Source organism: Ruegeria halocynthiae, assembly GCF_000743705.1.
Classification (GTDB): domain Bacteria; phylum Pseudomonadota; class Alphaproteobacteria; order Rhodobacterales; family Rhodobacteraceae; genus Ruegeria; species Ruegeria halocynthiae_B.
In genome coordinates this window covers 626,380-683,916 of the sequence record NZ_JQEZ01000001.1, presented here as the reverse complement: position 1 = coordinate 683,916, position 57,537 = coordinate 626,380, and the positions used below count along the sequence as shown (strand labels likewise).

Genomic DNA, 57,537 nt, shown 5'->3' with positions numbered 1-57,537 from the left:
CGATGAAACCTTTCATGTCACAGGTGCCGCGTCCGAACCACTTGCCGTCCTTTTCATCCATGACAAAGGGGTCAGATAACCAATCCTGATCGGCCACGGGCACCACGTCGGAATGACCCGACAGCACGATGCCGCCATCGCGCTTTGGCCCAAGCGTCGCGAAAAGGTTGGCCTTGGTTCCGGTTTCGTCATGCCATATCTCGACCTCGGCGCCGCAATCGGCCAGCCGGGCCGCAAGGTGGCCGATCATATCAAGATTGCTGACCGATGAGACGGTGGCAAAGCCGATCAACTCGGTCAGCAGGGTTCTGGTGTCTTCGAGGACGTCCAAGATTTAGTCCTTGATAAAGAGCTTGCGCTCGACATTGCACAGGGCTTCGGCGGGTCCGTTTTCGGTGATGACGATCGTTTCGGTCGTCTCAAGTCCCCAGTCGTCCAGCCACAGGCCGGGCATAAAGTGAAAGGTCATGCCCGGCTGCAGGACAGTTTCATCGGTTGGGCGGATTGATACGGTCCGCTCGCCCCAGTCGGGCGGATAGCTGAGGCCGATGGGATAGCCGCAGCGCCCGCCGCGGTCGATGCCAACCTTGGCCAGTTCACCATTCAGCGCCTGGGCGATATCGCAGGCGCGGTTGCCTGCTCGGGCGGCCTCCAGCCCAGCCTCAAGCCCCGCAGTCAGGGCTTCGGATGCGTCCAGCATGTTCTGCGGCGGTTTGCCCAGAAAGACAGATCGGCACAGCGGGGCGTGATAGCGACGATAGCAACCGGAAAGCTCGAAAAAGGTGATCTCACCGGCCTTCATTTCATTGCCGTTCCACGTCAGATGCGGCGCTGTGGCGTCGATACCGGATGGCGTCAGCGGCACAATGGCCGGATAGTCGCCCCAGTCACCATCCACTCCGGTGATGCCTGCGTGAAAGATATCGGCCACCAGTTCGTTCTTGAGAACGCCCGGTTCGGCCTTTTCCAACCCGACCCGCACGATCTTTTCCGAGATTTTGGCGGCTTTGCGGATGAATGCCATCTCCTCGTCGGACTTTACGCCGCGTTGCCAATTTACCAGGGCGGTTGCATCCACCATCGTGGCGCCGGCCAGTTCCGTACTTAGCACTGCGTGAGCCTTGGCCGAGTAATAATAATTCTCCATCTCGACGCCGATCCGGGCGTTTTCAAATCCCAGCGCCCTGAGGTGCCCGGCAAGGTCTTCCATCGGGTGGCAGGTGGTGGACTGGATGTATCGGTCGGCATAGCCCAGTACCTTTTCATCCTCCATCCAGACGGTGCGGCGGGCACCGTTGGCGTCCTGAATGCGGCCCCACCACAGGGGGTCGCCCTCATGGCTCAGAATCACACCTTGATGCACATAGAAAGACCAGCCGTCATAGCCGGTCAGCCAGGCCTGATTTGACGGATCGGTGGCGAACAGAACATCAATACCGGCCGCGACCATTGCCTGCCGGGTCTTTGCGATCCGGCGGTCGTATTCCGCTTTGCTGAATGGGGTGTGTTCAATAGGCATGAGGTCCTCGCGGTCTATAGCTGAGTTGGGGGCCGTGCAGGACAATCCGATCAGCTTGTATACATGTGCATTCGTTTCGAATCTGGCGGTATGATTAGCTACGAAATTCGACCTGTCAAAGGGCAATTTTGCTGTTTTCCCAAGGCGCGACAGTTGACTTGGGTATTGCCTGTGCAATGTTGTGCACAACATGCCGTCTAAATGCGATGAGTGGACCGAATGATGCACATGACCCTCGCTGATATCCTCAGTGCCCGGCACAGGATTCGGGGTGTGGCGGATAACACGCCTTTCATCCCATCGCCCTTTATGTCGGCCGTGGCTGGTCATGACTTTTTGATGAAGATGGAAAGCATGCAGCCCGTCGGTGCCTTTAAGCTGCGCGGTGCCATGTCGGCGGTCATGGCCTTGCCGGACGACGTGCGCGGCGTGACCTGCTGTTCTACAGGCAATCACGGGCGCGGCGTTGCGTTTGCCGCCAACAGGCGCGGCATCAAAGCGGTGATCTGCATGTCCGAACTGGTGCCGCAGGCCAAGGTCGATGGGATCAGGGAGCTTGGCGTGGACGTGCGTATCATCGGTACGACGCAGGATCAGGCCATGCACGAAAGCCAGAGATTGTGCGCGGCTGAGGGGTTGGTCGAAATCTCGCCGTTTGATGATCCACAGGTGATTGGCGGACAGGGGACCATCGGTCTGGAAATGCTTGAGGCACGTCCTGATCTGGACATGATCCTGGTGCCGCTTTCGGGTGGCGGGCTGGCCGCTGGCGTTGCAACGGCGGCCAAGGCGATCAATCCGGATGTGCAGGTCATCGGCATCACCATGGAACGCGGCGCGGCCATGTATGAAAGCATCCGTGCGGGCAAGCCGGTTGAGGTGTCGGAGTATTCCTCTTTGGCCGACAGCCTGGGCGGTGGGATCGGTCTGCAGAACCGGCTGAGCTTTCCCATCTGCCGCGATCTGCTGGACGACACGGTTCTGGTCACCGAAGACGAAATCCGCCACGCAATGCAGGTGATGTTTTACGAGGACCGTATCGTCGCCGAGGGGGCATCAGTGGTCGGGCAGGCCGCGATGCTGGCGGGCAAGCTGCCGCAACCAAAGGGCCCAGTCGGCACCATCGTCACCGGCCGCAATCTGGACATGCCGACATTCGCCAAAATCGTGACCGGTCAGGACCTGAGGATCGGTGACCTCAAGATAAAAGGGACCCCATATGGCGCATGACATCCAGATCGTGACCGAGGCCCAGTTGAAAGAGGTCGTAAGGCTGGACCTGACCGCCGTGGATGTGGTGGAGCGGGCCTTTGTCGCGCTGGCATCCGGCAAAGTGGTGATGCCGCCGATATTGTCCATGGACCTGCCCGAGGTGAACGGCGAGGTGGATGTGAAAACCGCCTTTATCCCCGGCTTTGACGGGTTCGCCATCAAGGTGTCGCCGGGGTTTTTCGACAACCCGGCGCTGGGTTTTTCCAGCCTGAATGGCCTGATGATCCTGTTTTCCGCCAAGACGGGGCTGGTGCAAAGCCTGTTTCTGGACAACGGCTATCTGACGGACATACGCACCGCTGCTGCTGGCGCTGTGGCCGCCCGGCATCTGGCACCGGAAACGGTTGACACCGCAGGGGTGATCGGAACCGGGGTTCAGGCGCGTTTGCAGATGATCGCGGCCCATCTGGTACGCCCCTTCAAACAGGTTCTGGTGCACGGTCGCGACGCGGATAAGGCCGCCGCTTGTGCCACCGATCTGGCGTGTCAGTTGGGGGTTGAGGCCAAAGCCGTGACCGATCCATCCGAACTGGTTGCCCGCTCGCAGCTGGTTGTCACCACTACCCCTGCGCGTGAGCCGGTGTTGCAGGCTGAATGGCTTCACCCCGGGCTGCACGTCACCGCCATGGGATCGGATCAGACTGGCAAGAATGAGATTGACCCCGCCGCGCTGAACGCAGCAGATGCCTATATCTGCGACAATGTCAGCCAGTGTCAGGTGTCGGGCGAGTTGGAGGCAGCTATGGCGGCTGGTCTATGGGTGAACAAGACACCAGCCGAACTGGGCGAAGTGATAACGGGTGCAAAAACCGGGCGGGCCTTTTCCGAGGCTGTGACCATTTGCGATCTGACCGGAACCGGCGCTCAGGACACTGCGATTGCCACCCATGTGCGCCAGCGCTTTGGCAAGGCCGGGACGATCATACAGGCGTAAGGAGCATCGCCATGTCTAATGACCTGATTTTGGATGTGGGGTCGGTGCATCGAGTTGGAAAGCTGTAATGCGGTTGGATGAACGCGATATTCAGATCCTGTCTGTCCTTACACAGGACGGTCGGATCACCAAGGCGGCCCTGGCCGACAAGATCGGCCTGTCGCCCACTCCTTGTTGGGAGAGGTTGAGGAAACTGGAAAAGGCGGGCCTGATCGAAGGTTACGGCGCACGCATCAACCTCAGAAAGCTGGCACCCCATGTGACCGTCTTTGTCTCGGTTGAAATCACCGACCACACTGCGGCCAGCTTCCGCGCTTTTGAGGCCGCAATGCAACGGTATGATGAGGTAGTGGCGTGTTGGGCGCTGGGCGGCGGGTTCGACTATTTGTTGCAAATCGTCACCCGCGACATTGAGGCCTATCAGCAATTGATCGACGAGATGCTGGACGCCCGCATCGGGCTGAGCCGGTATTTCACCTATATCGTGACGAAACCGGTCAAGGGCGTCGGAAGACCCCCATTCGAGGTGTTGTTGCAGCCCTAGACTGGTTTGATCCTGCTGTGGCAGAGGAATCCTCTGCCGGATGGCGCGAATTCAGACGTTCCTTCCGGGGAGGATATGGAAATTTGCAGCCAATACTCTGGAGGACTGTGATTTTAGGGGCAGGGGGCCAAGGCAATGCAACCAGTCTGCTTGTGGGGCGGTCAGCTGTGGCCGTTGCAATGGCAGCTCTGTCCTTGGAAAGCGACGATCAGATCGCCAGAGGCATGGAAAGGTTTATTAGAATCAAGTACGTCTGCCAAAACCGGGCGTGATCCCGTACGGATGAGAAAGGAAAACAATGCTGAAGAATGACCAACTCGATCAATGGGATCGTGAGAACTTTTTTCACCCGTCGACCCATCTGGCGCAGCACGCCCGTGGCGAAAGCCCGAGCCGTGTGATCAAAACCGCCTCGGGTGTCTTTATCGAAGACCGCGACGGCAACAGGTTGCTGGATGCTTTTGCGGGCCTGTATTGCGTGAACGTCGGCTATGGCCGTCAAGAGATCGCCGATGCCATCGGCGAACAGGCCAAGGAACTGGCCTATTATCATTCTTATGTGGGCCACGGGACCGAAGCGTCGATCACCCTGTCCAAGATGATTCTGGACCGCGCGCCCGCGAATATGTCCAAGGTCTATTTTGGCCTTGGCGGCTCGGACGCGAATGAGACCAACGTCAAACTGATCTGGTACTACAACAACATTCTGGGTCGTCCCGAGAAGAAGAAAATCATCTCGCGCTGGCGTGGGTATCACGGGTCGGGTCTGGTGACAGGGTCCCTGACCGGGCTGGAACTGTTCCACAAGAAATTCGATCTGCCAGTCGATCAGGTTATCCATACCGAGGCCCCTTATTATTATCGTCGGGACGATCTGGATCAGACCGAAGAGCAGTTTGTGGCCCATTGCGTCGCCGAGCTTGAGGCGCTGATCGAACGTGAAGGTGCCGACACCATCGCTGCATTTATTGGTGAGCCGGTTCTGGGCACTGGCGGCATCGTGCCGCCGCCTGCGGGCTATTGGGACGCCATTCAGACGGTGCTGAAAAAGCACGACATCCTGCTGGTGGCCGACGAAGTCGTCACCGGTTTCGGCCGTCTCGGCACCATGTTCGGTAGCGCACATTACGGGATCGAACCGGATATCATCACCATCGCCAAAGGGCTTACGTCGGCCTACGCGCCGCTGTCCGGTTCGATTATCTCAGACAAGGTCTGGAAAGTGTTGGAACAGGGCACCGATGAAAACGGCCCCATCGGGCACGGTTGGACCTATTCGGCGCACCCCATCGGTGCTGCGGCGGGGGTTGCCAACCTTAAGCTGATTGATGATCTGAACCTGGTTTCGAACGCGGCAGACGTCGGGGCCTATTTGAATCGGACGCTGGCTGAGGCGCTGGCCGATCACCCCCATGTCGGGGACGTGCGTGGCGAAGGCATGTTGTGCGCCGTCGAATTTGTAAAGGACAGGGACAGCCGAACCTTCTTTGATGCGGCTGACAAGATCGGCCCGCAGGTCTCTGCCAAACTGTTGGATCAAAGCCGGATCATCGCCCGTGCCATGCCGCAGGGTGACATTCTGGGTTTTGCGCCGCCCTTCTGCCTGAGCCGTGAGGAAGCCGATCAGGTGGTGGCCGGGACTGTTCAGGCCGTCGAGACGGTTCTGGGCTGACATTGTTTGATATCAACGCAAAGGGGCCGGGGACGTCCGGCCCTTTTCCGCCCCGGTTCTGCGCCAGGGCGCGCGCAGTGTCCGAAGCGGTTACAGATTTTCCTGCGGACCTGGAAATATGTGAAATGTAACCGCGCTGAAGAACAGAACACTGCCCGTCAACACAAAGACATGCCAGATCGTATTGTGAAACGGCATCCGTTCCAGAAGATAGAAAGCAACGCCGACGGTATACACGATACCCCCAGCGATCATCAGCATCACGACGGTTTTCGAAAGCTCTGCCAGCATGGATTGACCAGCCCAGACAATCGCCCAGCCCATCATCAGATAAAGCGCCAGTCCGAACCAGCGGAACCGGCTGGGATCAAACATTTTCAATGCTGATCCCAACGTTGCAGACGACCAAAGCCCGATCAGCAACCCCGGCGTCTGTGTCCCCGACAGCAGAAGGAACGGCGTATAGGTGCCCGCGATTTTCACGTATATGCCCGAATGATCCAGACGCCGCAAAAGGTCCGACCACCTTTCGCTTGCGACCATGTTGTAGAGGGCGGAAAAAGTCAGCATCAGAACCAGCGTGAAACCGTAAATGCTTGCCCCCAGAACGGCGGCGGGCTGGGGGCGGTAAAGTATGGTTATTGTAATCAGAACAGGGACAGCAACAAGCGCGGCGGTGACGCCCAACAGGTGAACAACGCCGTCACTTATGCGTTCGGCCCGGCTGTAGGCCGGGCGGATATCTGTAAATGACCACATCTCATTAACGTATGAACCGAAAGGCATCCCGACAAGTCGCGCGCTGTCTCTGGCGTATGCGCACCGCCTTTGTGTCGGCCTGCCGGTTTGATGTCAGGTCGGGTCATCCCCCAGTTTTGGGTCTTTGTACCTGTTCAGATCGAAGATGCCCGCCTGGATCGGGTCCTGTTGAATAAAGAGCCCGTGAATCCGGTCGCTGACCGACCAAAAATCGGGGTTGGTTCTGCGAATGCCATAGCTGTCTATGATGCCCATCCAATCGCCTTGGGTCTGTGTCGATTTCAGGGTGTCAACAAACGTGCTCAGTTGGCCCTGCGGGACTTTGAAATAGAAATTCGGATAGCTGCCGATCAGGCCCGGCAGGATCGTCAGCGTGTCGGCCTTGGGCGCACGGCGCGCGGCTTCGTCGAATAGAAAGGCGACGTTGTAATGGGCCTTGTCATGGATCAGCGTGAATATGTCTGAATCGCCGCCTTCCTGCTCGACCAGCAGAACGGATACGTCGGGCAGAAATGTCACCCATGCACCGCGCTGCTCTGTCAGCGTGCGCAGAATTGACCCGGGATTACTGTCATCCGGTTGCAAGCATCCGTCCTCCGCACATCTGTTGATCGGATCAGCAACGGGCCACAACCCGTTGCCGCGCCTGAGTACGTGCAGAAGGAACTCTTGTTTCGGAGTGCCCGTCGTGAACTCTATGCCCGTGGGAAAGCTGTCATCGACGCGGCGCTGATGCCAGTGGGTGTGAATTTCGGCAAGAACGCCTTGATACCAGGTTTCGTACATCTTGGGCCGGGCGTCTCTGGGCATGAAGGTCAGGAATGTATCCTCGCTTTCCATGCGCAGCTCATCCATATACAGCCGCGTCGCAAGCTGATGCTCCACGCGTCCGAACACGTCGAAACCGGCAACCAGATTGTAATAGATGCGTTCGAATATCGGATAGTCGATGACCCAGGCGGTCTCGGGAATGTCGCCATGAAAGCCGGTCATGGCCGAGGCATTGTCGAAATGGCGAAACACAGTGATCAGCGCATTGGGGTTCGTGCCGTCACCATCCCATATTGCGTCGTATCCAAAGCCGGTTTTATGCGCTGTGCTGTTTCGATACCGTGCATCGCGAAATTCGAGGTATTGGATTTGATTTCTGTGCGAAAACCCCTGTAGGTCGCCCAGCACCCCGGTGTTGTTCTGCGCAACGGGCAGCTCCAGATAGGCGGCACCTTCGTTCAGATAGCTAGGGTCCGTGATGGACAGGTCGGCATCGGGATCAAGGAAGCTGACCCAGAACCGATCTTCGATCACGTCGACCGCGGTTTGCCCATGGCAGACCGGACCGCGAATGAAGCTGCGGACGAAAAACAGCGCGTTGTCCAACAGGAATTCATAGCGGCTTTTAGCTGGAATCTGAGCGAAGGTGGTGAAGGGATCGCCGCCCTCGGCATCACCATAGGGGGGCAGTTCAGATAGCGCCCATTGGGGATCAAGGAACAAGTCTTGGTATCGCGCCATCCGATCTGGCCCGATTGTGTAAACCAGATGTTCCTTATGTACGATTGTTTCATCAATCAATTTCAGGCGGTAATAGAACGGACCGTCGCCGGGGCTGTCAAAGGGTCGCCGCGTTGCGATAACGTCGATCCCTTCGCCCCGGGGTGTTGCGGATCGCACCAGTTGGAAGAACCGGCGCGGGTCGTCATCCTGAAAATGAAGCCGCGCCAGAAACAGATGCTCGTAGATATATCGGCTTATCAACTGGCTGCGCAGGTCTTTGCGGTTCAGAAAACTCTCCCACTCGGCGATCTGTTTTTTGATCGCGTCAGGGGGTTCTTGTGCAGAGGACGGCAGCGCGGCGCCGCTGCGGGCCCAGGCGATCAGTTCCTGAAACTCATCATCGCCCAGCGGCGCTGTTGCATAGGGCATCCCCATGTGCGGATAATCTTCGGCAAACGCGTCAAACTCGCCAGGGGCGGGGCAGGCAAGCGGGCGGTTTATCGTAAGGCCAAGCTCTTTCGGAACCGGTGCGTTGCTGGGCAATGTGTTTTGACGGCCAAGTTCCAGGTATGCTTCAAGCAGGGTCGGGGCCGTGGCAGGCTGACCCGGGGTGTTTGTCACCGGGTGAAAGCCAAGTTCCCTCCAGCCTGTTTCGGTCTGGGCGTCAATTCCCAGCCGCGTGGGCCGTGCATCCGTCAGGCGCTCCGAATCGTAAACGGCCTGTTTGCTGCCGCCGCGCAAAAGTCCGGCGGGTGAGGTCAGTTTCAACTGGCAGGGTGCATCATAGCAGCTGTGGCAAACGACACAGCGGCGATCCACGATTGATTTCACGTTGGGCCAATTGCTGGTGAGAGGTTGGCTGCCCGTCGGCGCGTCATGCGAATTGGCGGGTGCGGATGTCTGTGCCTGTGTCGTGAACGAGACCGCACATAGCAGGGCAATCGCGACAGATAGGACACTCAAAATCGTCCGGCTTCCAAATGGCCAAGCCTTCGGCATCGGTCCCTCTCTTACGGCAACAGAACTTAGTATGCGCACAAATCTGGCCTCCGCAGCGGTTGTTGTCGAGTCTTCGTACGGTCCCCATTGATGTTGGCAGGGCACCCGTATCCATATCATTAAGGAATTTCTTGCGGAAACAAAGCTCTGCCCGGTTTCCATGCGAATTGCGCCTCGAAAGTTCATCCCCCCGAGGCGCAGAAAATGCTTAAACCACTCACGAACGGCTAAGCCGCAGGAAACGGATATTGCGGTAACCTAACAGTAATATGACGAGTTCCCTGAGGTCAGCCAGATGAGACACCGTGTCACAAATGCGTGCTTTGACCTCTGACGCGCAGTGTAGAACAGGCGGGACAGCCCATGACGAGGCCCGCACAACGCCGCGAAAATTCGCTATATGACCTTTAGAATGTTGAGCTTTCAGGATACCCCCGGGATGCGCTGTCCAGTGAATGCTCAGTTCGCACGACAGGGTCGCAGCACCGCTTGTATTCAGAATCTTTTGGGTATACGACGGTATGCAATCTGTCGTGCCGGTGCACAGTCTAATGCTGGAGCCTGCATAGCCGCATCAACCCATAAATTACCAGCCGAGACGGACATGAGCTTATACACTGCCTATATTGAAGAAATCGAAACGCGCAAACAGCAGGGGTTGCAAGCCAAGCCCATTGATGACGGCGCGTTGACCCAGGAAATCGTCGAACAGATCAAGGATGCTAATCACCCTGATCGCGCGGATTCACTGAAGTATTTCATTTACAACACGTTGCCCGGCACAACCAGCGCCGCAGGTGCAAAGGCCGCGTTCCTCAAGCAGATTATTCTGGGTACGGTGGACGTTCCGGAAATCACGGCAACTTTTGCGTTCGAACTACTGTCGCATATGAAAGGCGGGCCTTCTGTCGATGTGCTGCTGGACCTGGCGCTGGGCGATGATCCGGCCGTTTCAGAACAAGCGGCAGAGGTTCTGAAAACGCAGGTGTTCCTGTATGAGGACGACACCAACCGGATCAGGAAAGCCTATGAGGCGGGCAATGCTGCCGCCAAGGACATCCTTGAAAGCTATGCCAAGGCTGAGTTCTTTACCAAGCTTCCCCAAATCGAAGACGAAATCAAAGTCGTTACCTATGTTGCCGCCGAAGGTGACATCTCGACCGATCTGTTGTCGCCGGGCAATCAGGCGCATTCCCGGTCAGACCGGGAGCTGCACGGAAAATGCCTGATCTCGGAGCGCGCACAGGCCGAAATCGAGGCGCTGAAGCTTCAGCATCCGGACAAGCGCGTCATGTTGGTGGCCGAAAAGGGCACCATGGGCGTCGGGTCATCCCGGATGTCGGGCATCAACAATGTCGCATTGTGGACCGGAAAGCAGGCAAGCCCCTATGTTCCGTTTGTGAACTACGCCCCGATTGTGGCCGGGACCAACGGGATTTCACCGATCTTTCTGACCACAGTGGGCGTGACCGGTGGCATCGGTGTCGACCTGAAAAACTGGGTCAAAAAGGTGGATGAGGACGGCAAGCCGATCCTGAACAATGACGGCAATCCGATCCTCGAACAAAAGTACTCGGTCGAGACGGGCACCGTTCTGAGGATCAACACCAAGGAAAAGAAGCTGTTCAACGAAGCCGGTGACAAAGAACTGGTGGGCATGGCCGCGTCTTTCACCCCGCAAAAGATCGAGTTCATGAAAGCTGGCGGGTCCTATGCGATCGTGTTCGGCAAGAAACTGCAAAACTTTGCCTGCGAAGCACTGGGGATCGAGTTGAAGTCTGCCTTTGCTTCGGCCAAGGAAGTTTCCCACGAGGGTCAGGGGCTGACAGCCGCCGAGAAGATCTTTAACGCCAATGCGCTTGGGGTGACGCCGGGCAAGACGTTGCACGCTGGGTCGGACGTTCGGGTCCAGGTCAATATCGTGGGGTCTCAGGACACGACGGGGCTGATGACCTCTCAGGAGCTTGAGGCCATGGCTGCCACAAAACTGTCACCGACGGTTGATGGTGCCTATCAGTCCGGTTGCCACACGGCCTCTGTCTGGGATCTGAAGGCACAGGCCAACACGCCGAAACTCATGTCGTTCATGCATAAGTTCGGCCTGATCACGGCGCGCGATCCCAAGGGTGAGTATCACTCGATGACGGATGTGATCCACAAGGTGCTGAATGACATCACGGTGGATGACTGGGCGATCATCATCGGCGGCGACAGCCACACGCGTATGTCCAAGGGCGCGGCTTTCGGCGCAGACTCGGGTACTGTGGCGCTGGCGCTGGCAACGGGCGAGGCAACCATGCCGATCCCGGAATCAGTCAAGGTGACGTTCAAGGGCAAGATGGCCGACCACATGGATTTCCGCGATGTGGTGCACGCGACCCAGGCCCAGATGCTGGAACAGTTCGGCGACAACGTATTCCAGGGCCGGATCATCGAGGTCCACATCGGCACGTTGCTGGCCGATCAGGCGTTCACCTTTACGGATTGGACCGCCGAGATGAAAGCCAAGGCGTCCATCTGCATTTCTCAGGACGAGACACTGATCGAGTCGCTGGAAGTCGCCAAGTCGCGCATCGAAACCATGATCGAAAAGGGCATGGATAACGATGCGCAGATGCTTCAGGGGCTGGTTGACATTGCACAACGACGCATTGACCAGATCAAATCCGGTGAAAAACCGGCCCTGACCCCGGATGACACGGCCAAATATTTCGCCGAAGTGGTGGTTGATCTCGACGCGATCAACGAGCCGATGATCGCCGACCCGGATGTGGCGAATGCGGATGTGTCCAAGCGGTACACCCATGACACCATCCGCCCGATCTCATATTACGGGGCGGAGAAAAAGGTGGATCTGGGGTTTGTCGGGTCCTGCATGGTGCATAAGGGCGATATGAAAATTGTCGCTCAGATGTTGCGCAACCTCGAACAGGAAAATGGGGACGTACAATTTCAGGCACCTTTGGTTGTGGCCGCGCCAACCTACAACATCATTGATGAGTTGAAGGAAGAAGGCGACTGGGCCGTCCTGCAAAAGTACTCGGGTTTCGAATTCGACGATGCTGCGCCCAAGCAAACGGCACGGACCGAATATGAAAACATCCTGTATCTGGAGCGACCGGGCTGCAACCTTTGCATGGGCAACCAGGAAAAGGCCGCAAAAGGCGACACGGTGCTTGCCACGTCAACGCGTCTGTTCAAGGGGCGTGTTGTCGAGGACACGCAGGAAAAAGCAGGCGAGTCGCTTCTTGCATCTACGCCGGTTGTCGTTCTGTCGGCCATTCTGGGTCGGACGCCCACCATCGCCGAGTACAAGCAGGCGGTCGACGGTATCGATCTGACAAAATTCGCGCCGCCGCTGCAAAAACCTCTGGGCGCGCGGTCTGCGCACTTTTGATATCCTACCCGGTCGGGGCTGCTCATCTGCGCCCCGATTTTCTTTGCGTGATGGTCGGCCAGCCTGATGGCATGTTGATGCGGGCCAAGGCCTTTTTACGTCCGGTGCGGAATTGCAGTTGCTGAACCGGTCGAAATGCGGGCAGTTTGCTGTGGGGTACGGAGGCCGATCAACCTATGGCGACACAATCCGAAGGCACAGCGGTCTTTCTTTCAGGCAGTCTGATGCGGCATGTGACCCGCATGTCTCTGACCACCAGTATTGGATTGATGGCGATCTTTGCCGTTGATTTCGTCGATATGATCTTCATCTCGATGCTGGGCAATGACGCATTGGCGGCGGCCGTCGGCTATGCGGGAACCCTTTTGTTTTTCACCAATTCGATCAATGTCGGCCTGTCAATCGCAGCAGGGGCTTTGGTCGCACGAGAGCTTGGTGCCGGGCGGTCAGAGCAAGCCCGCCAATTCGGAACCAGTGTCGCCATTCTGGGCATTCTGGTTGGAATAGCTGTTTCCGCCATCGTGCTGCTGAACCTGACATTCTTTCTGACACTGCTTGGCGCAGAGGGCGAGGTGCTTAGACTGGCGGCCCGCTATGTCACGATCATCCTGCCGACCATGTGGGTGATGGCCATCGCAATGGCAGGCATGGCGGTGCTGCGCGCCCATGGGGATGCGCGCCGTTCGATGCAGGCCACGATCTATGGCGGGGTCGTGAATGCCGTGCTGGATCCGATCCTGATCTTTGCGGTGGGGCTTGGCCTGGACGGGGCGGCCATCGCCTCGGTGATTGCCCGCGCGTTCATGATGGTTGCGGTGCTCAGGCCCGCAGTGCGCGTGCATCAGGGCTTTGCACGGCCAAGACTGCGGCAGGTGATGTCAGACTTTCGCCCGGTGCGGGCGATCGCGCTGCCCGCCGTTCTGACCAATATTGCCACCCCGGTCGGCAGTGCCATCGTCGTTCGCGAGGTTGCGCAGTTCGGAACGGATGCCGTCGCGGGCATGGCGGTTATCGGGCGGCTGATGCCCGTCGCGTTTTCAGTGGTGTTTGCGCTGTCTGGTGCCATCGGGCCAATTGTCGGGCAGAATTTCGGGGCAGGGCAATATGACCGCGTTAAAGCGACTTTTGTGGCCGGGGTGAAATTTACCGCAGTCTATGTCTGTCTGATGGCGGCCACGCTGTTTCTGTTGCGTGCGCCCATTGCCGATCTGTTTCAGGCGCAGGGGGAAACGCGGGCTTTGATTTATCTGTTCTGCGGGCCCTTGGCCTTGGCCTCGTTCTTCAACGGTGTGATTTTTGTTGCCAATGCCAGCTTCAACAATCTGGGGCATCCGGTTTATTCAACCTGGGTGAATTGGGGGCGGCATACACTGGGCACATGGCCGTTTGCTGTCGCGGGCGGTTATGTTGCAGGGGCGCCCGGCGTGTTGCTGGGGCAGGCTCTGGGCGGGGTAATCTTTGCGATCATCTGCTGGTTTCTGGTGCGCCGGGTCGTGTCACATCTTGCCGCGCCGACGCCTGCCGAACCCTTTGCCGGGCAGACACGATTGCAGGCGCTGTTCGGTCGGCGCGGGTGGTGATCTGATCAGTTGCCCTGATTGCGCGCTTGCAGCCGTTCAAGGTTGACGACGGTCGACAGCATGAGGCGATCATGGCTCCAGTCTTCGGTCTGTTGTACCGATGCCGCGCCCAATCCCAGAACCAGCGCGAAAACCAAAGTCAGGCCAAGGAACATGGCTGGCATCGTCGTCTGAACCGAAGGCGCATCCGCCAGCGCGATCACCCTTTGGCGCAACACGCGCTTGGCTTTGCCACCGGTGACCAAAGCCACATTCAGGACACGCGGACTGCCCCGCACAACGGTTCGGGCGCAATAGTCCAGCAAACAGTTGGTGTAATCGCGCGCATCAATGCCCTTGCGTGCAACAACGGATTGATCACAGGCCAGTTCCCGCAGGCGGTCGAATTGGTATTTCAGCACCAGATAGGCAGGGTTCCAGAACAACAGCGGACGCAGCAATTCAAACCCCAGCTCCCATTCCACATCACCGGCACGCACATGCTGAAGCTCATGCGCAAGGGCAAACCGCAGTTCGCGCGGGGTGTCCAACAGGTGACTGGGCAGTACGACATGACGTCGGCGCAAGCCGCGAACCGCAAACGGCACGGCAATGCGGTCGGACAGGCGGATATCCACTTTGGCCGAGCGACGCCAAAGGAAGCTGGTATCGACGGTCTCACGGATCGCCAGCCCGTCACGGACGACGCGTATGGCGTAGGCCAGCGATACAAGCGCCAACAGCGCAAGGATCACCGACAAGACCGGATATTCACCACCAAGCAGAATTTCGACCCAACGTTGACGTGTGTTCAGCAGGGCCTCGAACTGGGTGGCTGGCATGGCGATGTCACCGCGCAGGTAGGCGGCCACCGCAATATCACCGATTGCTACGGTGCCTTTGGCCGGTGTGTGTGTGGCCAGCGCGGACACGCCCAACGCCAGGAAGGGGCTAAGAACAACGCACAGGCACAATGCCTTGAGCGCACGAAGCTGTGCCACAAACCCGTGGCTGAGCGATGTTCGGGACAGTACCCCGCGCGCGATCAGCCAGACAATTGCGGCCAGGCCAAGGACAAAGTTCAATTCCAGATACGCGTCGAGAACCGGTTTAACCGCTGTCATTGTGCAGTCTCCTCTCTACCAGTGCCCGAATTTCCTCAAGATCGGCTTCGCTTAACCCTGCATCATCAACAAGACGCGCGACCAATGTGGCTGGCGTGTCATCGAACAGCGTACGCGAAAGGTTCTGCAGCGACCGCGCCTGATACCTGTCCTTCTTCAGAAGCGGCGTATAGATCAGCGTTTTTCCATCCTTACGGCTTTCGACAAACCCCTTGTCGTCGAGAATGCGCAGGATCGTTGCGCCTGATGTATAGGCCAGATTACGCTCTGGCGGCAGGCGATCAAGGACGTCACGGACCGAGCCCTGACCCAATGCCCAAAGTTCGTTCATGAACTCCAGTTCAACTTCGGTCAGCAGGTTGGTTGTCTTTTTCTTTCGCATCGGTCTCGGTGTCGTCATTTTCAGTATGCCCGCCAGACAAGCATCCTTTCGCGTTTTCTCAAAGCTTAAACTTTCCAGAACACAAAGGTGCCCCAGCCGATTGACAGGAAAAGCGGTATCCAGACCGGTTGGCCTACCAGTCCAAGCCAGGCGAGAAAGATATAAACTGACCCCAACAGGGTGATGAACAGCCGATCGCCCAATGTGGTCGTCAGGCCCAGCACGCCGCGCCGTTCGATCCCGTCGCGGTACTTGAACCCCTCTAGAAGGCCGATCAGGGCAATGGCCGAGAAGATGCCCACAAACACAACCAGTGTTGCCGGAGTCCAGGCCATCCAAAAGTCCGGCCACAGGGGAGAGGTCCAGGAAAAACCCTTTTCCTCTTGCTGGCCGACATTGCCCCATCCGGCAGTCTGCGCCAGTGTTGTTGTCGGGAAAAACAGGGAGAGGGTGAGAAGAAGTTTACGCATATCGAACCTCACACACGTCCCATCGCGAAGCCACGCGCGATGTAGTTGCGGACAAACCAGATGACGATGGCGCCGGGGATGATGGTCAGGGTTCCGGCGGCGGCCAGCAGGCCCAGCTCATACCCCGCGCTGGAGGCGGTACGGGTCATCACGGCGGCGATGGGTTTGGCCTCGACCGCAGTCAGGGTTTTGGCCAGCAGCATTTCCACCCACGAGAACATGAAGCAGAAGAACGCCGCCACACCCACGCCTGCCTTGATGTTGGGCAGAAAGATCGTCACGAAGAAGCGCGGGAAGGAGTAACCGTCCACATAAGCCGTCTCGTCCAGCTCTTTGGGGATACCGCGCATGAAGCCTTCCAGAATCCACACCGCCAGCGGCACGTTGAACAGTGTATGGGCCAGTGCCACGGCCAGATAGGTATCGAACAGGCCGATGGACGAATAGAGTTGGAAGAACGGCAGGGCAAATACAGCGGCCGGGGCCATTCGATTGGTCAGCAGCCAGAAGAACAGCTGCTTGTCACCCAGAAACCGATAACGCGAAAACGCATAGGCGGCAGGCAGGGCGACGCAGACCGAAATCACCGTGTTCAGGGTCACATAAGTGATCGAGTTGATGTAGCCCCAATACCACGTCGGATCGGTGAAGATGGTGATGTAATTTTCCAGCGTAAAGGTCTGGGGGAACAGCGAAAAGCCCGACAAGATCTCGTTCGTGGTCTTGAAGGACATCGCCACCAGCCAATAGATCGGCAGCATCAGGAACGCGATATAAAGGATCGGGATGATGGAACGCTTTTTCATTCTGCGTCATCCTTTGTCATCAGAGTGTAGAAGACCCAGCTAACCAGCAGCGTGATGGCGAAATAGATCAGGCTCATCGCCGCCGCCGGGCCAAGGTCGAACTGTCCCAGTGCGATCTTCACAAGGTCGATCGACAGAAGGGTGGTTGAGTTGCCGGGGCCACCGCCGGTCAGAACAAACGGCTCGGTATAGATGTTGAAACTGTCCATGAACCGCAACAGGATCGCGATGGTCAGAACCGTCTTCATCTTGGGCAGTTGGATATATCGGAACACCGACCACGGGCTTGCGCCGTCGATCTTGGCGGCCTGATAATAGGCATCCGGGATCGACACGAGGCCCGCATAGCACAACAGCACTACCAGCGAGGTCCAGTGCCAGACATCCATAACGATGACGGTGATCCACGCCGACAGCGGCTGTTGCGTCATGTCATAGTTGATGCCCAGAACGTCGTTCAGGAAATACCCCAGCAGGCCGATCTTGGGCAGGGTAAAGATGTTCCACATCGACCCGACTACATTCCACGGGATCAGCATCGGCAGGGCCATTAACACCAGACAGACCGGCACCCAAAAGCCTTTGCGCGGCATCGACAGGGCAACGATGATACCCAACGGGACTTCGATGATCAGGATCATGGCGGTGAAAAGGAACTGTCGTCCTAGCGCCGCTTGGAACCGGTCAGAGCGCAGGATTTGTTCGAACCAGCCCAGCCCTTCCCAGAAAAACTGGTTGTTGCCAAAGGTTTCCTGCACTGAATAATTGACCACCGTCATCATCGGCACCAGCGCGTTGAACGCGACCAGTGCCAGCACCGGCAGGACAAAGAACCATGCTTTTTGGTTAATTGTTCTCATTGCGCCCGCTCCTGGGTTGCGATCCAGCCGTCGCGATAGACGCGCGATTGTTCAGGTTTGAATTTCAGGAACACCTGTGAGCCAGGTTCGGGTACGCTGTGTTCGGTCATGGCCTTCAATGCGGTGTTGCCGACCATGGCGCTAACCACATAGTGACGGCCAATGTCCGAGACTTTGGTGACGTGTGCCGGAATGCCGGTGTCGCCAAAGCCCACGTATTCCGGGCGGATACCCAGATCGGTGCGGCCGCCGTCACCTTGGGTTGGTCCTTCCAATGCAACCTCGTGGCCCTCGAATACGGCACGGTCGCCTTTGGCCTCACACGGCAGCACGTTCATGCCGGGTGAGCCGATGAAGTGGCCGACGAATGTATGTTGGGGGCGTTCGAACAACTCTACCGGGGTGCCGATCTGCACCACTTCACCGTCCTGCATCACGACAACCTCATCGGCGAAGGTTAGCGCCTCGGTCTGGTCGTGGGTTACATAGATCATCGTGGCCTGCACACGCTGGTGCAGTTCTTTAAGCTTGGACCGCAGTTTCCATTTCAGATGTGGGTCGATCACGGTCAGCGGTTCGTCAAACATCACCGCATTCACGTCGTCACGCACCAAACCCCGACCCATCGAGATTTTCTGTTTGTTGTCGGGGCTGAGGCCCGAGGCCTTGGTGCCCAGCATGTCGGTGACATCCAGCATCTCGGCAATCTCATCGACGCGGCGCTTGATCGTTGCTGCATCAACGCCACGGTTCTTCAACGGAAAGGCCAGGTTTTCGCCCACGGTCATCGTGTCGTAAATCACCGGGAACTGGAACACCTGCGCGATGTTGCGCTGATCGGGGGGCAGGGCGGTCACGTCGCGCCCGTCGAACAGAATCTGTCCCTCGGACGGCGTCAGCAGGCCCGAGATGATGTTCAGCAATGTGGATTTGCCGCAACCCGACGGCCCCAACAGCGCATAGGCCCCACCATCGCGCCAGGTCACGTCGATTTCCTTCAGCGCATAATCCTCGGGGCCTTTCGGCGTGGGCATATAGCTGTGGCGGAGGTTTGAAAGCTTGATCTGTGCCATGTCAGGCTACCCTTTTGCCGTCTTGGGCGAAGTACCGGCAATGGGCCGGGTTCATGTAAAAACTGTGATCCTCGCCCACCTGATAGGGGTGAACGCCCACCGCCAGCGACACCCATGCGTCGTCGCCATGCTGGAAATGCGCGCTGGAATCCGAGCCCGAGAGTTCTGTCACGATCACCCTGCCGGTCAGCTCCACATCCGCGTCGGATGTACGATAGGGCGTCACCCGATGGGGTCGGACAGCGACGGTGTAATCCCCGTCGGCCAAGTCAGAGACCGCCCAGCCGCCACCGCCTGCAAGCTGCGCCTGCGCGCCGGTTACGGTGACCTGCCCGATGTTGATTGGCGGGTCTGAAAAGACACGAGCAGCGGCGATGTTTTCAGGGTTGCGATAGATGTCGGCGGTAGGGCCGAACTGCGTGACGCGGCCATCTTCCATCAGGGCGGTGTGACCGCCCAGCAGCAGGGCCTCTTCGGGTTCTGATGTGGCGTAGACCACCACAGCGCCGCGGCCTGCGAACAGGTCAGGCAGCTGTTCGCGCAGTTCTTCGCGCAGTTTGTAATCCAGATTGGCCAGCGGTTCATCAAGGAACACGGCGCGGCTTTCTTTCGCGATGGCACGTGCCAGCGCGGTCCGTTGTTGTTGCCCGCCCGACAGCTCATGCGGGCGGCGGTGTAGCATCGGGCGCAGTTGCAGCAGGTCTGCTGCTTCTTCCACGCGGCCTTCGATTTCAGATTTCGCCATACCTGCCACGCGCAGCGGCGAGGCGATGTTGTCGAAAACACTCATATGCGGGTAGTTCACAAAGAACTGGTGCACCAGGCTGATCTGCCGCTTTTGCGTGCTCAGCCGTGTAACGTCCTGCCCATCCATCAAAACCTTGCCTGACGCCATCGGGTCCAGCCCGGCCATCATCTTGATCAGAGAGGTCTTGCCCGATCCCGTGGCCCCCAGCAGCACGTTGAAGTGGCCTGTGTGTAAGGTCAGGGTCGTGGGTTTGATATGAGTGACATTGCCGACCCGTTTGGTGGCGTCTTGTAGTTCGATCATGTCCGTGGGTTCCGGTCCTGCAGTGCGTCGCACTGGTCTTTGGGGTGGGGATGCCTAAGGCGGCACCCCCGGTTTTGGTTGACTTACTGAGACTGCCAGCGCTGAACCAGCTCGTCATAGTTGACGGTCTGGCCTTGCGGCTTTTCGTTCTCCAGCTTGGCCTTGGGCGAGCCCGCTTTTTCCAGCCAGAAGGACGCATCTTGCGGTTCGTTCAGGCGGGGACCACAGCCACCGTAGACACCGGCGCTTTCATCCGCGGCCTGCATACGGGCCATGGTGATGTCCATCTCTTCGGCCAGGCGGTCCATCGCCTCTTGCGGGGTGAACGCGCCCGAGTTCACGTCACCGATCTGCTGCCACCAGATCTGGGCCAGCTTCGGATAGTCCGGCACGTTGATGCCGGTCGGCGACCATGCCACACGATCAGGTGAGCGATAGAACTCGACCAGACCACCCAGCTTGGGTGCGCGTTCCGTGAACGACTCGTGGTTGACCGAGCTGTCGCGGATGAAGGTCAGACCCACGTGGGACTTCTTTACATCGACAGTCTTGGAGGTCACGAACTGAGCGTAGAGCCAGGCCGCCTGAGCACGATCCGCAGGGGTCGATTTCAGGAACGTCCAGGAACCCACGTCCTGATAACCAACCTTCTGGCCGTCTTCCCAATAGGGGCCATGCGGGCTGGGTGCCATCCGCCACAGCGGCGTGCCTTCGTCGTCCACGGTGTTGTTGCCTTCGGACTTCGGCTTTACCATGTCGGCGGTAAAGGCTGTGTACCAGAAGATTTGCTGGGCCACGTTGCCTTGGCTAAGTGCGGGCAGCGACTGGTAGAAGTCATAAGACGCCGCACCCGGAGGGGCATAGTTCCGCAGCCATTCGTCCCACTTGCGGATCGCATAGACCGCAGCCGGACCGTTAGCCGCACCACCGCGCGACACCGAAGCGCCGACAGGATTACAGGTGCCCGCTTCCATACGGATGCCCCATTCGTCGACGGGAATACCGTTCGGCTCACCCTTGTCGCCAGCACCGGCCATCGACAGCCAGGCGTCGGTCATGCGCCAGCCCAGATCTGGCGCGCGCTTGCCATAGTCCATGTGGCCATAGATCGCGACACCATCGACTTCTTTGACATCTTCGGTAAAGAACTCGGCGATGTCCTCATAAGCCGACCAGTTGACTGGAACACCCAGATCATAGCCGTACTTTTCTTTGAACGCGGCCTTGTTGGCCTCGTCATCGAACCAGTCCTTGCGGAACCAGTAGAGGTTGGCGAATTGCTGATCGGGCAGCTGATACAGTTTGCCATCCGGGCCGGTGGTGAACTGGATGCCCATGAAGTCTTCCAGATCCAGCGTAGGCGAGGTCGTACCCGCCCAGTCGCCGCCCATCATGTCGGTCAGCGGATAGGCCAGTTGCAGACGCGAGTGCGTACCGATCAGGTCGCTGTCGTTGACATAGCCGTCATACAGGTTGCGGCCTGTTTGCAGCTGGGTCTGAACGGCCTGAACCACTTCGCCCTCACCAAGAATCTGGTGATTGACCTTGATCCCGGTGATTTCCTGGAACGCCTTGGTCAGAACCTCGGATTCATAGGAGTGGGTCGGGATGCCTTCGGACAGGACGTTGATTTCCATGCCATTGTAAGGTTCGGCAGCCTTGATGAACCACTGCATTTCAGACAACTGTTCGTCTTTCGACAAGGTTGATGGCTGAAATTCGTCGTCGATCCAACGTTGCGCTGCGGCTTCGTCGGCCCAAACGGGACCGTGCCCCGCAATGACGGCAGCGGCCGCCACTGCGGAAAGTAGATGTCTCCGCATCTGTCTCCTCCCAAAGATTATAGTTTCCGGTGCGAACCGGATGTCGCACAGCATCAGCGATTATCTGCGCATGTGTCAAACTAAATTTTTAGTAAGTGAGGATTTCGCCGGCATCAGGGCGGGAACTTATCCTCGGTTGCCAATTTTTGAATTCGTTGTAAGCTGCACCTACGATTGTAAAAAATACCGCTGACTATGGCGGAACTGATTGGCGAAAATCATTTAGACGGATGAGGATAGGCAATGTCCCAAAGTCTGTTGAAATACACTCGTGTTCTGGAAATTGTGGGGGACACGATCAAGGTCAGGGTGCCGCTGGACGGGTCCGCCGATGCTGCGGTCCGGTTCAACGACCTGGCGTTGATCGAGACAGTTGATGGGCACAAAACCCTTGCACAGGTAATCTTCATCGACCGCGATGTGGTGACGTTGCAGGTGTTTTCCGGCACCAAGGGGATCTCGACCGAGGCGACGGCGACGTTCCTTGGGCACCCCATGCAAACGTCCTATTCACCGAACATTCTGGGGCGCGTATTCGACGGGGCGGGGGTGGCGATTGATGGCGGGCCGGACCTGTCGGCCGAACCGCGCATCGACATCGGTGGACCAACGGTGAACCCGTCTGAACGCGCTGTGCCCAACAAGATGATCCGCACGGATGTGCCGATGATCGACGTGTTCAATACGTTGGTCGAAAGCCAGAAAATCCCGATCTTCTCGGTCTCGGGCGAGCCATTCAACGCGTTTCTCAGCCGAATCGGCATTCAGGCGGATGCCGATATTGTTGTCTTTGGCGGGCTGGGGCTGATTTTTGACGATTATTATACGTTTCGTACTTCTTTCGAGGATGCGGGGGTGTTCTCGCGCACGGTGATGTTCGTCAATCAGGCGATGGACCCCTTGGTTGAGCGCCTGTTGGTTCCTGACATGGCACTGGCCGTGGCCGAGAAATTCGCGGTGGAAGAAGGCAAGCGGGTGCTGGTTCTGCTAACCGACATGACCGCCTATGCCGATGCGATGAAAGAGGTGGGCATCAGTCAGGAACGCGTGCCGTCGCAACGCGGTTATATGGGCGATCTCTATTCGCAATTGGCGCGGCGGTATGAAAAGGCGTGCGACTATGCCAAAGGCGGGTCTGTGACAGTGCTGACCGTCACCACCATGCCGGGCAATGACGTGACGCATCCGGTGCCGGACAACACCGGCTATATCACCGAAGGGCAGATTTACCTGCATTCGGGCGTGATTGACCCGTTCGGCAGCCTGTCGCGCCTCAAGCAGAATGTGATCGGCAAGACCACGCGGGAAGATCACGGGCAGATCATGAACACGATGATCCGTTTCTATTCCGAAAGCCGCGATGCCGCGCAGAAGCAGGCGATGGCCTTTGATCTGTCGGACTACGATCACCAATTGCTGAAGTTCGGCGACCTGTTTCGAACACGTTTCATGGATATCAATGTTTCGATCTCGCTTGAAGAGGCGCTGGATTTGGGCTGGAAAACACTGGCCGAATGTTTCGCACCCGAACAATTGCTGATGAAACAGGCCCTGATCGACAAGTATTTCCCAAAGGATGCCGATGGCGCGGTTGCAGCTGAATAAATCGTCGCTCGCACGCGAGCAGACGCAGCTGAAAAGCTATGAGCGGTTCCTGCCGTCGCTGGACCTGAAGCGTCAGCAGTTGATGGCCGAACGGGTCAAAGCGCGCAAGGACGTCCGGTGCCTTGAGGGTGAGGTGCGGCAACTGGCGCAGCAAGTCGGGGAAAAGCTGCCGATGTTGGCGCAGCGGGGTGTCGATCTGGACGGGTTGGTTACGCTGAAGGATTACAAGGTCAAAGAGGTCAACGTCGTGGGTGTCAAAATGCCCGCTCTCGACCGGATCGAAGTCGTGGTGCGACCATATTCTCTGTTGGCCAAGCCCCATTGGGTCGATGCCGCCGCGCGGTTGCTGCACGATATGATCGAGGCCCGCTTGCGGGTCAAAGTGGCCGAGGAACGGGTCAGGGTTTTCGACAAGGCCGTGGCTACGATCACGCAGCGGGTTAACCTGTTCGAAAAGGTCCTGATCCCGCGCGCCAAGGCCAATATCAAGAAAATCCGCATCTATCTGAGTGACGAGCAGATGCAGGCGGTTGTGCGCTCGAAAATTTCGAAACGCAAACACGCGCAGGAGGCCGCGTCATGAGTGTCGCGCGGCTGAAGAAACTGTCACTGGTCGGGCCTGCCGCGCAGAAGACGCGCACGCTTGCGGCCCTGCAAGAGCTGGGTTGTATGCATGTGCTGCCTTTGGCCCCGCCGCCGACCGAGCCTGAAAAGATTAACGAACGGGGCGCGCGCGATGCTTACAAGGCGCTGCGATTCCTGACCGACGTGCCCGATCCACGCCGCCAGATACAGCGTGATCCCAAATTCGACATGGACCGGTTCGTCAGGGACGTGTTGGACCTGATGCAACGCAGCCGCGACACGATGGACCGGCGAGATTTTCTGGCGCACCGCATCGCGCAAGTACGCCCTTGGGGCGATCTGGATTTCCCACCCGATGACGTCTTGGCGGGCAATCGGCTGTGGTTCTATCAACTGCCGCTGAAAGATCGCGAGGCGCTGGAAGCCGCTCCTTTACCCTGGGCCATTTTGCAACAGGATCATCGTTTAATTTACGCTGTGTTGATCGCCCCGGATGAGCCGGACGACGACATCCTGCCCGCCCCCCGCACGCACACAGGATCACTGCCCATTCACGAGCTTGAGGCGCAACTGGAAGAGGCCGAAATCGCGATTGAGGCGCTGGAAGCCGAACGGGTCGCTCAGACCCGATACCTGACGCTGATGCGACGCAACCTGTCGGCGGCGGAAAGTGCTGCAGAGCTGGCCCATGCAACACAACAGGTGCGCGATGAAGAGGCGATGTATGCCCTTCAGGGCTGGGTGCCCGTGGATCGCATTGATGCGGTGCTGGACATGGCTCAAGGCAATGACGCCGCCGTTCTGATCGAAGAACCCGGCCCCGATGACACCCCGCCCACATTGTTGGAGCAACCGGAAAAACGCAGTGCTGCCGTGGACTTGGCGCTGTTTTATCAAGTGCCCGGCTACAAGGATTGGGACCCGAGCATCATCGTCGCCACCTCCTTCGCGATCTTCTTTGCGATGATCGTGGCGGATGCAGGATATGGGGTCGTTATCCTGCTGTGCCTGCTGGCATTCTGGAAACGGTTGGACGGGACGGCAGGTCAAAGGTCATGGCGGCGCTTTGGGCTGATCATTGCGGGCGCGACGGTTCTGTATGGTGTTTTGGTCGGCAGTTACTTTGGTATCTCTCCGCCCGATGGGTCGATATGGGCGCGGCTCAAACTGTTCGATCTGAATAACTTTGGTGCCATGATGATGCTCTCGATTGTTGTGGGGGTTCTGCATCTGGTGCTGGCAAACGCGCTTGCCGCCCGCGCGGCCTGGGGTCAGCGTAAGGCCGTTGCCAATCTGGGGTGGATTGCGGCGCTGATCGGCGGGTTTGTTCTGTGGCTGGGTTATATGAAAGGGAACTCCCCTGTGCCGGGTGCAGTGCTGATGGGCCTGGGCGTTCTGGCTATCGTTCTGTTTTCCAGCGCGCGCGCGATCAAAAAACCGACCGACTGGCTGTGGCGTTTCATCGAAGGGCTGCAAAGCCTTGCCGGGGCGATGGGGGCGTTTGGCGATGTGCTCAGCTATATGCGCCTGTTTGCGTTGGGGCTGGCCTCGGCCTCGCTGGCGATCACGTTCAACGATCTGGCCGTGTCGGTGATGCATTCGATGAAAGGCCCCGGCATCCTGTTCGCGCTGCTGATCCTGATCGTCGGTCATGTTCTGAACTTCGCCCTCGCAATGATGAGCGGCGTCGTCCACGGGTTACGTTTGAATTACATCGAATTCTTTAAATGGGGTCTGCCGGACGAAGGCATCGTCTTTCGTCCGTTTGCCCGCAAGGAGGTTCAGGAATGAATGAGCTTGTTGTTACATTGGGTTGGCTGGGTATCTACGCCCCCATGGCGCTGGGCGCATCCGCCAGCGCCATTGGCTGCGCCATCGCCGGGCAGGCCAGCATCGGCGCCATGACCGAAACCGAGGGTGGCTATGGGCGCTTTGTTGGTGTGTCGGCCTTTCCATCCACGATGGTGATCTACGGCATCGTCATCATGTTCACGCTGAACCGCGAGGTGACGCCGGAAAACGCAGGCGGATTGTTCGGGATCGGCATCCTGTCGGGCATCGCACTGATGTATTGCGGCATCTGGCAGGGCAGGGCCTGCGCCGCGGCGATCAACGCGACCAAAGAGAAGCCGGAAATCTTTGGCCTTGCGCTGGCTCCGGCTGCGATCATCGAAGGGTTCGGCGTCTTTGCCTTTGTGTTTGCTCTGGTGATCAGCGCGGGGATCAGCGGATGACACGGGATGGTATGATCTCGCACGGTGTCGATGCGCTGATCGACAAGCTGCGGAATGATGGCGTGGCCGCAGGGCAGGCCGACGCTGAGAAACTGCGCGCCGAGGCAAAGGCCGAGGCCGCGAAAATTCTGACCGATGCCAAGCGCGAGGCGGATGAATATCAGAAAAAGGCCCGCACCGAATCCGACAATTACCGCGCAGCGGGCGAAGAGGCGCTGAACACCGCCATGCGCGATGCGGTGCTGACGATGAAGGCGGGCCTGACCGACCGGTTCCGCAAAGATGTCGAACGTCTGGTCACCAAGGAAATGGCCGACCCGGACCTGCTGAAACAGATGATCCTCGAGGTTGTGGGCCGCGCGGCGGAAGGTGCCAATCTGGACGGCAAGGTGCAGGTCATCCTGCCCGCCAGGGTCGCCACGCAAGAGGACATCAAACAGAACGCCGATGACATCCAATCCGGCAAGCTGACAAAATACGTGCTGGGCCTGACCGCACAGATGCTGCGCGAACAGGTCGAACTGCACGCCTCGGACGCCACGCAGGACGGTATTCGCGTCCGGGCCGAGGATCAGGGCGTGGTGCTGGATCTGACGGATAAGGCCGTCGCCTCATTGTTGATGGAACATTTGCAACCCCGGTTCCGCGCTGTGTTGGAAGGGGTGATCCGGTAACATGTCCGACCCCGACGCCTATATCGCGCTGATCAGCAGCCTGCCGGGGTCCGAACGGTTGTTTGTCGCCAAACAGCCGCCTTTGTCGCGCTTGCGGCTGGATCGGCGTCTGACGGCACTGACGCCCGAGGATGCGCATGTGCTGAAGGTGTTGGAGCACGCTCTGAACTGGAGCGATTACGGTATGGACGTCACCGACGCACAGGCCATTCACCGCTGCAAACAGGCGCTGGGCGACATCCCGCAACCGACCCTGCGCAAGCTGCTCATGGAACGGATGGACCTGCGCACGGCAGTTGCCGCGCTGCGCCTGCGAAAGCGCGGCGGCAACCCGCCTGCCGCCAGCTACGGCATAGGACGCGGGAGCCGCCACATCCCCGCCAATTGGACCGATCCAGGCTTTCGGCTTAAGGGGGCGATGCCGTGGATCAAGGAGGCGCAACAGCTATTGGGTGCCGACGACCCGCTGGGGCTGGAACGGTTGCTGTTGTCGGTCAGCCACAAACAATTGAAACGGCACGCCGCCCGCCACCTGTTCGATTTCGAAGCAGTGGCGATTTACGTGCTGATCTGGAACATTTTCGACCGCTGGGCGCAAAGCAACGCGCAGGACGCGGCCACGCGATTTGAACATCTGGCGCAGCAGGCCATGTCCGGTGCTGCCGCGATAGACTTTGACGGAGCAAGCACATGACAGCCCCAACCCCCGCCATGCAGACCGCCACTGCCCGCGTTGTCTCGGTACAAGAGGGGCTGGTGCAGATTCAGGCCAACCACGATGCAGCGGGGCAGCCCGGACAGCTGGTCAAGAACGAGGTGGTCTTTATCCTGCCCACACGCCTCGGTCCCGGCGGCCGTCAGGAACGCCTGAAGGCCGAGGTTCTGCGCGTGCGCGGCGCCACCGCAGATGTGCAAGTTTATGAGAGCACAGACGGCGTGGCTGTGGGCGACCCGGTCGAGCAATCGGGGCAGCTGCTGTCGGTCGAACTGGGGCCGGGCCTGCTGGGGCAGGTGTTTGACGGACTGCAATCGCCCTTGCCAAAGGTCGCGGCCGAATATGGCACGTTTTTGCCGCGCGGCGCGGATGTTGCGCCGCTGGATGGTCAGGCCAAGTGGTCGTTTACCCCGTCGGTCAAGGTGGGTGATACTGTCACCGCAGGGGACAGCATCGGAACCGTGCCCGAGGGGCATTTCACCCACAAAATCATGCTGCCCTTCAATTGGGTGGGCGATTACAGGGTTGTCTGGGTTCAGAAAGGCGCGGCCTCGATCCACGATATCGTGGCGCGGTTAGAGGATGAGCAGGGCGGTGAGCATACGCTGACCCTTGTGCAGAAATGGCCGGTGCGGCGGCCTTTGCCCGAAAGCATCCTGAAGCGTACCCTGTCTGAAAGGTTGTATCCGACCGAACCGGTTCTGACGTCGCAGCGCCTGATTGACACTTTCTTTCCGATTGCACGCGGAGGAACCGCCTGTATCCCCGGCCCGTTCGGGGCGGGAAAGACCGTTTTGCAGAACCTGATCGCCCGGAACGCCAAGGTTGATATCGTCATCGTCGTGGCCTGTGGCGAACGCGCGGGCGAAGTTGTTGAGACGATCTCGGAATTCCCGAAAATGACCGATCCGGCCACGGGCGGCAGCCTGATGGATCGTACGATCATCATCTGCAACACGTCCTCAATGCCCGTCGCCGCGCGTGAAGCGTCGATTTTTACCGGCATCACGCTGGGCGAATACTATCGTCAGATGGGATATGACGTGCTGCTGATCGCCGACAGCACCAGCCGCTGGGCGCAAGCCATGCGCGAGACCTCGGGCAAGCTGGAGGAAATCCCCGGAGAAGAGGGGTTCCCGGCCTATCTGGAAAGCTCGATCAAGGGGCTGTACGAACGGGCGGGGGTGCTGAAAACCAACGATGGCGATCAGGGCAGCCTGACCCTGATCGGCACTGTTTCACCTGCGGGCGGCAATTTTGATGAACCTGTGACGCAATCGACCTTGTCTACCGTCAAGTGTTTCCTCGGCCTGTCTTCGGAACGGGCGTACAAGCGGTTTTATCCTGCGGTTGACCCGATGCTCAGCTGGTCGCGCTATCTGGATCAACTGTCCGACTGGTACGACAAGAACGCTGAACCCGGCTGGACCGGCAAGGTTCGTGATCTGCTGGCGCTGATCGAAAAGGGCGAACAGGTCGATCAGATGATGCAGGTCACGGGTGAAGAGGGTGTTACCATCGAAGACTTCGTGACCCAACAAAAGGCGCTGTTCGTGGATATGGTTTATTTGCAGCAGGACGCCTTTGACAAGGTGGACGCGACCGTGCCGCTGGACCGTCAAAAGATGACCTTCAAGCTGATTTATGATGTGACCCGGTCAACAACGGACTTCACTGACAAGGCCGAAGTGCGGCAGGTGTTCACCCAGCTTACCGGTTTGGTGAAGAACTTTCACTATGCCGCAGAAAACACGCCGGAATTCAAATCGGCCTGGGAACAGATTCAGGATCTGTGCCGCGACAAGTTCGGTGTCTGAGAGGGGTAAGTGGTAGCCCGTAGGGGAATCGAACCCCTCTTTCCAGGTTGAAAACCTGGCGTCCTAACCGATAGACGAACGGGCCATTTGGGAATGGCGCAAGCACAAGTGGTAGCCCGTAGGGGAATCGAACCCCTCTTTCCAGGTTGAAAACCTGGCGTCCTAACCGATAGACGAACGGGCCACGTTGGCTTGTGGAGGGCCTTTTACGGTTTCACTGGAACCCCCGCAAGCCGAAAAACGCAAGCCTGTGAAACTTTTTTTCCGAACCCGAAATCGGGATCAATTTGCCTCGGCCGCGTCTTCAAGCCTCAGCTGCACGCTTTGCCGTCCGCCCCATGTGTTGACCTCAAGCCGACCGGCGAAATGAAAGCGTGCGCCGCCGTGATTGGACAACCTTTCGCCCATCGGGTCGTCAAAGGCACCAAAGGCGATGGCATCCAGACCGCCGCCCACCCCGTCAGCCAGCGACAGCTTTAGATGAGATTCGCCGACACGCTTGGCGAACCGGACCTGCAGATCGGGCAAAGCATACCGCGGGGCAGGGGCGCTGGCACCAAACGGTCCGGCTTTTTCGATCTGCTCAATCAGATCGACAGAGGCTGCGCCGGGCATCAGGGTGCCGTCCAGCTTCAGGTCGGCCGGGCCACCTTCGCCCGCACCCTGTTTGGCCAGCAACGCGCTGAGGCGCGCCATGGCGGGTTCCAGCTGATCGCGCATCACGGTCAAACCGGCGGCCATCTTGTGACCGCCGCCTTTGACCAGCAACCCTTCGGCCGCCAACCGCTGAATCGAAGCGCCCAGATCAACGCCGGATATCGACCGGCCGGACCCTTTCCCTTCGTCTCCGTCAAAACCGATGACAATCGCGGGGCGGTTTGCGGTTTCTTTCAGGCGCGAGGCAACGATGCCCACAACGCCGGGATGCCAGCCTTCGCCCGCCGCCCAAACCAGGGGTGCGTCCAGCCCGCGTTCTTCGGCCTGTTCCAGCGCGGCGGCGCGAACGGCACTTTCGATATCACGGCGTTCGGTGTTCAACTCGTCCAGCCGTTGCGACAGCGCTTCGGCCTCAGTAATCGAATCGGTGCTAAGCAGCCGCGCGCCCAGATCCGCCTGACCAATCCGCCCACCGGCATTGACGCGGGGGCCAAGCATAAAGCCCAGATGGTAGCTGTTTGGTGCCGAATCCATGCGCGCCACATCCGACAGGGCAACCAGACCGGGGCGTTGCCTTTGGGCCATGACCTTCAGTCCTTGCCGCACCAATGCCCGGTTCACCCCGATCAGGGGGGCCACATCCGCGACGGTTGCCAGCGCAACCAGATCCAGCAGGCCGATCAGGTCAGGGCCTTTTACGCCAGCTTCACGCAGTTGACGCCCGGCTTCGACCAGCATCAGAAAGACAACCCCGGCGGCGCAGAGATAGCTAAGATCGCCGCTTTCGTCCTGCCGGTTCGGGTTCACGACTGCGGTGCAGTCGGGCAGGGTCTCTCCGCCCAGGTGGTGGTCCAGAACGATCACATCCGCACCCTGCGCCGCAGCAATCGGTTCGTGGCTGAGCGTGCCGCAGTCCACGCAGATGATCAGGTCATGATCCCTGGCCAACGCCTGCATGGCTGGAACATTGGGGCCATAGCCTTCGTCGATCCTGTCGGGCACGTATAGGGTGGCCTGCACCCCCATCTGCCGCAACCAAACCAGTAAAAGCGCCGCCGAGCTGCCGCCGTCCACGTCATAATCGGCAAAGACCGCAATCCGTTGTTTATGTTTGACCGCGGACAGGAACCGGGATGCGGCTGTTTCCATGTCTTTCAGGGTTCGCGGGTCAGGCAGCAGTTCTTTCAGCTTGGGGTCCAGAAAACCCGGAACCTCGATCGCGGGCACGCCGCGCCGCGCCAGCACCTGACAGACTGCCATGGGCAGGCGGGTCTGTTGCACAAGCATTTCGGTCGCCCGTTCAACCTCGGCCGCAGGGCCGACCCAGCGCCGTCCGGACAATGAATGTTCGACCCCAAGAAAGCTCATGACCTGTCCCTTATATGCTAAGGCCGGACCCTTTCGGACCCGGCCTCACTATTCCTATGGTTACCCTCGGCCGTGGCCAAGGTGCAAGCCATCACTCATTGTCATGTGACCACATCGGTGTGCGGTAAGACATCCGGCGCACCGATCCGGTTTTCGAGCGCATCAGCAGGGTCGTCGTCTCGACCCAGCCCGGCTCGCGCTTGATGCGCGGCAGCAGGGAACCGCCAGTCACGCCAGTCGCGGCAAAGATCACATCCGCAGTCACCATCTCATCGCGGTCATAAACGCGGTCCAGATCGGTGATGCCCGCCTTGGCGGCACGTCCACGTTCGTCATCGTTGCGGAACAACAGGCGACCAAAGATCTGCCCGCCCATGCATTTCAGGGCTGCGGCGGCCAATACACCCTCGGGTGCGCCGCCCTGGCCCATATACATGTCGATCCCGGTCTCTTCGCTTTCAGCGCAGTGCATGACACCGGCAACGTCACCATCGGTAATCAGACGGATCGAGGCACCGGTTTCGCGAACCTCGGCGATCATCGCCTCGTGGCGGGGACGTTCCAGAATGCAGACGGTAATGTCGGCTGGCGCGCAGCCTTTGGCCTTGGCCAGTGCCTCGACGCGTTCACGCGGGCTCATGTCCAGATTGACGACGCCTTCGGGAAAGCCCGGGCCAACGGCCAGCTTGTCCATGTAGACATCCGGCGCATGCAGCATCGAACCGCGCGGCCCCATGGCGATCACGGTCAGCGCGTTGGGCATGTCCTTGGCGGTCAGGGTTGTACCCTCAAGCGGGTCCAGCGCGATGTCCACGCCCGGACCGCTGCCGGTGCCGACCTCTTCGCCGATAAACAGCATCGGCGCCTCGTCACGTTCACCTTCACCGATCACAACGACACCCGAGATGTCCAGCAGGTTCAGCTGTTCGCGCATGGCGTTTACGGCTGCCTGATCAGCGGCTTTTTCGTCGCCACGCCCAACCAGCGAGGCCGAGGCAAGCGCAGCTTGTTCCGCCACCCGCGCAAGGCCCAGAGACAGCAGGCGGTCGTTGAAATCAATCTTGGCAGCACTCATTTTCGGTTTCCTCAGATCAGTAAAGGCGTTTTATCGGGCATAACCTGCGTTTTATGCAGGCCGCAAGGGTCAAACCTCTTCTATCCGCAATGCAACGGGTTCGCCGGACACGACATCGGTCTCACGAAGACCATCCAGAGCGGTATCCAGCGTGGCGCGGGTGGTCTTATGCGTAACGATCAGAACAGGTGCGGTGCTTTCCGAATGGCCATACTGCCGCATCCGGTCAATTGAGACGCCGGCATCGCCCAGAATCGCAGCGACCTTTGCCATCGCACCGGGTTTGTCGAGCAATGCAAGACGCAGATAATAAGGTGCCGGAAGCCCCGTAATCGCGGGGGCCAGATCCTGCAAAGTTGTTGCGGGGCGACCAAAGGTCGGGATTTGCAGCCCGCGCGCCAGATCGCAGACATCGCCCATCACGGCGCTGGCCGTGGGGCCTTCGCCCGCGCCGGGGCCGCGCAGAACAACCTGTTCGACCGCGTCGCCTTCGACCACCACCATGTTCGTGCCGCCCTCTAACTGTCCCAGGGGTGAGGCACTGGGCACCAGACACGGCTGCATCCGTTGCTCAAGCCCGCGCGGGGTACGTTGGGCGACGCCCAGCAGTTTGATACGGTATCCCATGTCAGCGGCCTGATGGATGTCGTCCAGGCTGATATGCTGAATACCTTCAATCGCGATGCCGTCGAAATTCGGTTTTGTGCCGAAAGCGATCGAAGACAGCAGCGCCAGCTTGTGCGCCGCGTCGATGCCGCCAACGTCGAGATTCGGGTCAGCCTCAAGATAACCAAGCTGGGCGCATTCCTCGAACAGGGCGTTATACCCCAATTCCTGCGATTGCATCCGGGTCAGGATATAGTTGCAGGTGCCGTTCATCACGCCCATGACGCGGGTGATCTCGTTGCCTGCCAACCCTTCGGTCAGGGATTTGATGATCGGGATGCCCCCGGCAACAGCGGCTTCAAAGCGGATCACGCGTCCTGTGGACTCGGCCTGTTCTGCCAGGTTCTGACCATGGATAGCCAAAAGCGCCTTGTTCGCGGTGACGACATCCTTGCCACTGGCCAGGGCCGCCTCGACCGCGTCCTTGGCCGGGCCATCCTCACCACCCATCAGTTCGACGAAAACGTCGATATCGTCGCGCTTGGCCAAAGCGACCGGATCCGTTTCCCAGGCATAGCCGGACAGATTCACGCCGCGATCCTTGTTCGCGTCCCGCGCAGATACGGCGACGATTTCAATCGGTCTGCCCGTGCGGGCCTGCAACAGGTCCGAATGGCGGCGAACGATCTTCACCACACCCACACCAACTGTTCCCAAGCCCGCAATTCCCAGCCGCAGCGCCTGTGTCATCCCGTGGGTTCCTTTCCGCTCGAAATTCTATGGTTTCGGGTCGTTTGCCCGTTCATCGCTGCCTTAGCGGGTTCAGCGCTGGGGTGCAATGCGTCGCGGGCCGAGGCCGATTGCAATCCGTTGGGATCAGTTGATTTCCGCCTTTTGCAGTTCAGCCGCTTTTTTCTGCAGCTGTTCGCTCCGGGCAGTAAGGTCTTCTTCGACCTCAATCGCTTCGGCTGTTGGGTTGGCGGGCGGGCCGAGGTTTTCCTGCAACGGGATAAGCTTTGGGAAACGCGCCGAGTTTATGTTCGGCGGTTCGCGACCTTCCAGTTCCGGGAAGTTCGTGCATCCGGCGCAGGCCAGTATCAAGATCAGCAAAGGCAGGGGTTTCATGGCGAACCCTTTTCGTGTCAATTGCACCCGTGATGCACCTTTTGCAGCAGTCGTTCAAGCGGGGTTCTATCTGAACGTCCGTTCAGTTACGCTGGACCCATGGCTCGTACACAAGGTTCCCATTCCGATATCACTGGCCCGCGCATCCGGCAGGCGGCGTTGGCATTGTTCGCCCGCCATGGCTATGCCGCCGTATCCATGCGTCAGATCGCGACCGAAGTCGGGGTGCAGGCGGGGGCGCTGTATAACTACACGCCTGACAAGCAAAGTTTGCTGTACCGGTTGATGCATGAACATATGCAGGAACTGCTGTTGGCTTATGACCAACTGGAGCCCACCGAAAACGCGCAGGACGCGTTGCGCTGTTTTGTCGGATTTCATATCCGATACCATCTGCAACGTCCTGACGAAGTATTCATCGCCTATATGGAACTGCGCAACCTGACGCCCGAAAACTTTGCGGAAATCGAAGCTTTGCGCCGCAAATACGAAAACTCGCTTGAGGCGATCCTGCGCGATGGGCGCAGGGCGGGCGTCTTTGACATTGCCGACACCAAGATCGCAACCCTGGCGGTTATCGCGATGTTGAATGGGGTGATGACCTGGTACCGCAGCGGGGGCCGGTTGTCTCTGGATGAGGTCGAGCAAGCCTATTGGGACATGGTCCGCCGTTCCGTGTCGAGCTGAGGCTTCCGGCTAGCGTTTCAATGCGCCGGGCGGATAAACGAACCGTTTCGCAATTCCTGAAAGGCCTGTTCCAGCTCGGCACGGGTGTTCATGACGATCGGGCCATGCCAAGCGACAGGTTCGTCAATCGGAGCGCCAGAGATCAACAGAAACCGTACGCCATGCGGGCCAGCCTGAACCGTGATTTCATCGCCCGTTCCGAACCGCACCAAGGTTCGGTCACCTGACATATCACGAATGTTGACCTCTTGCCCGGCGATTTCCTTTTCCAAAAGAACCCCGGTGGGTTGGGACGCATCGGCAAAGGCAGCCTGTCCCTGAAACACATAGGCGAACGTGCGGCGGTAAGTATCAATGCGAAAGGTCTTTTTGACGCCTGCCGGGATATGAATATCCAAATATTGCGGGTCGGCCGCGATCCCGTCGACCGGGCCGGTCTTGCCCCAGAACTCACCGACAATCACGCGCACTGTGGTGCCGTCGTCGTCAGTAACCTGAGGAATTTCCTGGCTTTGGACGTCCTGATAGCGCGGTGCCGTCATCTTTTGGTCTGAGGGCAGATTGCCCCACAACTGAAAGCCATGCATCTGGCCAGAGTTATTGCCCTGCGGCATTTCCTGATGCAAAATCCCTGACCCTGCGGTCATCCATTGAACATCGCCTGCGCCTAATGTGCCGCTGTTGCCCAGTGAATCCGAATGTGTGACCGATCCTGCCAGAACATAGGTAATCGTCTCAATCCCGCGGTGGGGATGCCAGGGGAAACCGGCCTGAAAATCCTGCGGCCGCTCATTCCGGAAGTCGTCAAACAGCAAAAACGGATCGAGCTCGGACGGGTCCTGAAACCCGAACGCGCGGTGCAGTTTGACGCCGGCACCCTCAAGTGTTGGTACAGACTTTCGGGTTTCCAAAACCGGTCTTATGGACATGGCGGCCTCCTGACAGTTGGGGGATCATGTAACCTGTGCACGAGCTGCGTCAATTCGCAGGGAAGAACGGAAAATGTGCAAAAATCAACAATGGCTGCCTGCCTCTGTCAATCGTGATGCAAAGAAGCTAAACCCAAAGAAAAGAGCAGGGGACACACATGCAACAAGAAGTTCTGGCCACCGTCAAAGCATCCACACCCAGACGCTGGACGGGTGTCGGGATGTTGGGCGTTGTGGGCGCGCTGGTGGTTTATGTAGCGGTAGCTGCGCCGCCAGAACCAGCCTGGCAGGTGTTCTTGCTTGTGGTTGGGATCGCTGCATTTTGGCTGGCGCACCGGATGTGGCACGCGACCAGCGACTGGATTGAACTGACCGATACCGAACTTAGAACCGGGGCAGGGCAGGTGATTGCCCTGGTTCAGGATATCGAGGGCGTTGAACGGGGCGCTTTTGCCTTTAAGCCGTCCAACGGATTTCTTGTGAAGACACGGTCCAAAGGCGCAAACAGTTGGGCGCCCGGTCTATGGTGGCGATTGGGCCACCGCATCGGCATAGGCGGCATGACCGCCGCAGCCGAAACCAAATTCATGTCCGAAATCTTGTCAGTGATGATTGCTGACAGGTCTTAAACTACAGGTCCGAAGCTACTTCGTTGATAAAGCGTGGGCGAGTGAACACAGAATTTATAAAGACGTGATCACCTAGCAACCACCCTGTCCATAGTGCATCGAATTTCGGCACGTACAGGTTTGCCGTTTCGACAACGATCAGAGTATCCTGGGGTGGCATCGGCGGCATGACCTCGGCCACCGAAACTAAAGTTATGTTCCAGGTGCTACACCCACTGCTGGAACATCCTGTTGACAGAAATGCGTAGAATCGGGCCCCTTGACTATTGGAACAAAACGCGGCCGCGTGAAAATGAAGTTGTTGAAAGTGCGATCACTGTTCAGCCAATTGGTGTTCAGCAATGGAACATATTCTTTCGACGTTTCAACAATGATCATAGTGTCCAGATCTGCCATTTCTGGAAGCCTTTCAATCAAAGGTTCGAGGTTGGCGTCCGTCCAGTTGCTCTCGAACCCGCAAGTTGTCGACCACTCAACTCTATAGCGCTCTTCTGTTCCCGCATCTTCATCTGCGGCTATGTACTGGATCACCGACAACCGCATTCTTAGCGGCGAATTGTTGCGTACCATTCGATTGAATATCAAATACATGGATTCCGCATAGGTATCGGTAACGGCATCCTCACCCTCACGTGAAATCAGGTCACTTACAGTGTACGCAGCTTTCAGGTTCGCGGTACTTTCGAGAAAACCATCAAAATACGTATATGTAAGCGTGACAGTCCATACGAGGAGAGGGAAAATTATTGCCGTCTCCACAGACAGGTTACCGTTCTCATTGCCCGCAAATGTGCCAAGCAGGCGACGGGTACGTGAAGTAAGACGCGTCATTTTAAGGCTCCTGAACAAAGGTAGTCGTCGCCGTAAGAGTGATCAGACCATCATCGCCTGACACAGACCGCCCCATTGCCGTCGTAGGGAAAAGTGGATCGAACTTTGCGCAGGCACGCATTATCATCAGTGCGTTGGATCCACCGTTTTGGAACTTGGTAACAGGCTGAACCTCTTCCGCTCTGTCAACGCAGGTGGGCTCGGCCGGAAAATTCATATTACCACGCGGATCCTGAACAATCATCTCCAATAGCAGGTTGTCAGAGCAGGCCCGCATCACAACCATTTCATCGCAGATGGCGTCCTTGATGGTGTCATGCTTTGTATCTTCCAAATTAATGCCAAGGCGAATATCACGCACGACCAAATCCATGGAGCGATCCAGCATCGCTTTCTGAATCGTGACCAACGAGTATTCGATGACGCCCAAAATGAAGAATATGTACAAAGGGAACAATATGACGAACTCGACGGTCAACGAACCGTCCTCAGTTCGTTTGAACCTAACCACTTTTCCCAGAGCTTTGCGGATCATTGTGTCAGTCTCAACTGTTTGATTGAAACGGCAATGACGTCAAAAACTTGTGAAAGCGATAGGTTATTGTCGCCCAGAGTACCGCCTTCGTTCACTTTGAAATAGAAACCGTCGCCGCTGGAGCAGTTTTTGATAACTGTTGCACCTGCTTCCGGCGCTTCGAAAGCAATGCCATAGACATCAACATTCTTAGCCTTGATCGCGCCGCAAATATCATTCACCCGCGTGTTTTTGGTTCCGCTGCCAATCGTAGTGAAGGCATTATTGTACCAGTCTCGAGTGCGTTGAAAAAGAAAGGCATAATTATACTCGGCGTTCCAGTCCAGGTTCACACGATTCCACAGTTCCGGGTAAGTCAGGCGTACAGATTCACCTTCTTCATTAAAGGGTTCCGAGTGCCCCCTTGTTCCGCGTCGAGTATAGAGATACTCGGGTGGATTTTCCGAGATTTGAACACTGTACTCACCGGAGCGCCTAAGCCTGCCACCGCAGTTATATTTAATCCATAATCCGGCGTCCCAGTCATAATACTCGCGACAGTTCCAATAGTTCTTTTCATAACTTGTGTTGGGATTGTACCAAACATCTGACAATCCATCGCGCAAGTTCTCGTCCAACACCCAGTTGCTGGTATTTTGCCCGTCCGTCATGACAATCATGATCTTTTTGACATTGGATTCATATAGCAAAGGGCGATTGCCAAAAGCTGCCGGAACAACCTTCTTGGGTTCGTTTCCATCCGCGTCTAAGCCGGTGGTCGGATCGATTACTAAGCTTGCGTTGGCGTTCTGATTGGACAATTTTCTTATTACGGGCTGGAACTGGGGATCCAGCAGCGCCGCACCCCATTTGACTCCGATGTCAATCGACGTATTGCCGCCGGCGGTCATGGCGTTGATCTGGTCGTGCAGGTCCGAGACGATGTTGGTCAAAGGCGTGATGGAACTGCCAACTCGGGTAGTGCAAACTGAAGAGGTGTGGGCTTCTCGATCGTATCGGTCACCTTTGCCAAAGGGGTCGAAATGCGCCGTGCGATTGAGGGTTTTGTTCGGATCGATCCCGGGTTCTTTGAATTGGTCTTCGACATCGGTGTCCGCAAAATCCACGCAATGGGAATAGCTATGTTCGGTCGTAACCCCCGGCATATGGTCCAGAATGTTCGCGCCAGCGTTCACCTGGTTGTTGTAAGGTACGATTGATATGGAAATCTTGTCCGGGTCTTCTCCAAGATAGATCGTATTCACGAATTGTATGGCGGCCTCCTGAAGAGCCTTCATTTTCGTTTTACCTGGCGTTGCAGATGCGCGACCCATCGAGCCGGAGATATCCAGAACCAACGCGATTTCGAGCGACCCAATGGACTCTTCCGCGACGCTTGTGACTGAAGCCGTCAGTGTGGGGTATCCGAAAAACCACATGAAGTGCGTATTGACGTCGACTTTAGCCTTTGCGGTAACTTTTCTTGATCCAATGGTCGGATTATCAAAAACGTCAGGTTCTTCCGTAAGTTTGCCGCGGACGTCGGATTTCTCAATGTAAGATATGACCACTTCCTTGGGGGGGAGTGTCTGTTTAACATTCGCCGCAGCAAGAACCGCACGGTCCAGCGTACCCTGGAGGCTCGTCCTGTCGCGCTCAAAGTTCATTATGTCCACGCCGATACCGGCTGTGGCCAATATGAGGACAAACCCAAGGACTACAAAGATTGTGAACACCCCACCGTCTTCGTCCCGGTTGAACGCACGGGCCATGCGGATCGCATTCTCAAATCTCTTAGTGCCGCTAACAAATACGCGCTTTACCATAATGCAGACCTCGCTGAGCAGACATCCAACGCTGCTAAGGAAAAGTTAACGTTTGAAAATTAACGGTGAAACGTGGCGGGAATTAGGCGGAAAAGCCTCGGATTTGGCCCCTTTGCAGGCAAATGAGGGATAATTTGGCGGCGTCTCCCATCTCTGTTCACGTCCAAGAGACAGTTTCGATCAGGTTGGCGGGTATTTGCGACTCGGCGTGTTCAACTGGTGGTAAGATATTTTTTCGGATTTTATTTCTGCTTAAATATTGATCGTTTACCTGTAGGGTGCGACAAAACGCCAGAACGCACGTCGTTCGTTGGCACGGAGGATTAAATGACGGCCATACAAGAACCCAGCTTTCGCGAGAGTGTAGATCTTATGTTCAACAGGGCGGCGTCCCTGATGGATCTTCCCCCGGGGCTTGAGGAAAAAATCCGGGTCTGTAACGCCACCTACACCGTCCGATTCGGCGTGCGGTTGCGTGGTGATATCCATACGTTCACCGGTTATCGCTCGGTGCATTCCGAACATATGGAACCGGTGAAAGGCGGAATACGCTATGCCACGGCGGTCAATCAGGACGAGGTTGAAGCCCTTGCCGCGCTGATGACCTACAAATGCGCGCTGGTTGAAACGCCGTTTGGCGGCTCCAAGGGTGGGCTTTGTATTGACCCGCGGCAATACGAAGAGCACGAGTTGGAACAGATCACCCGGCGCTTTGCCTATGAGCTGGCCAAGCGTGATCTGATCAACCCGTCGCAAAACGTGCCGGCCCCGGATATGGGCACGGGCGAGCGTGAGATGGCCTGGATGGCCGATCAATACGCGCGTATGAACACCACCGATATCAACGCGCGTGCCTGTGTGACGGGCAAGCCGTTGAATGCCGGTGGCATCGCCGGACGTGTCGAGGCGACGGGCAGGGGTATCCAATACGCCCTGCGCGAATTCTTTCGGCACCCTGAAGACATTCAAAAGGCTGGCTTGTCCGGAAAGCTGGATGGCAAGCGTATCGTGGTGCAGGGCCTTGGCAACGTGGGATACCACGCGGCAAAGTTCCTGAGCGAGGAAGACGGCGCCAAGATCATCGGGATTATCGAATGGGATGGGGCGCTTTTTAACCCTGAAGGGATAGACGTCGAATCCGTTCGCCAATGGATCGTGAAGCATGGCGGCGTTAGCAATTACCCGGATGCCACGCACTCGGCCGAGGGGTCTGCGGTGCTGGAAGCGGAATGTGACATCCTTGTTCCGGCGGCTTTGGAAGGGGTAATCAACCTGGCCAACGCAGACCGGATCAAGGCCCCGCTGATCATCGAGGCGGCAAATGGCCCTGTGACGGCTGGCGCGGATGAGATTCTTCGCAAGAAGGGGGTCGTGATCATTCCGGATATGTATGCCAATGCCGGTGGTGTGACCGTATCGTATTTCGAGTGGGTCAAAAATCTGAGCCATATCCGCTTTGGCCGGATGCAGCGCCGCCAGGAAGAGGCGCGCCATGAGCTGATCGTCAGCGAGCTGGAGCGTCTTGACCGCTATCTTGGCGGTGCATGGTCGATGTCGCCCAACTTTAAGGCCAAGTACCTTAAGGGCGCAGATGAGCTGGAGCTGGTGCGTTCCGGTCTCGATGACACGATGCGCGTTGCCTATCAGTCGATGCGTGAGGTCTGGCATGGCCGGGCCGATGTCGGGGATCTGCGGACAGCGGCTTACATTGTGGCGATTGACCGGGTGTCGAAAAGCTATCGCGCCAAGGGTCTGTGATCATCTGCGGGGGCGGCGGGGCAATGCCCGGCCGCCTCTGTCTGGGCGATGGGTGCCCACGACAGAATCTGCGCCTGTCAAAACGGTAATGGCGGGTAACGCCAGTGACGGGTAAACTGCTGCGAACGAAATGATTCCGGGAGTTCCCCATGTTGCGTATCGCCCTTGCCCTTGCCGTTCTGGCCACCCCATTGGCTGCGGCTGAGACCAAAGAGCAAAGCTGTCAGTATCAGGCCGATGTTGTTGCGGCGATCCAAAAGGCCCGTCTGGACCGAGTGAAGGAGCGCGACGTGCCAAAGGCTGTCGTCGACGCGGGGCCCACGTGGCCCGAGAACTACAACGCCGCCATCCCGCTGATCGCACCCTGGGTGTACGAGCAAAAGATGCGCAACGTGCGTAAAAAAGACCTGGGCGCGGCTTGGCTAGAGCTGTGCCTGCAGCAATAATCCACAGCGCGTTCATTTCTTTGTGGACAACCCCGTGCCATCCCCTTGGCGCGGGGTTCCGTTTCTGCCAAGTTTGACGCATGTCACTGCCCCCTGGATTTCTGGATGAATTGCGTACCCGGCTGAGCCTGTCTCAAGTCGTCGGGCGCAAGGTCATGTGGGATGCGCGCAAGTCCAATCAGGGTAAGGGCGACATGTGGGCGCCATGCCCGTTTCACCACGAAAAGACTGCGTCCTTTCACGTCGATGACCAAAAAGGGTTCTATTACTGCTTTGGCTGTCATGCCAAGGGCGACGCGATCGGCTTTGTGAAAGAGACCGAGAATGTCTCGTTCATCGAGGCGGTCGAAATTCTGGCGCGCGAGGCCGGGATGCCGATGCCCGCGCGCGATCCCAAGGCGCAGGAGAAACAGGACCGGCGCGCGCAATTGGCCGAGGTCATGGAGCAGGCGGTGCAGTTCTTTCGCCTGCAACTCAAGACTGGTGCAGGCAGCGCGGCGCGCGATTATCTGACCCGCCGTGGGCTGGACGCACAGGCGCTGGAGCGTTGGGAGATCGGCTTTGCCCCCGACGGCTGGCAGGCCCTGTGGGATCATCTGCGTGGCAAGAATGTGGCCGAAGAACTGATCCTTGGGGCAGGGCTGGCGAAACCGTCGAACAAGGGTAAAAAACCTTATGACACCTTCCGCAACCGGATTATGTACCCGATCCGTGACCCACGCGGGCGGTGTATCGCCTTTGGCGGCCGGGCGATGGACCCCAACGACAACGCGAAATACCTGAACTCGCCCGAGACTGAATTGTTCGACAAGGGCCGCAGTCTTTATAATCAGGGTCCGGCCCGTCAGGCAGCGGGCAAGGGGCAGCCTTTGATCGTGGCAGAAGGGTATATGGATGTGATCGCGCTGGCTGAGGCCGGGTTCGGTGCGTCCGTCGCGCCCTTGGGGACCGCGATCACAGAACATCAGTTGCAGCTTCTGTGGCGCATTTCTAACGAACCGATTATCGCACTGGATGGTGACACGGCCGGCCTGCGTGCTGCGATGCGCGCCGTGGATCTGGCGCTGCCTTTGCTCGAGGCCGGGAAATCCCTGCGCTTTGCCCTGATGCCCGAGGGCAAAGACCCCGATGACCTGCTGCGAGCCGAAGGGGCAGGTGCCGTGCAGGCGGTTTTGGACGGCGCCATTCCGATGGTCAAGCTGCTGTGGCAGCGCGAAACCGAAGGCAAGGTTTTTGACAGCCCCGAACGCAAGGCTGCGTTGGACAAGATCCTCAAGGACAAGATCAAGCTGATCCGTGATCCGTCAATCCGGTCTCATTACGGGCAGGAGATCAAGGACCTGCGATGGCAGTTGTTCCGGCCTCAGCGTCAACCGCAGAACCGACCTTGGCAACCGCGTGGCAAGTGGCAGCCGCCCAAGATGCCCGCTACCCCCGGCGCGCGCGCCTCGTTTCTGGCATCGTCCGAGAACGCCGACATCCGTATGCGCGAGGCGGCTATTCTGGCTATTTCGGCGTTGAACCCTCAGGTCGTGGTGCAGTTCGAGCATCAACTTGAGGAAATGGAGTGTCACGATCCCGACCATGCGGATTTGCGCCGGGTCATTTTGCGTCACGCGATCGACGACCCCGAGAACCTGAAAGACCATATTGCGGAAACTTTGGGACCCGAGGCCCTTGAAAACCTGCTGGCCCTTCGCCATGTCGCAGTGATCCCCTGTGTGTTCAAACCGGGCGACGTTGAAAAGGCCGAGATGACGCTGGCCGAAGAACTCGCGAAAATCAAAGCGCTCCGGGGGTTGGATGCCGAGATTGCTGAAGCTGAGGAGGAGCTGTCCGATCTGGCCGATGAGGCGCTGACATATCGGCTGGCGCAAGCCGCTGAAGAGCGCAACCGTACGAGCCGCAGCCAGAACGAGGACAAGGCCGTTTTCGATGTCGCCGACAACGGCGCGCGAATCAGTCGGGACGAGAAAGACGCGTTCAAAGCGATCATGTCTGGTATCAATTTCGAACGAAAACGCCGGTAAAGTGGTGTTTTCGTAAGGCACTGGAAAAGAAAAACAGGTAAACGGGTGGCCGAATCACTTCTACGCGCTAATGATTCGGCTGTAACGAATCACCCATCCCTGCAGGAGCATTGAATGGCCGCCAAGGATACCAACGAAGACCGCAAATCCGACGAGCAGGAACAGGAAATCTCGCTGGATATGAGCCAGGCCCAGGTCAAGAAGATGATCGCCGAGGCCCGCGAAAAAGGTTACATCACCTACGATCAACTTAATCAGGTGCTGCCGCCTGATCAGGTCAGCTCGGAACAGATCGAGGATGTGATGTCGATGTTGTCCGAGATGGGCATCAACATCATCGAGGATGAAGAAGCCGAGGAAGAAGAAAACAAGGGTTCGACCGATCTGGTGACCACCGACAGCAACCGTGAGGTGACGCTGGCGGGATCGCAGACCGAGAAATTGGACCGGACCGACGACCCCGTGCGCATGTATCTGCGCGAAATGGGCAGCGTCGAACTGCTGAGCCGCGAGGGCGAGATCGCCATCGCCAAGCGGATCGAGGCTGGTCGAAACACCATGATCCTGGGGCTGTGCGAAAGCCCGCTGACCTTCCAGGCGATCACCATCTGGCACGACGAACTGCTGAGTGAAGACATTCTGCTGCGCGATGTCATTGATCTGGAAACCACCTTTGGCAACCAGTTGGATGAAGAGGGTGGCGTCGAAGAGCCGGTCGTTGACGCATCGGCAGTGCAGGCCGCCAAACCCGTAAAAGAGGATTCCGGCCCGGAATTGGATGCGGACGGAAATCCGATTGCCAGCGACGACGATGACGATGAAGACGATCAGGCCAATATGTCCCTGGCCGCGATGGAAGCTGCGCTGAAAGATCAGGTTCTGACCACGTTGGAGCGGATCTCGACCGACTTCTCGATGCTGTCGGAAATGCAGGACAGCCGGATTTCGGCGACGCTGAACGAGGATGGATCGTTCAGCGAGCAGGACGAGGCGACCTATCAGAAGCTGCGCGCCGAGATTGTCGAACTGGTGAATGGGCTGCATCTGCACAACAACCGGATCGAAGCGCTGATTGACCAGTTGTATGGCATCAACCGCCGCATCATGGCGCTGGACAGCGCGATGGTGAAACTGGCGGATCAGGCCCGCATCAACCGCCGTGAGTTCATTGAGGCCTATCGTGGCCGCGAACTGGACCCGAACTGGCTGACCGAGATGGGCGAAAAGCCGGGCCGGGGCTGGCAGATGTTCATCGAACGCTCGACCGACAAGGTCGAGGAACTGCGCAACGACATGGCCCAGGTTGGTCAGTATGTCGGTCTGGACATCCCCGAATTCCGCCGCATCGTGCAGCAGGTTCAAAAGGGTGAGAAAGAGGCGCGGCAGGCCAAGAAGGAAATGGTCGAAGCCAACCTGCGTCTGGTGATCTCAATCGCCAAAAAGTACACGAACCGTGGCCTGCAATTCCTTGATCTTATTCAGGAAGGTAACATCGGTCTGATGAAGGCGGTGGACAAGTTCGAATACCGCCGCGGGTACAAGTTCTCGACCTATGCGACATGGTGGATTCGTCAGGCGATCACGCGGTCCATCGCGGATCAGGCGCGTACCATCCGTATTCCGGTGCATATGATCGAAACGATCAACAAGCTGGTTCGGACCGGTCGTCAGATGCTGCATGAAATCGGCCGCGAACCGACACCGGAAGAACTGGCCGAAAAGTTGCAGATGCCGCTTGAGAAGGTTCGCAAGGTGATGAAGATCGCCAAAGAGCCGATCAGCCTTGAAACACCGATCGGTGATGAGGAAGACAGCCAACTGGGCGATTTCATCGAGGACAAGAATGCCGTGCTGCCGTTGGACAGTGCCATTCAGGAAAACCTCAAGGAAACCACGACCCGCGTGCTTGCCTCGCTCACGCCGCGTGAAGAACGGGTTCTGCGGATGCGTTTTGGCATCGGCATGAACACCGATCACACGCTGGAAGAGGTTGGTCAGCAGTTCAGCGTGACCCGCGAACGTATCCGGCAGATCGAAGCGAAAGCGCTGCGTAAGCTTAAACATCCCAGCCGGTCGCGAAAGCTGCGGTCCTTCCTGGACCAGTAAGTTCAAAGGCGCCTCGGTCGAGGCGCCTTTTTTCTTTGCCTGAACGTTTGGGACTATCACGTTGTCCGATTTACCGAACAATTTGGCGAGAACTCGCAAGGCTTGGGGCCTCGGTACTTCTAAATCCCTGATGTCCACTCATGGGACAGGCCGGGGCGAGGCTAAGCCGCTGACGACCCCCGGCTGCTGCCTGTCTCAAGAGGGTCGCTGAAAATCCAACCGGCTTTTGAACGCGCTGGGTGCCTGACCTGTCCAACGTTTGAATGCGGTGGAAAACGCGGGTTGGTCCGCATATCCCAGAGAATAGGCAACCTCGGACAGCGGCATTCCGTTGGTGATGAAGGTTTGCGCCAGATCGCATCTCAGGTCTTCTACGATCTCGCGATAGCTTGTGCCTTCGTCTTTAAGTCGTCGGGCAAAGGTTCTGGGGCTCATGCCCAGATTGGCGGCTGCTTCATCGGCGTGGATGATCGTACCCGGCATTGACCGCGTGATAAGACCTTCGACCTGCGCGCGCAGTCGTTGCTTGGGTGAGTGTTTCTCGGCCAGGACGTGTTCGCCGTATTCCAGCAGGTGTTCCCGCAATTGCGAGTCGTAGGTCGGAACAGGCAGATCGAGTGTTGACGGGGCCAGCACGATTTCCAACCTCTCGGCCCCGAATACAACGGGAAACCCAGCCAGTTTCTGAAACTTTTTGCTGTTCTGGCCAACTTCGTGCTGAAAGCGCATTTCAATCGGATAAAAGTTCGATTGCGTCAGGCTTCTCATGCGGGCCAGACCGGCGAAGATCAGAAATTCGGTGCGCCGGTGAAAACGGGCAAATCCGGCATCTTTCCATTCCGCTTCTATTGTGACGAAGTTTCCAGCGAGGCGCAGGGTAAAGGAAATGGCGGGATCAATGATCCCGTGAAACCGCGAGGTGTTCTCGATCACCTGTTTCAAGTCACGTGAATACTTGCTGATATACGCGGTCAGGCTAGAGGATGACTTGAATTGCATCCCGGTTTGCGCCGCAAAAGTGATGTCGCCCAAGGCATCGCAGGCGTAACGCACGAACAGGGCCTCTTGCTGGGCGTTGCAAACCGTTGCCGGTGGGGCGATGGCCTCTCGGCTCAGATCGCATTTCTCAAGTATGCGATCGGACAAGCAGGGATCGTTCGCCTGTTGATCAAGCGATTTGGTCAGCAACTGGATGCGGGCGATATCGACGTCCATGCTCTGTTTTTAGAGCATGTCTGGAATGTTTGCACGTCTTCCCAACTGGTCCGTGGTCTGGGTATGGGCGTCACCGCGGTTCTGATCCTGGCTGAATAGCCAAATCATCGAATGCCGGTGTTTCGCGTTCGGCTATGGCCAGGGCGCGACCTGGTTGCGCCTGACATCTGTTCACGTAAAGCAAGGCGCGGATTGAATTGATTGTGAACCGCCTTTGTCCGGCATCAGGGTAAACTATGTCGATAATCATCTGGTAATAGGAAAGAGTATGGTTATGAAAAAGATAGTGACATGTGCAGCCCTGGCCGCAATCACGCTAAGCGTCCCGATGACGGCGTCTGCCGCCCGGTACGGTTTTCAGACGGTTGCGGTGAACAACTCGGTTTTTGAGGTGATCCCTCGGTCCCGCCGGGACGCGGACGGATACTGGTGTGCTGCCGCTGATTTTGCGCGCAGAACATTGGGCGCGGGATGGCAGCAGCCGATCTATGTCGTGCGCGGCTACGGCCCAAGCGAGGCCACCGGACGTCGGACCGCTGTTCAGTTCTCGATTACACCGCCCAAAGGTGTTGATCTGAACAACAATACGATATCTGTTGGTTTCAAAGCGGGGCAAAGCAGATCCGTGCAAAGTGCAAATGGCCTGTGCAACCGCCGTCAGATTTTTGACTGATAGAGGCTTGAAATCGCATTCTACAGACCGAGTTAATAATTTCGACGCATGGCCCCGGGTTGTATGAAATCACCTCGGACGTGCGAAACTGGCTCAACTCGGTCGAATGCGATGGGTTGCTGACGCTGTTCGTGCGCCACACGTCATGTTCGTTGGTCATTCAGGAAAACGCGGATCCCGAAGTGCGAACAGACATGCGCGCCTTTTTTGATCGGCTGGTGCCGCCCTCTGATCATCCATCAATGGCGTATTTGCGGCACACGTATGAAGGCCCTGACGATATGCCCGCCCATATCAAGGCGGCTTTGTTACCTGTTTCCCTTACAATTCCGGTTACATCCGGCCAACTTGCGCTGGGGATGTGGCAAGGTATCTATCTGTTTGAACATCGCACCGCGGCGCATACGCGGCGGGTTGCGGCACATTTTGCCTGACCCTTTATCTTGCGGTGTAAAATTCCGACTACCCAAATCCTAGCGGCTGCCCTATAGTTGTGGATAAGTAAGCCAAAGCGCTTACAAAAAGTGGCCGAACCAGGGACGAGGAGACGGCGGATGCGCTGCCCGTTTTGCGGAAATATCGACACTCAGGTCAAAGATTCACGCCCGGCAGAGGATCACGTCGCGATCCGCAGGCGTCGGTTTTGCCCAGCTTGCGGTGGACGCTTTACCACCTATGAACGCGTGCAACTGCGCGATCTGGTGGTGATCAAAACCAATGGCAAACGCGAGGATTTCGACCGCGACAAGCTTGAACGCTCGATCCGGATTTCGATGCAGAAACGCCCCATTGATCCTGAACGTATTGATCAGATGATCTCTGGCATCGTACGGCGCCTGGAAAGCATGGGTGAGACCGATATCCCGTCCAGCAAGATTGGCGAGATCGTCATGGAAGCTCTGGCGCGGATTGACACCGTGGCTTATGTTCGCTTTGCGAGTGTGTACAAGAATTTCCAGGCGGCCGATGATTTCGAGGAGTTTGTCCACGAACTGCGCCCGCCGCAGCCTTCGACGGACGAGTGAGCGAAACCGATAAGCGATATATGGCGCTGGCTTTGTCATTGGGTCAGCGCGGACAGGGCACCTGTTGGCCCAACCCTTCCGTCGGGTGCGTGATCGTACGTGGCGGTCGGATTGTCGGGCGCGGCTGGACCCAACCCGGTGGCCGCCCACACGCCGAGACCGAGGCGTTGGCGCAAGCCGGCGAGGCCGCGCGCGGTGCCACGGCCTATGTCTCGCTGGAACCCTGTGCCCATCATGGCCAAACCCCCCCCTGCGCCGAGGCGCTGATTGCGGCTGGCGTGTCCCGGGTTGTTTCTGCAATCGAAGACAGCGATCCACGCGTGGCCGGGCAGGGATTTGACCTGTTAAAAAAGGCCGGGATTGATGTCACAACGGGCATATTGGCTGAACAGGCAACCCATGATCACGCAGGCTTTTTCCTTAAAACCGAGCAGGGCCGCCCCTTTGTAACCCTCAAACTCGCCAGCAGCTTTGACGGGCGAATTGCCACGGCCAGCGGGCATAGCCAATGGATCACCGGACCCAAGGCGCGGCGCGCGGTACACGCGATGCGCGCGCGACATGACGCGGTGATGATCGGGGCGGGAACTGCACGCGCTGATGATCCCTCTCTGACGGTGCGCGATCTTGGGATCGAGGCGCAGCCCGTCAGGGTGGTCGTCTCGCGCCATCTGGATATCCCGCTGATGGGTCAATTGGCGCGCAGTGCCGCCGAGATACCGGTTTGGCTGTGCCATGGCCCGTCGCCCGACCCCGAACGCGCACGCGCGTGGGAGGGGCTGGGCGCACGATTGATCCCCTGCGCATTGCAGGATCATCAGATTGATGCTGCTGACCTGTTGCAGCAACTGGGCCAAATCGGGCTGACGCGCGTGTTCTGCGAAGGTGGTTCGGCGTTGGCGGCGTCCTTGCTGGCCCAGGATCTTGTGGACGAGTTGGTGGGCTTTAGCGCCGGTCTGACGATTGGCGCAGAAGGGCTATCCGCCATCGGTGCCCTGAAGTTGGACAATCTGGATACTGCCCCCCGGTTTGATCTGATCGAAACCCGGGCCTTCGGGCCGGATGTTTTGCACCGTTGGGCACGCGCCCTGCGTTAACGCCACAGATGCGCATAGGTGGCGAACACACCCTGTAGCTTGGACAACAGACGCACAGATGGGCCACCCGTGCGATCATACCCCTCACTCAGACGGTGCAAGACAACTTCGACCGGGCAGGGCAGGCCGGTCACCGGGTCCAGATACCGGGGATAGTCAATCAGGCTTGCATGAACCAACCCCAACAGGGGTGGGCGTGCGCCGCGGCGCGCGGGCACGGTGCCAAGGTCCTGTGTCAGACCCCAACCGGCGTAGAATGGCGCGCCAAGCGTTGTGACGCGGACATCGCGCAGCAGGGCCTCGAACCCAAGCAGAGAGGTCATGGTCCAGACCTCCTGCACTTGCGACAACAGTGCAGCAGGGTCGGTGTTGGTGGCGATGACGTCCGCAAGCCCTTCGTCTTCGATCACGCCGTCCCGCAGCCCTGCCTCGACATCGGGGTGCGGTTTATAGATCAGGATCGCATCCGGGTTGGCCTGTCGCGCCGAGCGCAAAAGATCCAGGTTGGTGCGCACGCCGCTGGTTCCCAACCGGATCGAGGCATCGTCTTCGACCTGACCGGGGACCAGAATGCGGTGCCCCTCGGGCAAAGCTGGGGGTGCCTCGCCGGTGTTGTATTTGCTGAGACCGTTTGCGGTAATTTGCGCGATCAGCCGCTCGGCCCGCAACGCCTGATCCGGGCGCAGATGTTCGCGGGCGGCGATCAACCCTTCTAGCTGGCTGGGATGTGTCGGATCGTAATAGATGCCCAGATCGTCCGTTGCCAGCGAAAGGGCAGGAACCAACTGCGCGCCCAGACCGGCTGACCGCAGAAACCCATCCTCGACCCTGACGGCGTTTTCAGCATCGCGCGCGTGGCTGGCCCACACCATATGTGGGCGGTCCGGGAAAGCAGGGGGCGCAGCGGTGAAGCGTATCTTTTTCTCGCGTCCGAACATGCGCTGCAAATGCTTGCGTTTCCAAAGCCGCATCCCGGACGCGGTCCAGCCCTTGTGATCCTGCCGCCATGCGCGCGTCTGCGCCTCAAGCGTGTCAAGCAGGGTTTCGAATTCACACAGTTGATCCCGGTATGGATCGTACCAGGTCGGATACAGAATCATGGCGGCGGCAAACAACTGCGCCCGCGTCAGGTTTCGCTGACGGCGGGGGAAATGGTGTTCGTCCTGCGTCAGGCCCCAGCCCGCATAAAAAGGCTGGCCGAATACGCGCGGCTTGTGTCCCGCCAGGATCGCCTCGAACCCCAGTTGCGAGGAAAGGGTATAGACTGCAATGGCACCGTCCAGAACAGACCAGGGGCTGATTTGTTGATCCAATATGGAAACGCGGTCCGACAGGTCCTGATCCGAGAAGTAGCCGGTGCGATGGCCGGCAATGGTTTCGGGGTGCGTCTTGATCAATATGCGCGCGCCGGGGTTTTCCTCTTGCGCGACAGCCAGCATTTCGCGGAAACGGGCCTGATCGCCTGCGCTGGCGATCACGGCTGCGTCGTCGCGTGCCTGATCCACCACCAGTACATATCCCGGGTCCGGCGGCGGCAGCTTGGGGTCATAGGCCGAGTATTTGCTGAGGTGCATTTCTCGTACTCGTTCGATCCCACCACGCGCCCGGTCAAGCAGCGCAGTGTTGTCCAGCGGATGCGTGACCAGCAGGTTTTCAAGGTCTGATGGCTGCGCGGCATCGAAATGCAGCCCCGACCGATCCAGAAGCAGGCCCAACGGGGCCTCACCATTCCGTCCGGGATGTAACGAACGGAGGAACGCGTCTTCTACCCTGAGAAGCGGAGCGTCGTATTTGGCGGCGATCTTCAGGCCGCGATGGGCTGTCGGGCTATTGCCCCAAACCCCCACCATGTCGCCGTCCTTGGGCAAGCCCAGGCGAACGTCGTAGCCAGATAAGGAAAGAATGCGGCGGATGCGGCGCGCGGTCAGGAATCCGCCGTTATAGACGAACAGCCGGGAACGTGCGGCCCCGGCTGTAGGTTCGGGTTGCATCAGCCACCTGTCAGGGTGGTGACGTTTGCCAGCGGTGTCAGGCCACCCGCGATAAGCGAGACGGATTTGCTCCACTGTGCATAGGGGGCTTCGGTCACATAAATCGTGTCATCGTCGCGAATGACGAAATCGCGCGCGATGAACAGCCCGTTTGGTGCCGTAAGGTTCAGCAGGTAAATCATTCGTTGATCCCCCTGCAGATCGGAACGACCCAGGATATCGCGGGCGATATCCTGTCTTTCATTCCGCAAAATGAAAATTCCGGTCGGGTCAGAGGACAGCGATAGCAGGCCGCCAACCTGGGCCAATGCCTCGAGCGCGGAAAGGTCCTGTGTGTCAAACGCCACGCGGGATTGGCCGCCGGTTGCGCCAAGGGCCACGTAGGACCGGCTGTCCGCTTCGACAAGAATGCGGTCCCCGCCGCGCAGCGCGACATCCAGTTTCGGATTGCGGAACAGGTCTTCGTACCAGACGGTGCCCCGTTCATTGCCGCGGATCAGGGTCACCAGCGCAATGTCCGATCCCACCGAGACGCCGCCAGCTTGTGACAACATGCCGGACAATGTGCGTGTCGGCCGCTCAATCGGGTAGATGCCCGGTACGCCAAGGGTTCCTGTCAGCGAGACGGTCGATCCGTCGCCGGCGACGCGGCGCACTTCGACCTGCGGGTCCGGCGTCTGATCCTGAAGTTTGCTGGTAATCAGCGCCCGCAACTGTTCCGGCGTGTTTCCGGCTGCACGAATGCGCCCGGCATAGGGCACGAAGATGAAACCGTCGCTATCCACCTGCACCTGTTCCAATGCCGTGGCAGAGCTCAATTCACCCGACAGCAGCCCGTCATCGACATTTTCCCAGATCGTCATGCCCAGAATGTCACCCGGGCGAACGGTATCCGCAGTCAGGTTCTGTGCGCTGCGGAAGGAAGATGAGAACCCGAATTGCGGGATCGCTGACGCGGCCTTTGTGACCCGGTCATCGACTTCGACAACATAGGCATTGCCGCCGTTTTCAACGGACCCGGCCAAAATTTCATTTTTGTTGGGGCCTGACTTGGGAAGCTGGCACGCGGCCAGCAGGCCAAGGGCGGCCACAAGGGACATCCCTTGTATCCATCGGGTGGGAAAACGCTGCACTGCCGGGTATCCTCAGTCGTCTTTGTTCTGGTCTTTTGTTCGCCGCAGGTTACCCGGTTCGCGGGGCGACTTCTAGCGTCAAGGGGCCTGCTTTACTCAACGATTTTCAACTGTGGCGTTAGCGCCTCTTTGTCGGTCAGTACGGATTGATAGGGATCATGCGCGTCCAACATCATATCGGCCACCCGCCTCAGCACCTGTCGCCGACCCCGGCGTGAATAGAAACCGCCTGACACCTGACTGGTCCGAAGCAGAAATCGGCGATAGATTTGATAAGCTTTCTGATCTGGGGGTTCCGGGTTGGCAAAAAATACAGCCATGGTTTGCCGCGAAACGAACTCGGGCTTGTCATAGACGGATCTGCCAAAAATTCGCAGCGGTATGCCGCGCCACAAAACCTGCTGACCCGCGGTAGAATTTACCGTGACGGCAGAGTTCGCGTCGTCCAGCAGTCTCGCAAGTTTCCCGCCCGGGACATAGTGAACACGGTCCACGATGCCATGTGTGCGCGCCATCTGTCGGACGAGGCGGCGTAAGGGTTCGCGATGGTTTTCAAGCGGATGTTCTTTGACCACCAGCCGGTGGTGGCCCGGCGCGCCTTCTGCAAACCCCTGTATCACGTGCTCCAGAAAATCGGACATGCACGTATAGTCCGAGTGCGCCTGAACCGAGCTGTCATGCCCCAATTGCAGCAAGGCCACGTGATAGGGAAACCCACTGCTGCGCACCCGTGCCGTCGCCCACCAACGTTGAACCCGGTGAAATGGCATCAGGGCAAGGCGTTTGAAGTAAAGCCGGAACTCTTTGGAGACCGGCAGTTCCCGATGCGGTCGAAAATTGCGATAGCGCCGGTTCAGAAACAGAACGAACCAATGGTAAAGCGCCCCATAGAATATGTGCTGCCGCATGTCGCCCCAGTGAGAGGGCGGAGGCGGCATCTGCGCGTCCGTCTGATCCAGTGCCTGCCGCATCTGATCTACGTTCAGGGACATCAGGGACGAGTTTCCGTTGGAACCAGCCCGTTCGTATGTGACCCACCAAGGACGCAGATACCCTTCCTCGAACACATGAACGGTCAGGCCCTTTTCGTGGGCAATCCGAACCGCACTTGCGTGTATCGGGCGTGTGTCACCGTATAACACGATATCCGTAATACCCCGGTCTGCAATCAATTCGGCAAACCTGTCGGGCCAGCGATTGAGGTCGTCACGGAAGGGGATGAAAGTTGATTTGTCAAACCAGAACGCCTGATCGCCTGCGTTGAACCCAACGCGCCAGACCTCAGCCCCGGATGAACGTAATACACGTCCCAATGCGCTGAAGAACGGGCCGTGTGGTCCCTGCAGAAACAGGAAACTGCGGCGCGGCAGGCCATTGGAAGGTGGTGACATCAAGACTGCTCTGGTTGGTTTCGGACGAAATAATGCCCGTTTGCACCTTCCGCGGCAAGGTTGGGCTTGTTCAAAGGGTTGCTTGGCCTTACCTCGGCATACAGTACCGGGCTAGGTTAAAAACTAAGGGTTAGCGAAATGTTTACTGGGATCGTCACCGATATCGGCACCGTCACCGAGCTGGATCAGCAGGGCGATTTGCGGGCGCGGATCAAAACGCGCTATGACACTGCGGGGATTGAGATTGGCGCGTCGATTGCCAGTGACGGGGTTTGCCTGACCGTGATCGCGCTGGGCGGTGACTGGTATGACGTGCAGATCAGCGCTGAAACCGTATCAAAGACCAACCTGAACGCCTGGAAAGTTGGCAAGCGCGTTAATCTTGAGCGTGCCCTGAAGGTTGGCGACGAATTGGGCGGACACATCGTATCCGGGCATGTGGATGGCGTGGCCGAAGTGGTTGCCTTGCAAGACGAAGGGGACAGCACCCGCGTCACTCTGCGCGCACCCAAAGAGCTGGCCAGATTTGTCGCACCGAAAGGGTCGGTTGCGCTGAACGGAACATCGCTGACCGTCAATGACGTGGACGGATGCGATTTCGGGATCAATTTCATCCCGCATACCAAAGAGGTGACGACCTGGGGCGACGTGTCTGTCGGCGAGCAGGTCAATCTGGAAATCGACACTCTGGCCCGTTACGTCGCACGCCTGTCCGAGATGTCCTGAGCGCCCGGCGTCTTGGCCGTGCCCTGACCGGCCAGTGCCGCATGTGGTCTGGCCTTTGAGCGCGCGGTGGTCTATCCACCGGTTCAAACATGCTCTGTGAAAGGCTGCCCCATGAGCTTTGAAACCCCGGGTCCGGTCGAGGCCCAGTTGCGCGACGCAATCAGCCCGATCGAAGACATAATCGACGAGGCACGCAAAGGTCGGATGTACATTCTGGTCGATCATGAAGATCGCGAGAATGAGGGCGATCTGGTGATCGCGGCTGAGTTTGCCGATGCCGAGGCGATCAACTTCATGGCCACCCATGGTCGGGGCCTGATCTGCTTGCCGATGACGGCCGAGCGCATTGATACCCTGGCCCTGCCGATGATGGCGGTGAACAACTCGTCCCGGCATGAAACTGCGTTCACCGTCTCGATCGAGGCGCGCGAAGGGGTTTCGACGGGTATCTCAGCCGCAGATCGTGCGCTGACGGTGGCGACAGCGATCAACGAACAGAACACGATGGCGCATATCGCGACCCCCGGCCATGTCTTCCCATTGCGTGCAAAACGGGGCGGGGTGCTGGTACGCGCCGGACATACCGAGGCTGCGGTGGACATCTCGCGCCTGGCTGGCCTGAACCCGGCGGGTGTGATCTGCGAGATCATGAAGCCCGACGGCACCATGGCGCGGCTGCCGGATCTGGTGGCCTTTGCCAAAGAACACGACATGAAGATCGGCACGATCAGCGACCTGATCACCTATCGCTCGCGTAACGACAATCTGGTGGTTGAAACCTCGCGTGAAACCGTCACCTCGGAATATGGTGGCGATTGGGAGATGCGGATTTTCACCGACCAGACCCACGGCATCGAACATGTCGTGATGGTCAAAGGCGACGTCAGCACGCCCGAGCCGGTTTTGACCCGCACCCACGCCCTGCACGAAGCGCCAGACATTCTGGGCCTTGGTCCGAAGTCCCCCAAAGAGTTGCCGCGCGCGATGGAAAAGATTGCCGCCGAAGGGCGCGGCGTGGTCTGCCTGTTCCGCCAGCCGCGCAATTCGCTGTACGCGGTCGAGGACGAAGGCCCGCGCACCATCAAGCAAACCGGTCTGGGCGCACAGATTCTGTCCAAGATGGGTATTCAGGAACTGGTGCTGCTGACGGATTCGCCGGAAACGAAATATCTGGGGCTCGACGCGTTTGGCCTGTCCATCGTCGGAACCCGCTCGATACTCAAGGATGACTGATCGTGGCTGAACAAGACAAACATGGCGTTTTGCCGACGCCCACCTTCGACAAGCCGGTGAAACTGCTGATCGTAGTGGCCCCGTTCTACCGCGCCATTGCCGACAATATGGTCGCCGGTGCAAAGGCCGAAATCGAAGGGGCAGGCGGCACCTGCGAGGTTGTCGAGGTGCCCGGCGCGCTGGAAATCCCAACCGCCATCGCCATGGCCGACCGCCAGTGCAATTTCGACGGCTATGTCGCGCTGGGCTGTGTCATCCGTGGCGAGACCACGCATTATGAAACGGTGTGCAATGACTCCAGCCGGGCCATTCAATTGATGGGTCTGCAGGGCCTGTGCATCGGCAACGGCATCCTGACGGTCGAAAATGATGATCAGGCCGAAGTTCGCGCCAACCCCGAAAAGATGAATAAAGGTGGCGGAGCCGCCGCTGCGGCCTTGCATCTGATCGCGCTCAGCCGTAAGTGGGGCGCTTCGAAAAAGGGTGTCGGATTCAAACCGCCGTCCGAGTCCATCCTTGTGGCGGGCGACAACAACGGATCCACGACAGCATGACCCAGAAAGACGCGCCGAAACCGGCCAACCAGAAACGCCTGATGAAATCCGCCGCCCGGCTGTACGCCGTGCAGGCGTTGTTCCAGATGGAACAGTCGGGGCAGACGACCGAACAGGTCGTGAACGAGTTTCTGGATCACCGCTTTGGCGCTGTCTACGACGGCGAAGAAATGCTGGACGGCGATATCCGCGTCTTTCGCAAGCTGGTCGAGGACGCCGTGAACTATCAGGCCCCCATCGACCAGATGACCGATCGGGCCCTGGTGGCGAAATGGCCGATCTCGCGAATTGATCCGACCTTGCGGGCGGTTTTCCGGGCAGCTGGGGCGGAACTGACGCAGGGCGACACGCCACCCAAAGTGGTCATTACCGAATTCGTCGACGTAGCCCGCGCCTTTTTCCCGGAAGGCAAAGAGCCGAAATTCGTCAACGCGGTACTGGACCACATGGCGCGCGAGGCCCAGCCCGAGGCGTTCTGACGCCTTTACCCGACCCTTGGGTGCGTTACACTGGTTGGTGTCGTGCAAGGAGGGTCACCATGCCG

At 58.3% G+C, this 57,537-nt stretch carries 52 protein-coding genes and 2 tRNA genes (2 of these 54 cut by a window edge); 28 read left to right on the top strand and 26 right to left on the bottom strand.

Features of this window, described 5'->3' with window-relative positions:
* Both argE and JT51_RS03280 read right to left on the bottom strand, forming a co-directional pair.
* A protein-coding gene (gene argE / locus JT51_RS03285) for an acetylornithine deacetylase (protein WP_037307769.1) crosses the window boundary here: on the bottom strand, positions 1-331 show its 5' end (the start). Its footprint begins 827 nt before the window's first position; the window shows 331 of its 1,158 coding nt (coding positions 1-331); the start codon lies at positions 329-331; its stop codon lies beyond the left edge, outside the window.
* 3 nt (positions 332-334) lie between these two features.
* A complete protein-coding gene (locus JT51_RS03280) occupies positions 335-1,519 on the bottom strand; it encodes a M24 family metallopeptidase (protein ID WP_037307766.1) in 1,185 nt (394 codons plus the stop codon).
* Positions 1,520-1,747: 228 nt separating this feature from the next.
* On the opposite strand from JT51_RS03280, the gene eutB reads away from it, so the two are divergent.
* The 4 genes from eutB to JT51_RS03255 all read left to right on the top strand — a co-directional run bounded on the left by eutB (position 1,748) and on the right by JT51_RS03255 (position 5,941).
* Positions 1,748-2,749, top strand: a complete 1,002-nt coding sequence (eutB, locus tag JT51_RS03275) for a hydroxyectoine utilization dehydratase EutB (RefSeq protein WP_327284418.1) — start codon at positions 1,748-1,750, stop codon at positions 2,747-2,749.
* A complete protein-coding gene (locus JT51_RS03270) occupies positions 2,739-3,725 on the top strand; it encodes a cyclodeaminase (protein ID WP_037307764.1) in 987 nt (328 codons plus the stop codon). The genes eutB and JT51_RS03270 overlap by 11 nt, the downstream gene beginning before the upstream one ends.
* A gap of 67 nt (positions 3,726-3,792) precedes the next feature.
* The gene (locus JT51_RS03265) at positions 3,793-4,269 is read left to right on the top strand and encodes an Lrp/AsnC family transcriptional regulator (protein WP_037307762.1); all 477 of its coding nucleotides are present in this window, start codon (positions 3,793-3,795) and stop codon (positions 4,267-4,269) included.
* A gap of 298 nt (positions 4,270-4,567) precedes the next feature.
* Positions 4,568-5,941: an aspartate aminotransferase family protein gene (locus JT51_RS03255; RefSeq protein ID WP_037307756.1), complete on the top strand. Its 1,374-nt coding sequence runs from the start codon at positions 4,568-4,570 to the stop codon at positions 5,939-5,941.
* Positions 5,942-6,031: 90 nt separating this feature from the next.
* Here the strand turns inward: JT51_RS03255 and trhA are convergent, their stop codons facing one another.
* Both trhA and JT51_RS03245 read right to left on the bottom strand, forming a co-directional pair.
* Positions 6,032-6,700: a PAQR family membrane homeostasis protein TrhA gene (gene trhA, locus JT51_RS03250; RefSeq protein ID WP_037307753.1), complete on the bottom strand. Its 669-nt coding sequence runs from the start codon at positions 6,698-6,700 to the stop codon at positions 6,032-6,034.
* A gap of 93 nt (positions 6,701-6,793) precedes the next feature.
* A complete protein-coding gene (locus JT51_RS03245) occupies positions 6,794-9,193 on the bottom strand; it encodes a fatty acid cis/trans isomerase (RefSeq protein ID WP_081894584.1) in 2,400 nt (799 codons plus the stop codon).
* Positions 9,194-9,797: 604 nt separating this feature from the next.
* Between JT51_RS03245 and JT51_RS03240 the strand changes: the two genes are divergently transcribed.
* Together JT51_RS03240 and JT51_RS03235 are read left to right on the top strand one after the other, a co-directional pair.
* On the top strand, positions 9,798-12,590 hold the full coding sequence (locus tag JT51_RS03240) for a bifunctional aconitate hydratase 2/2-methylisocitrate dehydratase (RefSeq protein WP_037307751.1): 2,793 nt from the start codon (positions 9,798-9,800) through the stop codon (positions 12,588-12,590).
* 176 nt (positions 12,591-12,766) lie between these two features.
* Entirely contained in the window at positions 12,767-14,170 is a 1,404-nt protein-coding gene (locus JT51_RS03235) for an MATE family efflux transporter (RefSeq protein WP_037307749.1), read from the top strand.
* A gap of 5 nt (positions 14,171-14,175) precedes the next feature.
* Here JT51_RS03235 and JT51_RS03230 read toward each other — a convergent pair whose 3' ends face one another.
* From JT51_RS03230 to JT51_RS03195, 8 genes are all read right to left on the bottom strand, one after another.
* On the bottom strand, positions 14,176-15,273 hold the full coding sequence (locus JT51_RS03230) for a M56 family metallopeptidase (RefSeq protein ID WP_037307747.1): 1,098 nt from the start codon (positions 15,271-15,273) through the stop codon (positions 14,176-14,178).
* Entirely contained in the window at positions 15,260-15,655 is a 396-nt protein-coding gene (locus tag JT51_RS03225; RefSeq protein WP_037307745.1) for a BlaI/MecI/CopY family transcriptional regulator, read from the bottom strand. Before JT51_RS03225 ends, JT51_RS03230 begins: the two co-directional genes overlap by 14 nt.
* Positions 15,656-15,720: 65 nt before the next feature.
* Positions 15,721-16,125 (bottom strand): DUF2160 domain-containing protein, encoded by a 405-nt coding sequence (locus JT51_RS03220; RefSeq protein ID WP_037307743.1) that lies wholly within the window; start codon positions 16,123-16,125, stop codon positions 15,721-15,723.
* 8 nt (positions 16,126-16,133) lie between these two features.
* On the bottom strand, positions 16,134-16,931 hold the full coding sequence (locus JT51_RS03215) for a carbohydrate ABC transporter permease (protein ID WP_037307740.1): 798 nt from the start codon (positions 16,929-16,931) through the stop codon (positions 16,134-16,136).
* A complete protein-coding gene (locus JT51_RS03210; RefSeq protein WP_037307738.1) occupies positions 16,928-17,791 on the bottom strand; it encodes a carbohydrate ABC transporter permease in 864 nt (287 codons plus the stop codon). Before JT51_RS03210 ends, JT51_RS03215 begins: the two co-directional genes overlap by 4 nt.
* A complete protein-coding gene (locus tag JT51_RS03205; protein WP_037307731.1) occupies positions 17,788-18,864 on the bottom strand; it encodes an ABC transporter ATP-binding protein in 1,077 nt (358 codons plus the stop codon). Before JT51_RS03205 ends, JT51_RS03210 begins: the two co-directional genes overlap by 4 nt.
* Before the next feature lies 1 nt (position 18,865).
* The gene (locus tag JT51_RS03200; protein WP_037307729.1) at positions 18,866-19,915 is read right to left on the bottom strand and encodes an ABC transporter ATP-binding protein; all 1,050 of its coding nucleotides are present in this window, start codon (positions 19,913-19,915) and stop codon (positions 18,866-18,868) included.
* A gap of 83 nt (positions 19,916-19,998) precedes the next feature.
* Positions 19,999-21,738, bottom strand: a complete 1,740-nt coding sequence (locus JT51_RS03195; RefSeq protein WP_037307721.1) for an ABC transporter substrate-binding protein — start codon at positions 21,736-21,738, stop codon at positions 19,999-20,001.
* Positions 21,739-21,981: 243 nt separating this feature from the next.
* Between JT51_RS03195 and JT51_RS03190 the strand changes: the two genes are divergently transcribed.
* Genes JT51_RS03190 through JT51_RS03160 form a run of 7 tightly spaced genes read left to right on the top strand, consistent with a single transcriptional unit; the run spans position 21,982 to position 29,368 of the window.
* Complete coding sequence (locus tag JT51_RS03190; protein WP_037307718.1) at positions 21,982-23,343, top strand: V-type ATP synthase subunit B; 1,362 nt, start codon at positions 21,982-21,984, stop codon at positions 23,341-23,343.
* Positions 23,321-23,926, top strand: a complete 606-nt coding sequence (locus tag JT51_RS03185; protein WP_037309379.1) for a V-type ATP synthase subunit D — start codon at positions 23,321-23,323, stop codon at positions 23,924-23,926. The genes JT51_RS03190 and JT51_RS03185 overlap by 23 nt, the downstream gene beginning before the upstream one ends.
* Complete coding sequence (locus tag JT51_RS03180; RefSeq protein WP_037307715.1) at positions 23,923-25,719, top strand: V-type ATP synthase subunit I; 1,797 nt, start codon at positions 23,923-23,925, stop codon at positions 25,717-25,719. The genes JT51_RS03185 and JT51_RS03180 overlap by 4 nt, the downstream gene beginning before the upstream one ends.
* Complete coding sequence (locus JT51_RS03175; RefSeq protein ID WP_037307712.1) at positions 25,716-26,162, top strand: ATP synthase subunit C; 447 nt, start codon at positions 25,716-25,718, stop codon at positions 26,160-26,162. The genes JT51_RS03180 and JT51_RS03175 overlap by 4 nt, the downstream gene beginning before the upstream one ends.
* A complete protein-coding gene (locus JT51_RS03170) occupies positions 26,159-26,836 on the top strand; it encodes a hypothetical protein (RefSeq protein WP_037307710.1) in 678 nt (225 codons plus the stop codon). The genes JT51_RS03175 and JT51_RS03170 overlap by 4 nt, the downstream gene beginning before the upstream one ends.
* Before the next feature lies 1 nt (position 26,837).
* Entirely contained in the window at positions 26,838-27,530 is a 693-nt protein-coding gene (locus JT51_RS03165) for a hypothetical protein (protein WP_037307708.1), read from the top strand.
* Positions 27,527-29,368, top strand: a complete 1,842-nt coding sequence (locus JT51_RS03160) for a V-type ATP synthase subunit A (protein WP_051927395.1) — start codon at positions 27,527-27,529, stop codon at positions 29,366-29,368. Before JT51_RS03165 ends, JT51_RS03160 begins: the two co-directional genes overlap by 4 nt.
* A gap of 10 nt (positions 29,369-29,378) precedes the next feature.
* Here the strand turns inward: JT51_RS03160 and JT51_RS03155 are convergent.
* The 6 genes from JT51_RS03155 to JT51_RS03130 form a co-directional block, all read right to left on the bottom strand.
* Positions 29,379-29,453, bottom strand: a tRNA-Glu gene (locus JT51_RS03155).
* 24 nt (positions 29,454-29,477) lie between these two features.
* A tRNA-Glu gene (locus JT51_RS03150) sits at positions 29,478-29,552 on the bottom strand.
* Positions 29,553-29,650: 98 nt separating this feature from the next.
* Positions 29,651-31,393, bottom strand: coding sequence for a single-stranded-DNA-specific exonuclease RecJ (gene recJ, locus JT51_RS03145; protein ID WP_037307706.1), 1,743 nt, complete (start codon positions 31,391-31,393; stop codon positions 29,651-29,653).
* Between the two features lie 91 nt (positions 31,394-31,484).
* Entirely contained in the window at positions 31,485-32,468 is a 984-nt protein-coding gene (gene glpX, locus JT51_RS03140; RefSeq protein ID WP_037307704.1) for a class II fructose-bisphosphatase, read from the bottom strand.
* Positions 32,469-32,537: 69 nt separating this feature from the next.
* Complete coding sequence (locus JT51_RS03135) at positions 32,538-33,824, bottom strand: homoserine dehydrogenase (protein ID WP_037307703.1); 1,287 nt, start codon at positions 33,822-33,824, stop codon at positions 32,538-32,540.
* A gap of 126 nt (positions 33,825-33,950) precedes the next feature.
* Positions 33,951-34,199 (bottom strand): hypothetical protein, encoded by a 249-nt coding sequence (locus tag JT51_RS03130; protein ID WP_037307702.1) that lies wholly within the window; start codon positions 34,197-34,199, stop codon positions 33,951-33,953.
* A 99-nt stretch (positions 34,200-34,298) separates the two neighbouring features.
* Here JT51_RS03130 and JT51_RS03125 point away from each other — a divergent pair, with 99 nt between their 5' ends.
* Positions 34,299-34,886, top strand: coding sequence for a TetR/AcrR family transcriptional regulator (locus JT51_RS03125; protein ID WP_037307701.1), 588 nt, complete (start codon positions 34,299-34,301; stop codon positions 34,884-34,886).
* A gap of 17 nt (positions 34,887-34,903) precedes the next feature.
* Here the strand turns inward: JT51_RS03125 and JT51_RS03120 are convergent, their stop codons facing one another.
* Positions 34,904-35,815, bottom strand: a complete 912-nt coding sequence (locus JT51_RS03120; RefSeq protein ID WP_037307700.1) for a pirin family protein — start codon at positions 35,813-35,815, stop codon at positions 34,904-34,906.
* Between the two features lie 158 nt (positions 35,816-35,973).
* Here JT51_RS03120 and JT51_RS03115 point away from each other — a divergent pair, with 158 nt between their 5' ends.
* Positions 35,974-36,444: a hypothetical protein gene (locus JT51_RS03115; protein ID WP_037307699.1), complete on the top strand. Its 471-nt coding sequence runs from the start codon at positions 35,974-35,976 to the stop codon at positions 36,442-36,444.
* A 192-nt stretch (positions 36,445-36,636) separates the two neighbouring features.
* On the opposite strand, the gene JT51_RS03110 is transcribed toward JT51_RS03115, so the two are convergent.
* The 3 genes from JT51_RS03110 to JT51_RS03100 are packed head-to-tail and all read right to left on the bottom strand — an operon-like array spanning position 36,637 to position 39,615.
* Entirely contained in the window at positions 36,637-37,275 is a 639-nt protein-coding gene (locus JT51_RS03110; RefSeq protein ID WP_051927394.1) for a TadE/TadG family type IV pilus assembly protein, read from the bottom strand.
* Position 37,276: 1 nt separating this feature from the next.
* A complete protein-coding gene (locus tag JT51_RS03105; RefSeq protein WP_160175159.1) occupies positions 37,277-37,753 on the bottom strand; it encodes a TadE/TadG family type IV pilus assembly protein in 477 nt (158 codons plus the stop codon).
* Positions 37,754-37,806: 53 nt separating this feature from the next.
* Positions 37,807-39,615: a TadE/TadG family type IV pilus assembly protein gene (locus JT51_RS03100; protein ID WP_037307686.1), complete on the bottom strand. Its 1,809-nt coding sequence runs from the start codon at positions 39,613-39,615 to the stop codon at positions 37,807-37,809.
* A gap of 327 nt (positions 39,616-39,942) precedes the next feature.
* Between JT51_RS03100 and JT51_RS03095 the strand changes: the two genes are divergently transcribed.
* The 4 genes from JT51_RS03095 to rpoD all read left to right on the top strand — a co-directional run bounded on the left by JT51_RS03095 (position 39,943) and on the right by rpoD (position 45,955).
* Positions 39,943-41,373 carry a Glu/Leu/Phe/Val family dehydrogenase gene (locus JT51_RS03095; protein WP_037307684.1) on the top strand — a complete coding sequence of 477 codons (1,431 nt, stop codon included), beginning with the start codon at positions 39,943-39,945 and terminating at the stop codon, positions 41,371-41,373.
* A 149-nt stretch (positions 41,374-41,522) separates the two neighbouring features.
* Entirely contained in the window at positions 41,523-41,819 is a 297-nt protein-coding gene (locus JT51_RS03090) for a hypothetical protein (protein WP_037307682.1), read from the top strand.
* 80 nt (positions 41,820-41,899) lie between these two features.
* Positions 41,900-43,849, top strand: coding sequence for a DNA primase (gene dnaG / locus JT51_RS03085; RefSeq protein WP_037307680.1), 1,950 nt, complete (start codon positions 41,900-41,902; stop codon positions 43,847-43,849).
* A gap of 114 nt (positions 43,850-43,963) precedes the next feature.
* Positions 43,964-45,955, top strand: coding sequence for an RNA polymerase sigma factor RpoD (rpoD, locus tag JT51_RS03080; protein WP_037307678.1), 1,992 nt, complete (start codon positions 43,964-43,966; stop codon positions 45,953-45,955).
* 195 nt (positions 45,956-46,150) lie between these two features.
* Here the strand turns inward: rpoD and JT51_RS03075 are convergent, their stop codons facing one another.
* Positions 46,151-47,170 carry a helix-turn-helix domain-containing protein gene (locus tag JT51_RS03075; protein WP_037307677.1) on the bottom strand — a complete coding sequence of 340 codons (1,020 nt, stop codon included), beginning with the start codon at positions 47,168-47,170 and terminating at the stop codon, positions 46,151-46,153.
* A 274-nt stretch (positions 47,171-47,444) separates the two neighbouring features.
* Between JT51_RS03075 and JT51_RS03070 the strand changes: the two genes are divergently transcribed.
* The 4 genes from JT51_RS03070 to ribD all read left to right on the top strand — a co-directional run bounded on the left by JT51_RS03070 (position 47,445) and on the right by ribD (position 49,965).
* Positions 47,445-47,843, top strand: coding sequence for a hypothetical protein (locus JT51_RS03070; protein WP_037309371.1), 399 nt, complete (start codon positions 47,445-47,447; stop codon positions 47,841-47,843).
* 17 nt (positions 47,844-47,860) lie between these two features.
* Entirely contained in the window at positions 47,861-48,277 is a 417-nt protein-coding gene (locus tag JT51_RS03065; RefSeq protein ID WP_037307674.1) for a secondary thiamine-phosphate synthase enzyme YjbQ, read from the top strand.
* A gap of 120 nt (positions 48,278-48,397) precedes the next feature.
* Positions 48,398-48,868: a transcriptional regulator NrdR gene (gene nrdR / locus JT51_RS03060; protein WP_037307671.1), complete on the top strand. Its 471-nt coding sequence runs from the start codon at positions 48,398-48,400 to the stop codon at positions 48,866-48,868.
* Entirely contained in the window at positions 48,865-49,965 is a 1,101-nt protein-coding gene (ribD, locus tag JT51_RS03055) for a bifunctional diaminohydroxyphosphoribosylaminopyrimidine deaminase/5-amino-6-(5-phosphoribosylamino)uracil reductase RibD (protein ID WP_081894583.1), read from the top strand. The genes nrdR and ribD overlap by 4 nt, the downstream gene beginning before the upstream one ends.
* Here ribD and JT51_RS03050 read toward each other — a convergent pair.
* The 3 genes from JT51_RS03050 to JT51_RS03040 all read right to left on the bottom strand — a co-directional run bounded on the left by JT51_RS03050 (position 49,962) and on the right by JT51_RS03040 (position 54,480).
* Positions 49,962-51,956: a capsular polysaccharide biosynthesis protein gene (locus JT51_RS03050; protein ID WP_037307667.1), complete on the bottom strand. Its 1,995-nt coding sequence runs from the start codon at positions 51,954-51,956 to the stop codon at positions 49,962-49,964. The genes ribD and JT51_RS03050 overlap by 4 nt on opposite strands.
* On the bottom strand, positions 51,956-53,056 hold the full coding sequence (locus JT51_RS03045; protein ID WP_200876058.1) for a polysaccharide biosynthesis/export family protein: 1,101 nt from the start codon (positions 53,054-53,056) through the stop codon (positions 51,956-51,958). Before JT51_RS03045 ends, JT51_RS03050 begins: the two co-directional genes overlap by 1 nt.
* 125 nt (positions 53,057-53,181) lie before the next feature.
* Entirely contained in the window at positions 53,182-54,480 is a 1,299-nt protein-coding gene (locus JT51_RS03040; protein ID WP_037307661.1) for a capsule biosynthesis protein, read from the bottom strand.
* Positions 54,481-54,618: 138 nt separating this feature from the next.
* Between JT51_RS03040 and JT51_RS03035 the strand changes: the two genes are divergently transcribed.
* From JT51_RS03035 to JT51_RS03015, 5 genes are all read left to right on the top strand, one after another.
* On the top strand, positions 54,619-55,206 hold the full coding sequence (locus tag JT51_RS03035) for a riboflavin synthase (protein WP_037307657.1): 588 nt from the start codon (positions 54,619-54,621) through the stop codon (positions 55,204-55,206).
* 111 nt (positions 55,207-55,317) lie between these two features.
* A complete protein-coding gene (gene ribB / locus JT51_RS03030) occupies positions 55,318-56,439 on the top strand; it encodes a 3,4-dihydroxy-2-butanone-4-phosphate synthase (RefSeq protein WP_037307654.1) in 1,122 nt (373 codons plus the stop codon).
* 2 nt (positions 56,440-56,441) lie between these two features.
* Positions 56,442-56,993, top strand: a complete 552-nt coding sequence (locus JT51_RS03025) for a 6,7-dimethyl-8-ribityllumazine synthase (protein WP_037307651.1) — start codon at positions 56,442-56,444, stop codon at positions 56,991-56,993.
* On the top strand, positions 56,990-57,472 hold the full coding sequence (gene nusB / locus JT51_RS03020; RefSeq protein ID WP_037307648.1) for a transcription antitermination factor NusB: 483 nt from the start codon (positions 56,990-56,992) through the stop codon (positions 57,470-57,472). The genes JT51_RS03025 and nusB overlap by 4 nt, the downstream gene beginning before the upstream one ends.
* Before the next feature lie 59 nt (positions 57,473-57,531).
* Positions 57,532-57,537, top strand: partial view of a hypothetical protein gene (locus JT51_RS03015; RefSeq protein WP_037307646.1) — the 5' portion only. Its footprint extends 300 nt past the window's final position; the window shows 6 of its 306 coding nt (coding positions 1-6); its start codon is at positions 57,532-57,534; the stop codon falls past the right edge of the window.

Excerpts from the sequence above, each read along its gene's own strand:
- JT51_RS03280 (WP_037307766.1), bottom strand. The coding sequence starts at position 1,519 with ATGCCTATTGAACACACCCCATTCAGCAAAGCGGAATACGACCGCCGG.
- eutB (WP_327284418.1), top strand. The coding sequence starts at position 1,748 with ATGACCCTCGCTGATATCCTCAGTGCCCGGCACAGGATTCGGGGTGTG.
- JT51_RS03270 (WP_037307764.1), top strand. The coding sequence starts at position 2,739 with ATGGCGCATGACATCCAGATCGTGACCGAGGCCCAGTTGAAAGAGGTC.
- JT51_RS03265 (WP_037307762.1), top strand. The coding sequence starts at position 3,793 with ATGCGGTTGGATGAACGCGATATTCAGATCCTGTCTGTCCTTACACAG.
- JT51_RS03255 (WP_037307756.1), top strand. The coding sequence starts at position 4,568 with ATGCTGAAGAATGACCAACTCGATCAATGGGATCGTGAGAACTTTTTT.
- trhA (WP_037307753.1), bottom strand. The coding sequence starts at position 6,700 with ATGTGGTCATTTACAGATATCCGCCCGGCCTACAGCCGGGCCGAACGC.
- JT51_RS03245 (WP_081894584.1), bottom strand. The coding sequence starts at position 9,193 with ATGCCGAAGGCTTGGCCATTTGGAAGCCGGACGATTTTGAGTGTCCTA.
- JT51_RS03240 (WP_037307751.1), top strand. The coding sequence starts at position 9,798 with ATGAGCTTATACACTGCCTATATTGAAGAAATCGAAACGCGCAAACAG.
- JT51_RS03235 (WP_037307749.1), top strand. The coding sequence starts at position 12,767 with ATGGCGACACAATCCGAAGGCACAGCGGTCTTTCTTTCAGGCAGTCTG.
- JT51_RS03230 (WP_037307747.1), bottom strand. The coding sequence starts at position 15,273 with ATGACAGCGGTTAAACCGGTTCTCGACGCGTATCTGGAATTGAACTTT.
- JT51_RS03225 (WP_037307745.1), bottom strand. The coding sequence starts at position 15,655 with ATGCGAAAGAAAAAGACAACCAACCTGCTGACCGAAGTTGAACTGGAG.
- JT51_RS03220 (WP_037307743.1), bottom strand. The coding sequence starts at position 16,125 with ATGCGTAAACTTCTTCTCACCCTCTCCCTGTTTTTCCCGACAACAACA.
- JT51_RS03215 (WP_037307740.1), bottom strand. The coding sequence starts at position 16,931 with ATGAAAAAGCGTTCCATCATCCCGATCCTTTATATCGCGTTCCTGATG.
- JT51_RS03210 (WP_037307738.1), bottom strand. The coding sequence starts at position 17,791 with ATGAGAACAATTAACCAAAAAGCATGGTTCTTTGTCCTGCCGGTGCTG.
- JT51_RS03205 (WP_037307731.1), bottom strand. The coding sequence starts at position 18,864 with ATGGCACAGATCAAGCTTTCAAACCTCCGCCACAGCTATATGCCCACG.
- JT51_RS03200 (WP_037307729.1), bottom strand. The coding sequence starts at position 19,915 with ATGATCGAACTACAAGACGCCACCAAACGGGTCGGCAATGTCACTCAT.
- JT51_RS03195 (WP_037307721.1), bottom strand. The coding sequence starts at position 21,738 with ATGCGGAGACATCTACTTTCCGCAGTGGCGGCCGCTGCCGTCATTGCG.
- JT51_RS03190 (WP_037307718.1), top strand. The coding sequence starts at position 21,982 with ATGTCCCAAAGTCTGTTGAAATACACTCGTGTTCTGGAAATTGTGGGG.
- JT51_RS03185 (WP_037309379.1), top strand. The coding sequence starts at position 23,321 with ATGGCGCGGTTGCAGCTGAATAAATCGTCGCTCGCACGCGAGCAGACG.
- JT51_RS03180 (WP_037307715.1), top strand. The coding sequence starts at position 23,923 with ATGAGTGTCGCGCGGCTGAAGAAACTGTCACTGGTCGGGCCTGCCGCG.
- JT51_RS03175 (WP_037307712.1), top strand. The coding sequence starts at position 25,716 with ATGAATGAGCTTGTTGTTACATTGGGTTGGCTGGGTATCTACGCCCCC.
- JT51_RS03170 (WP_037307710.1), top strand. The coding sequence starts at position 26,159 with ATGACACGGGATGGTATGATCTCGCACGGTGTCGATGCGCTGATCGAC.
- JT51_RS03165 (WP_037307708.1), top strand. The coding sequence starts at position 26,838 with ATGTCCGACCCCGACGCCTATATCGCGCTGATCAGCAGCCTGCCGGGG.
- JT51_RS03160 (WP_051927395.1), top strand. The coding sequence starts at position 27,527 with ATGACAGCCCCAACCCCCGCCATGCAGACCGCCACTGCCCGCGTTGTC.
- recJ (WP_037307706.1), bottom strand. The coding sequence starts at position 31,393 with ATGAGCTTTCTTGGGGTCGAACATTCATTGTCCGGACGGCGCTGGGTC.
- glpX (WP_037307704.1), bottom strand. The coding sequence starts at position 32,468 with ATGAGTGCTGCCAAGATTGATTTCAACGACCGCCTGCTGTCTCTGGGC.
- JT51_RS03135 (WP_037307703.1), bottom strand. The coding sequence starts at position 33,824 with ATGACACAGGCGCTGCGGCTGGGAATTGCGGGCTTGGGAACAGTTGGT.
- JT51_RS03130 (WP_037307702.1), bottom strand. The coding sequence starts at position 34,199 with ATGAAACCCCTGCCTTTGCTGATCTTGATACTGGCCTGCGCCGGATGC.
- JT51_RS03125 (WP_037307701.1), top strand. The coding sequence starts at position 34,299 with ATGGCTCGTACACAAGGTTCCCATTCCGATATCACTGGCCCGCGCATC.
- JT51_RS03120 (WP_037307700.1), bottom strand. The coding sequence starts at position 35,815 with ATGTCCATAAGACCGGTTTTGGAAACCCGAAAGTCTGTACCAACACTT.
- JT51_RS03115 (WP_037307699.1), top strand. The coding sequence starts at position 35,974 with ATGCAACAAGAAGTTCTGGCCACCGTCAAAGCATCCACACCCAGACGC.
- JT51_RS03110 (WP_051927394.1), bottom strand. The coding sequence starts at position 37,275 with ATGACGCGTCTTACTTCACGTACCCGTCGCCTGCTTGGCACATTTGCG.
- JT51_RS03100 (WP_037307686.1), bottom strand. The coding sequence starts at position 39,615 with ATGGTAAAGCGCGTATTTGTTAGCGGCACTAAGAGATTTGAGAATGCG.
- JT51_RS03095 (WP_037307684.1), top strand. The coding sequence starts at position 39,943 with ATGACGGCCATACAAGAACCCAGCTTTCGCGAGAGTGTAGATCTTATG.
- JT51_RS03090 (WP_037307682.1), top strand. The coding sequence starts at position 41,523 with ATGTTGCGTATCGCCCTTGCCCTTGCCGTTCTGGCCACCCCATTGGCT.
- dnaG (WP_037307680.1), top strand. The coding sequence starts at position 41,900 with ATGTCACTGCCCCCTGGATTTCTGGATGAATTGCGTACCCGGCTGAGC.
- rpoD (WP_037307678.1), top strand. The coding sequence starts at position 43,964 with ATGGCCGCCAAGGATACCAACGAAGACCGCAAATCCGACGAGCAGGAA.
- JT51_RS03075 (WP_037307677.1), bottom strand. The coding sequence starts at position 47,170 with ATGGACGTCGATATCGCCCGCATCCAGTTGCTGACCAAATCGCTTGAT.
- JT51_RS03070 (WP_037309371.1), top strand. The coding sequence starts at position 47,445 with ATGAAAAAGATAGTGACATGTGCAGCCCTGGCCGCAATCACGCTAAGC.
- nrdR (WP_037307671.1), top strand. The coding sequence starts at position 48,398 with ATGCGCTGCCCGTTTTGCGGAAATATCGACACTCAGGTCAAAGATTCA.
- JT51_RS03050 (WP_037307667.1), bottom strand. The coding sequence starts at position 51,956 with ATGCAACCCGAACCTACAGCCGGGGCCGCACGTTCCCGGCTGTTCGTC.
- JT51_RS03045 (WP_200876058.1), bottom strand. The coding sequence starts at position 53,056 with ATGTCCCTTGTGGCCGCCCTTGGCCTGCTGGCCGCGTGCCAGCTTCCC.
- JT51_RS03040 (WP_037307661.1), bottom strand. The coding sequence starts at position 54,480 with ATGTCACCACCTTCCAATGGCCTGCCGCGCCGCAGTTTCCTGTTTCTG.
- JT51_RS03035 (WP_037307657.1), top strand. The coding sequence starts at position 54,619 with ATGTTTACTGGGATCGTCACCGATATCGGCACCGTCACCGAGCTGGAT.
- ribB (WP_037307654.1), top strand. The coding sequence starts at position 55,318 with ATGAGCTTTGAAACCCCGGGTCCGGTCGAGGCCCAGTTGCGCGACGCA.
- nusB (WP_037307648.1), top strand. The coding sequence starts at position 56,990 with ATGACCCAGAAAGACGCGCCGAAACCGGCCAACCAGAAACGCCTGATG.